Annotated in this window: 47 protein-coding genes and 1 other annotated feature; of the genes, 41 read left to right on the forward strand and 6 right to left on the reverse strand. The window is 49.1% G+C overall.

Annotation, left to right across the window (positions count from 1 at the left end):
- A partial coding sequence (locus HMPREF0980_RS19230) for a hypothetical protein (RefSeq protein WP_207643604.1) occupies positions 1 to 216 on the forward strand: 216 nt, incomplete at its 5' end.
- A gap of 557 nt (positions 217 to 773) precedes the next feature.
- Here the strand turns inward: HMPREF0980_RS19230 and HMPREF0980_RS08150 are convergent.
- The gene (locus tag HMPREF0980_RS08150) at positions 774 to 1,376 is read right to left on the reverse strand and encodes a DUF624 domain-containing protein (RefSeq protein ID WP_049728650.1); all 603 of its coding nucleotides are present in this window, start codon (positions 1,374 to 1,376) and stop codon (positions 774 to 776) included.
- 297 nt (positions 1,377 to 1,673) lie between these two features.
- On the opposite strand from HMPREF0980_RS08150, the gene HMPREF0980_RS08155 reads away from it, so the two are divergent.
- From HMPREF0980_RS08155 to iadA, 18 genes are all read left to right on the forward strand, one after another.
- Positions 1,674 to 3,104 carry an ABC transporter substrate-binding protein gene (locus tag HMPREF0980_RS08155; protein WP_049728651.1) on the forward strand — a complete coding sequence of 477 codons (1,431 nt, stop codon included), beginning with the start codon at positions 1,674 to 1,676 and terminating at the stop codon, positions 3,102 to 3,104.
- Between the two features lie 135 nt (positions 3,105 to 3,239).
- Entirely contained in the window at positions 3,240 to 4,175 is a 936-nt protein-coding gene (locus HMPREF0980_RS08160) for a carbohydrate ABC transporter permease (protein WP_049728652.1), read from the forward strand.
- A 47-nt stretch (positions 4,176 to 4,222) separates the two neighbouring features.
- Positions 4,223 to 5,044, forward strand: a complete 822-nt coding sequence (locus tag HMPREF0980_RS08165; protein WP_049728653.1) for a carbohydrate ABC transporter permease — start codon at positions 4,223 to 4,225, stop codon at positions 5,042 to 5,044.
- 10 nt (positions 5,045 to 5,054) lie between these two features.
- Positions 5,055 to 6,206 carry an ABC transporter ATP-binding protein gene (locus HMPREF0980_RS08170; RefSeq protein ID WP_049728654.1) on the forward strand — a complete coding sequence of 384 codons (1,152 nt, stop codon included), beginning with the start codon at positions 5,055 to 5,057 and terminating at the stop codon, positions 6,204 to 6,206.
- 4 nt (positions 6,207 to 6,210) lie between these two features.
- Positions 6,211 to 7,332 (forward strand): ABC transporter ATP-binding protein, encoded by a 1,122-nt coding sequence (locus tag HMPREF0980_RS08175; protein WP_049728655.1) that lies wholly within the window; start codon positions 6,211 to 6,213, stop codon positions 7,330 to 7,332.
- 41 nt (positions 7,333 to 7,373) lie between these two features.
- Positions 7,374 to 8,465, forward strand: coding sequence for an alcohol dehydrogenase catalytic domain-containing protein (locus tag HMPREF0980_RS08180; protein WP_049728656.1), 1,092 nt, complete (start codon positions 7,374 to 7,376; stop codon positions 8,463 to 8,465).
- Positions 8,466 to 8,486: 21 nt separating this feature from the next.
- Positions 8,487 to 9,482: a dihydroxyacetone kinase subunit DhaK gene (locus HMPREF0980_RS08185; RefSeq protein WP_049728657.1), complete on the forward strand. Its 996-nt coding sequence runs from the start codon at positions 8,487 to 8,489 to the stop codon at positions 9,480 to 9,482.
- A gap of 35 nt (positions 9,483 to 9,517) precedes the next feature.
- Positions 9,518 to 10,156: a dihydroxyacetone kinase subunit DhaL gene (gene dhaL / locus HMPREF0980_RS08190; protein ID WP_049728658.1), complete on the forward strand. Its 639-nt coding sequence runs from the start codon at positions 9,518 to 9,520 to the stop codon at positions 10,154 to 10,156.
- A 280-nt stretch (positions 10,157 to 10,436) separates the two neighbouring features.
- Positions 10,437 to 11,369 carry a sugar-binding transcriptional regulator gene (locus HMPREF0980_RS08195; protein WP_049728659.1) on the forward strand — a complete coding sequence of 311 codons (933 nt, stop codon included), beginning with the start codon at positions 10,437 to 10,439 and terminating at the stop codon, positions 11,367 to 11,369.
- Positions 11,370 to 11,583: 214 nt separating this feature from the next.
- Complete coding sequence (locus HMPREF0980_RS08200; protein WP_049728660.1) at positions 11,584 to 13,113, forward strand: FGGY-family carbohydrate kinase; 1,530 nt, start codon at positions 11,584 to 11,586, stop codon at positions 13,111 to 13,113.
- 4 nt (positions 13,114 to 13,117) lie between these two features.
- Positions 13,118 to 14,155: a 2-hydroxyacid dehydrogenase gene (locus HMPREF0980_RS08205; protein WP_049728661.1), complete on the forward strand. Its 1,038-nt coding sequence runs from the start codon at positions 13,118 to 13,120 to the stop codon at positions 14,153 to 14,155.
- Positions 14,156 to 14,173: 18 nt separating this feature from the next.
- Positions 14,174 to 14,827 (forward strand): class II aldolase/adducin family protein, encoded by a 654-nt coding sequence (locus HMPREF0980_RS08210; RefSeq protein WP_049728662.1) that lies wholly within the window; start codon positions 14,174 to 14,176, stop codon positions 14,825 to 14,827.
- 19 nt (positions 14,828 to 14,846) lie between these two features.
- On the forward strand, positions 14,847 to 15,899 hold the full coding sequence (locus tag HMPREF0980_RS08215) for a 2-hydroxyacid dehydrogenase (RefSeq protein WP_049728663.1): 1,053 nt from the start codon (positions 14,847 to 14,849) through the stop codon (positions 15,897 to 15,899).
- Positions 15,900 to 15,915: 16 nt separating this feature from the next.
- Positions 15,916 to 17,418: a xylulokinase gene (locus HMPREF0980_RS08220; protein WP_049728664.1), complete on the forward strand. Its 1,503-nt coding sequence runs from the start codon at positions 15,916 to 15,918 to the stop codon at positions 17,416 to 17,418.
- 152 nt (positions 17,419 to 17,570) lie between these two features.
- Entirely contained in the window at positions 17,571 to 18,293 is a 723-nt protein-coding gene (locus HMPREF0980_RS08225; protein WP_049728665.1) for an ABC transporter ATP-binding protein, read from the forward strand.
- Positions 18,290 to 19,030: an ABC transporter permease gene (locus HMPREF0980_RS08230; protein WP_049728666.1), complete on the forward strand. Its 741-nt coding sequence runs from the start codon at positions 18,290 to 18,292 to the stop codon at positions 19,028 to 19,030. Before HMPREF0980_RS08225 ends, HMPREF0980_RS08230 begins: the two co-directional genes overlap by 4 nt.
- Positions 19,031 to 19,063: 33 nt before the next feature.
- Complete coding sequence (locus HMPREF0980_RS08235; protein WP_049728667.1) at positions 19,064 to 19,921, forward strand: MerR family transcriptional regulator; 858 nt, start codon at positions 19,064 to 19,066, stop codon at positions 19,919 to 19,921.
- 98 nt (positions 19,922 to 20,019) lie between these two features.
- A complete protein-coding gene (gene iadA, locus HMPREF0980_RS08240; RefSeq protein WP_049729170.1) occupies positions 20,020 to 21,165 on the forward strand; it encodes a beta-aspartyl-peptidase in 1,146 nt (381 codons plus the stop codon).
- Positions 21,166 to 21,215: 50 nt separating this feature from the next.
- On the opposite strand, the gene HMPREF0980_RS08245 is transcribed toward iadA, so the two are convergent.
- The gene (locus HMPREF0980_RS08245; protein ID WP_049728668.1) at positions 21,216 to 22,412 is read right to left on the reverse strand and encodes a cupin domain-containing protein; all 1,197 of its coding nucleotides are present in this window, start codon (positions 22,410 to 22,412) and stop codon (positions 21,216 to 21,218) included.
- A 259-nt stretch (positions 22,413 to 22,671) separates the two neighbouring features.
- Between HMPREF0980_RS08245 and HMPREF0980_RS08250 the strand changes: the two genes are divergently transcribed.
- From HMPREF0980_RS08250 to HMPREF0980_RS08275, 6 genes are all read left to right on the forward strand, one after another.
- Positions 22,672 to 23,547 carry a ketose-bisphosphate aldolase gene (locus tag HMPREF0980_RS08250; RefSeq protein ID WP_049728669.1) on the forward strand — a complete coding sequence of 292 codons (876 nt, stop codon included), beginning with the start codon at positions 22,672 to 22,674 and terminating at the stop codon, positions 23,545 to 23,547.
- 55 nt (positions 23,548 to 23,602) lie between these two features.
- On the forward strand, positions 23,603 to 24,466 hold the full coding sequence (locus tag HMPREF0980_RS08255; RefSeq protein WP_049728670.1) for a MurR/RpiR family transcriptional regulator: 864 nt from the start codon (positions 23,603 to 23,605) through the stop codon (positions 24,464 to 24,466).
- 17 nt (positions 24,467 to 24,483) lie between these two features.
- A complete protein-coding gene (locus HMPREF0980_RS08260) occupies positions 24,484 to 25,803 on the forward strand; it encodes an ADP-dependent glucokinase/phosphofructokinase (protein ID WP_049728671.1) in 1,320 nt (439 codons plus the stop codon).
- A 236-nt stretch (positions 25,804 to 26,039) separates the two neighbouring features.
- Positions 26,040 to 27,560, forward strand: a complete 1,521-nt coding sequence (locus HMPREF0980_RS08265) for a sugar ABC transporter ATP-binding protein (protein WP_049728672.1) — start codon at positions 26,040 to 26,042, stop codon at positions 27,558 to 27,560.
- A 12-nt stretch (positions 27,561 to 27,572) separates the two neighbouring features.
- A complete protein-coding gene (locus HMPREF0980_RS08270; RefSeq protein WP_049728673.1) occupies positions 27,573 to 28,550 on the forward strand; it encodes an ABC transporter permease in 978 nt (325 codons plus the stop codon).
- 78 nt (positions 28,551 to 28,628) lie between these two features.
- Positions 28,629 to 29,645 carry a substrate-binding domain-containing protein gene (locus HMPREF0980_RS08275; RefSeq protein ID WP_049728674.1) on the forward strand — a complete coding sequence of 339 codons (1,017 nt, stop codon included), beginning with the start codon at positions 28,629 to 28,631 and terminating at the stop codon, positions 29,643 to 29,645.
- A 73-nt stretch (positions 29,646 to 29,718) separates the two neighbouring features.
- Here HMPREF0980_RS08275 and HMPREF0980_RS08280 read toward each other — a convergent pair whose 3' ends face one another.
- Positions 29,719 to 30,786, reverse strand: a complete 1,068-nt coding sequence (locus tag HMPREF0980_RS08280) for an aspartate aminotransferase family protein (RefSeq protein WP_049728675.1) — start codon at positions 30,784 to 30,786, stop codon at positions 29,719 to 29,721.
- A gap of 65 nt (positions 30,787 to 30,851) precedes the next feature.
- On the reverse strand, positions 30,852 to 31,688 hold the full coding sequence (locus tag HMPREF0980_RS08285; protein WP_049728676.1) for a MurR/RpiR family transcriptional regulator: 837 nt from the start codon (positions 31,686 to 31,688) through the stop codon (positions 30,852 to 30,854).
- 257 nt (positions 31,689 to 31,945) lie between these two features.
- Between HMPREF0980_RS08285 and HMPREF0980_RS08290 the strand changes: the two genes are divergently transcribed.
- The 9 genes from HMPREF0980_RS08290 (at position 31,946) to rplA (ending at position 37,376) form a co-directional block, all read left to right on the forward strand.
- Positions 31,946 to 32,218 (forward strand): hypothetical protein, encoded by a 273-nt coding sequence (locus HMPREF0980_RS08290; protein WP_049728677.1) that lies wholly within the window; start codon positions 31,946 to 31,948, stop codon positions 32,216 to 32,218.
- Positions 32,218 to 33,702 (forward strand): sodium/pantothenate symporter, encoded by a 1,485-nt coding sequence (locus tag HMPREF0980_RS08295; protein ID WP_049728678.1) that lies wholly within the window; start codon positions 32,218 to 32,220, stop codon positions 33,700 to 33,702. Before HMPREF0980_RS08290 ends, HMPREF0980_RS08295 begins: the two co-directional genes overlap by 1 nt.
- Positions 33,703 to 33,728: 26 nt before the next feature.
- Entirely contained in the window at positions 33,729 to 34,487 is a 759-nt protein-coding gene (locus HMPREF0980_RS08300) for a creatininase family protein (RefSeq protein ID WP_049728679.1), read from the forward strand.
- Between the two features lie 268 nt (positions 34,488 to 34,755).
- Positions 34,756 to 34,959, forward strand: a complete 204-nt coding sequence (locus HMPREF0980_RS08305; protein WP_049728680.1) for a cold-shock protein — start codon at positions 34,756 to 34,758, stop codon at positions 34,957 to 34,959.
- Positions 34,960 to 35,207: 248 nt separating this feature from the next.
- Positions 35,208 to 35,357: a 50S ribosomal protein L33 gene (gene rpmG, locus HMPREF0980_RS18610; RefSeq protein WP_005332089.1), complete on the forward strand. Its 150-nt coding sequence runs from the start codon at positions 35,208 to 35,210 to the stop codon at positions 35,355 to 35,357.
- 22 nt (positions 35,358 to 35,379) lie between these two features.
- On the forward strand, positions 35,380 to 35,574 hold the full coding sequence (gene secE / locus HMPREF0980_RS08315; RefSeq protein WP_049728682.1) for a preprotein translocase subunit SecE: 195 nt from the start codon (positions 35,380 to 35,382) through the stop codon (positions 35,572 to 35,574).
- Between the two features lie 33 nt (positions 35,575 to 35,607).
- Positions 35,608 to 36,123 (forward strand): transcription termination/antitermination protein NusG, encoded by a 516-nt coding sequence (gene nusG / locus HMPREF0980_RS08320; RefSeq protein WP_049728683.1) that lies wholly within the window; start codon positions 35,608 to 35,610, stop codon positions 36,121 to 36,123.
- 56 nt (positions 36,124 to 36,179) lie between these two features.
- Positions 36,180 to 36,605, forward strand: a complete 426-nt coding sequence (gene rplK, locus HMPREF0980_RS08325) for a 50S ribosomal protein L11 (protein WP_006443239.1) — start codon at positions 36,180 to 36,182, stop codon at positions 36,603 to 36,605.
- A 78-nt stretch (positions 36,606 to 36,683) separates the two neighbouring features.
- On the forward strand, positions 36,684 to 37,376 hold the full coding sequence (rplA, locus tag HMPREF0980_RS08330; RefSeq protein WP_049728684.1) for a 50S ribosomal protein L1: 693 nt from the start codon (positions 36,684 to 36,686) through the stop codon (positions 37,374 to 37,376).
- Between the two features lie 30 nt (positions 37,377 to 37,406).
- Here the strand turns inward: rplA and HMPREF0980_RS08335 are convergent, their stop codons facing one another.
- Both HMPREF0980_RS08335 and HMPREF0980_RS08340 read right to left on the reverse strand, forming a co-directional pair.
- Entirely contained in the window at positions 37,407 to 38,765 is a 1,359-nt protein-coding gene (locus tag HMPREF0980_RS08335; RefSeq protein ID WP_049728685.1) for an ATP-binding protein, read from the reverse strand.
- Positions 38,762 to 39,490 carry a LytR/AlgR family response regulator transcription factor gene (locus HMPREF0980_RS08340; protein WP_049728686.1) on the reverse strand — a complete coding sequence of 243 codons (729 nt, stop codon included), beginning with the start codon at positions 39,488 to 39,490 and terminating at the stop codon, positions 38,762 to 38,764. The genes HMPREF0980_RS08335 and HMPREF0980_RS08340 overlap by 4 nt, the downstream gene beginning before the upstream one ends.
- Positions 39,491 to 39,653: 163 nt before the next feature.
- Positions 39,654 to 39,800, forward strand: a sequence feature (ribosomal protein L10 leader region).
- Positions 39,801 to 39,854: 54 nt separating this feature from the next.
- On the opposite strand from HMPREF0980_RS08340, the gene rplJ reads away from it, so the two are divergent.
- The 7 genes from rplJ to HMPREF0980_RS08375 form a co-directional block, all read left to right on the forward strand.
- The gene (gene rplJ, locus HMPREF0980_RS08345; RefSeq protein ID WP_049728687.1) at positions 39,855 to 40,424 is read left to right on the forward strand and encodes a 50S ribosomal protein L10; all 570 of its coding nucleotides are present in this window, start codon (positions 39,855 to 39,857) and stop codon (positions 40,422 to 40,424) included.
- A gap of 35 nt (positions 40,425 to 40,459) precedes the next feature.
- On the forward strand, positions 40,460 to 40,834 hold the full coding sequence (rplL, locus tag HMPREF0980_RS08350) for a 50S ribosomal protein L7/L12 (RefSeq protein ID WP_049728688.1): 375 nt from the start codon (positions 40,460 to 40,462) through the stop codon (positions 40,832 to 40,834).
- 139 nt (positions 40,835 to 40,973) lie between these two features.
- Complete coding sequence (locus HMPREF0980_RS08355) at positions 40,974 to 41,972, forward strand: LacI family DNA-binding transcriptional regulator (RefSeq protein WP_049728689.1); 999 nt, start codon at positions 40,974 to 40,976, stop codon at positions 41,970 to 41,972.
- A 417-nt stretch (positions 41,973 to 42,389) separates the two neighbouring features.
- A complete protein-coding gene (locus HMPREF0980_RS08360; protein ID WP_049728690.1) occupies positions 42,390 to 43,397 on the forward strand; it encodes a LacI family DNA-binding transcriptional regulator in 1,008 nt (335 codons plus the stop codon).
- 76 nt (positions 43,398 to 43,473) lie between these two features.
- Positions 43,474 to 44,874, forward strand: coding sequence for an L-fucose/L-arabinose isomerase family protein (locus HMPREF0980_RS08365; protein WP_049728691.1), 1,401 nt, complete (start codon positions 43,474 to 43,476; stop codon positions 44,872 to 44,874).
- 2 nt (positions 44,875 to 44,876) lie between these two features.
- Positions 44,877 to 45,725, forward strand: coding sequence for a transketolase (locus HMPREF0980_RS08370; protein ID WP_049728692.1), 849 nt, complete (start codon positions 44,877 to 44,879; stop codon positions 45,723 to 45,725).
- On the forward strand, positions 45,718 to 46,262 hold a 545-nt coding region (locus HMPREF0980_RS08375), incomplete at its 3' end, for a transketolase family protein (RefSeq protein ID WP_330375878.1). The genes HMPREF0980_RS08370 and HMPREF0980_RS08375, both read left to right, overlap by 8 nt.

Raw genomic sequence — 46,262 nt, forward strand, 5'->3', positions numbered from 1 at the left:
TGCTTCGATGCGTACGAGGCTCCGACTATTTCACGTATCCCTAACCCTCCGAAATGCGCGCCGATAGCGGCTTGCATCACGCAGGATAAGGGCTACGGAAAGGATTCTCCGCCTCTCCCGCTTACACCTGCGCATCTCCCACCCGGCTCCCCGTCCGCTATCTACTTTACTAACAAGGGCGTGAGCGGACGTGTGACGTTACTGGCCAGCGGATGAACGCTGGCTGCGTCAGTTGAGTGATAAAATATCGCAAGCTTAATGTGAATAACACAAAGAGCAGATGAATGATAAGAGTTTTGCTAGTCCAGATGAATCAGGCTGGCGAATATGTTCGTTGTCAAGCAATTGCAGCTAGGCGTGCATGCCGTTGCTGAAAGAAGAGCCGGAACCAGGCAGGGGATGTTATCTCAACATCCCCGTACCTGATTCCGCTCTTCTTCATTAAGATCACTTTCAACTAAGGTTATTTGCCTACTAAGCCCCTTATCACTATCCTGACATAGACAAAGCACTTCCATCAGCCAGCAGCGTCACACAGCCGCCCCCGCCCGTGCCAGTAAAGTAGATAGCCGCTGGGGAGACAGGGGACATATGCGAAGGTATAAGCGGGAGGGACGGAGAATCCTCACCAGATTCCTTGGCCCGTGGGATGAGAGCCCCATCGGCGAACATTCCACGGGCTTAGGATTCTGTGTGATAGTCGCAGTCCCGGATGCATCGGAGCAGATGCCCCCTGCCTCCCCAGCGGCGTCCTAATTTACTTAAACCCCCAATTATCGGTACTTCCTGAACACTTTTTCAAACAAGACGAGTATCCCGTACACGATCAGGGACGGACCGAATAGAATGCACAGGCCTTTTGTGAAAGTAAAGCGGATGAATAAGAATCCGGCAATGCCATAAAATCCGGCGGCAATGAGCGTGACAGGTGCATACATGAAAGTAAATACAAATGAATTGAACAGTATCTCGCTGAAATTACCGGTAAAGTTTATCATGACCGGGTATACCCAGAGCATGATGAGAGCTGCCGTCAGATAGGCGAGACCGGATATGGATATCAGTACGGTTCTGGCCGGCACGGCCGCGGCGGTCAGTATGCAGCACTCTGCCGCGAATGCCGCGGTAAGCAGCGCGAAGGCAATCCAGATGATGGCTGCTCTTTTCCAGTGCAGCTTGAACCCGGTCTTGAAATTCGGCAATACTTCCGTGTTGCCGCGGAAAAGCCGGTTAGCCGTATAATATTGGGCGGCTGTCGCCGGACCGATTGTAACGATTGGAATGCAGCATATGAGCCAGATGATGTTTAGCAGAGTCAGACGGCTCAATAGCAGAGCAGCCTTCATAAAGCCGCTGTCATATTCAAAAACCTTCATAGTACGGACCTCCGGTTATCAGTTTATGGAGTTATCATACAATAAAAAACAAGGGGTTGCAAGGAAAAAGAACGTTGTTAAAGAAAAAACACACAAAATATATGTTTAAAAACAAGATTCATTAGTGCAATAATACCTTAATTAGAGCGAAAAATAAGACAAATGACAAAATGCTTGACAAATGACATGATTGGGAATATACTGGCTTTAGACAAAATGCATAAAAAATCGGGCAGGTAAACCGAAAAAAGAAGCACTTTTTTATGCGGAGAATGTATCAAAAGGGAGGAAAGAAGTATGAAAAAAAGAGTGATTAGTGTTCTTCTGTGTGCAGTGATGGTTGGCTCGATGCTGGCAGGATGCGGCAAAGGCTCCGATTCCGGCGGCAGCGGTGACGACAAAGCAAAATCGAGCGGCAAGGCCGAAGACTTCGACTGGAAAAACTACGAAGGCACAACAATCAATGTTATGTTCAATGAGCATAATTATTCAAAAGCAGTAATATCAAAAATAAAAGAGTTCGAAGATCTGACAGGTATTAAGGTGGAGTATTCATCCACACCGGAATCAAATTACTTTGACAAGCTGAATACATCCTTAAGCAGCCGTTCCGGTACTCCGGATGTATATATGACCGGTGCGTATCAGGTCTGGGAATATGCGTCAGCCGGTTATATGGAACCATTGGAAGACTACATAAACGACGCGTCAAAGACAGCCGCCGACTACAATTATGATGACTTTATCAGTGCGACGGTAGAACCTCTTAAATGGGATCTCGTTCCGGGGCATGCAGTTGGCGAAGGTTCCCAGTGGGCGCTCCCGATGGGATGGGAATTAAATAACCTGGCTTACAACAAGAAAGTATTTGAGGAAAAGGGGATATCGGTTCCGACAACTACAGATGAGCTGCTCGAGACGGCAAAATCGCTCAATGAATTTAACGGCTCCGGCTCTTACGGCATCGCGGTACGCGGTACGCGTGAATGGGCTACGATTCATCCTGGCTACATGTCGCTGTTTGCTACGTGGGGCGGAAAAGACTTTGCTATTGAAGACGGCAAGCTTGTGTGCCAGCTGGATTCTAAAGAGGCGATTGAAATGACGGATTACTGGGTGAAATTAATAAAAGAAGCAGGCGCTCCGCAGTGGTCCAACTATACCTGGTATGAGGCAAGTTCAGACCTTGGCGCAGGAAAAGCCGCCATGCTGTTCGACGCTACAAGTGCCGGATACTTCCAGAACTACGAGGGTGCATCTGACCAGTCGGGCAATATCGCATGGTCAACGATTCCGCTTCCTGAGGGAAAGACGGAAGATGATATGAAGGCAAACGTCTGGATCTGGTCACTGGCTATGAATGCTGATTCCAAAAATAAAGATGCCGCATGGTATTTCATCCAATACTTTACGAGCCCGGATTACATGCTTTATGCAGGAACTGACGGAGCAAGCCCGGATACGCCGCGGACATCCGTCATGGAGAGCGATGAATACAAAGCGATTGTCGGAAAAGCAGACAACTACCTTGAGTCAATCGATGTATTATCTAAAAATGCAACGATTCAGTTCACCCCGCAGCCGTACTTCTTTGAATGTACGACCAAATGGGCGGAAGTGCTCCAAGATCTCGTACTTACTGATAAGTATTCATCCACGGAAGATGCTATGAAACAGCTGAAGAAGGACCTGGATACGATCGTATCTGACTTAGAAGTATCCGAATAACTCTGGAAAAAACAATAGCAGCTCATTTATTCTTAAGGGTGAAAGGCAAGGAGGGGTTACCTGACCCTCCTTGATTTTTTTAAAATGAAATCCTGCTTTCTTTGAATCAGGAAACAGAAATTGGAGGAAACGCTAATGAAAGAGCAGAAAAAAAACAGTGCTGCGGTGGGTGATTTGAATGTAGTGCCGTTTAAGACGAGAATGCGTCCGTACTTGATTGTAGCTCCCGCACTGATTATTACGATTGGAATCATGATTCCTTTTGTGATGTCTATTTATTTTTCGCTGACGAGCTACTCGTTCAGGATGCCGACGTATAGTTTTATCGGATTGAAAAACTGGATTACCATACTTACTTCCTCAGGATTCTGGAAATCCGTATGGGTAACCTTGCGATATGCATTCTTCAGCACGGCGCTTGAGATGGGGATAGGCCTGGGAATTGCCATGCTGCTGAATCATCTGGAGAACCGCTTTTCAAAGATTCTCAGGGTCGTTCTTATATTCCCGCTCATGGTTGCACCGATTACTGCCACTATTATATGGCAGCTGATGCTGAACAACTCCGTGGGTATCGTAGAAAAGTTCCTGAACTTCTTTGGGGTATATAACTTCCCGTGGGCAGCCAGCGCGTCTACGGCGATGATGACGGTCGTGATGATCGACATATGGGTCAATACATCGTTCTGCATGCTGCTCGTGCTTGCAGGACTGCAGTCACTTCCGAAATCGCCGTTTGAATCAGCGAAGATTGACGGGGGAAGTGCATGGTTCAACTTCCGGAATCTGACACTGCCTATGCTGAAGCCAAGCATATACATCGCACTGCTGTTCCGTCTCATGGCGGCGCTGCAGGAGTATGCCATCATATTCGGCCTGACAAAAGGAGGTCCGGGCGACACGCTTATGAACCTGTCTCTGACCTCATACCAGACGGGGTTCCAGTTCCAGAAATTTGGATTTGCCCTTCCGTACATACTGGTATTATGGGTATTTATAAATATCGTGGCCAAACAGATTGTCAAGAGGCAGCGTATGGCTCAGAAACTGGCGTCGGGGCAGGATGAGTAGCCGGCAGCATAAGGATATAAAATATATAGTCAGAAAGGATGTAAAGCATGGAAAGTAAAAAAAGATTGGGCCGTGTCGTCCAGAATCTACTGTTAGTCATATATACGATTTTTGCTTTGTTTCCATTGTTGTGGATGCTTATCCTGACAATAAAGCCCGATGCACAGATGTATACGACGACGTTTGTATTCAGCCCTACATTGGACAATTACAGAGCAGTCATATTCCAGTCAGATTATCTCAAATATATGTTGGACAGTCTGATCGTAGCAGGGGGCGCGGTTATCGTCTCCGTCGTGGCAGGGGTGCCTGCCGCATACGCACTTGCAAGATATAATTTTAAGAAAAAGGAGGACATCGCATTCCAGATATTGTCTTTTAAATTCGCTCCTGAAATCCTGGTCGTCTTACCCTTGTTCATGCTCTTCCAGAAGCTGGGCATCTATGATTCTTATTTTGGTCTTATCTGGGTATACCAGCTGATTTGCATGCCCCTGCTTATCTGGGTCGTAAGAGGTTATTTTGAAGATATCTCTGTTGAAATCGAGCATGCGGCTCAGGTTGACGGTTATACGTGGTATCAGATATTTTTCAAGATGCTCGTGCCTCTGATTAAGCCAGGTCTCGTATCCGCTGCTCTGCTGGCATTCATCTTCGCCTGGAACAGCTTTACGTTCCCGCTGATTCTGGCAGGCACGAACGTACAGCCGATTACGGTAGCCATCACCAAGTTTCTTGGAACAGACAGTGCCCATTATGGACAGCTGGCCGTCGCGGCAACTGTGTCTGCGTTACCCGCTATTATTTTCGCGTTATGTATACAGAAACATTTAGTGCGTGGTCTGAGTTTTGGCGCTGTGAAGGGATAGGTGTGTGAATATGTCAAGAATACAATTGGATAACGTTACAAAAAAATTCGGAAAAGTTACGGCTTTGGACGGCATATCCCTGGATATAAGAGATAAAGAGTTCTTCGTCCTGTTCGGCCCCGCAGGTGCCGGCAAGACAACCATCCTGAATTGTATCGCAGGTATCCAGATACCGGAAGAAGGGGTTGTAAAATTTGACGGAGAAGTCATGAATCTAACAGATGCTGCCCACAGGGACACGGCGATGGTGTTTGAGAACTATGCGCTGTATCCCCAGATGACAGTATATGACAATATGGCCTCTCCCCTGAGGAGTCCGTTATATAAAAAGGATGAAGCATACATAAAACAGAAAATACAGGAAGTCGCGGAGATGATGAAGATGGACTATCTCCTGCAGCGCCTGCCGAGCCAGCTGTCCAACGGCCAGAAGCAGCGTGTCGCCATGGGACGCGCGCTCGTCCGTTCGCCGCGGGTATATCTGATGGACGAACCGCTTGCACATCTCGATGCAAAGCTCCGCAATTCTATGCGTACGGAGCTGAAGGAGATACAGGCTAACTTCGGCACGACGAGCGTCTATGTAACCCACGATTTCATGGAGGCCATGTCTCTGGGAGACAGGATTGCTATCGTAAATGAAGGTAAGATCGTCCAGATTGGTACCGGCGACGAGATCTATTACATGCCGTGCAATGAATTCGTAAGCCAGCTCATGGGTGACCCGGAGATCAACCTGATTGCAGGGACACTTAAAAAGGAGGGGGATTCTTATTCATTTATAATGGATGCGGGAGAAAAGGTGTATCACCTTCCGACGGATTATGAACTGTTTGAAAAGCTGAATGATCTGGGATGCGAGAAAGTGGATATCGGCATGCGGCCACAAAACCTGAACTATTCTTTTGAGGCCCAGGAAGGATATCTGAAGTGCACGGTATACAGTTATGAAAGCATAGGAAACAAATCCGTAATCGTAGCGGAGCTGAACGGGCTTCAGCTCCGGATGATTGCCCCCAATGGACTCACTGTCAAGATCGACCAGGATATCTATGTCGATATGGAACTTAACTACGCGATGTTCTTTGACGCAGCGTCAAAAGAATATTTGACAAGATATAACGAAGCTGCCGTATTGGCTTTGACAGAACAGGAGGGGTAGGGATATGGCTGGATTGAGAATAGAACATCTGTATAAACGTTATGAGAATAACGGGAAAAAGAAGAAGAATGCGGTACAGAATGATTATGCTGTAAAGGATCTGAACCTTGTATGTGGACAGGGGGAATTTATAGCACTTTTAGGGCCCTCCGGCTGCGGCAAGACGACGACGCTGCGCATGACGGCAGGCTTGGAAGATATCACGAAGGGGGATATCTATATCGGGGATACGCTCGTCAACAATCTTCACCCGAAAGACAGGCACATCGGACTCGCTTTTGAAGACTATGCCATGTATCCTCCTCTGACCGTATACGACAATATCGCGTTCAACTTAAAGGCAAAAGGCGTCGATAAGGCTGAGATTGATAAGCGGGTGCAGGAGATTGCACCGCTGATGCAGTGTGACGATCTGCTGGACAAAATGCCCGTAAAGCTGTCCGGCGGACAGAAGCAGCGAGTGAATATCGCGCGCGCTATCATCCGGCGACCGGAGCTGCTCCTGATGGATGAGCCCCTGTCACACCTGGACGGGAAGGCCCGCCAGGCGATGCGTACGGAGATAAAGCGCCTTATCAATGATATCAAGTGTACGACCGTATATGTAACACATGACCAGTTAGAGGCCATGTCGCTGGCGGATAAGATTGCCATCATCAACTTCGGCGTACTGCAGCAGTTCGGGACGCCGGCGGAAGTATACGATGACCCGGTAAATGAATTTGTCGCTTCCTTTATCGGGGAGCCGCCGATGAATATCCTGGAAACGACGATTACAGGGGAGGGAGGGCATTACTTCTTTACATTCCAGGACAGTAATCTTAAGATAGCCGTCCCGGAGCGCTACTACAATGTAGTAAGCAGCGGGTTCAAGTGTAAGATGGGAGTGCGCCCTATGGATGTTCTGATCGGCGGGGCAGATTCGATGGGGACGCCGGAGGAAGTTGCAACGTTTGAGAATCTGGGTGACGAACGCCGCATCGGTATCCATGTCGGAGAAGCGCTTCTTATGCTTATCACCGATGATGAAGCCCGTTATAAGAGCGGAGATATCATTAAGCTGGAGGTGCGCGGTGAAAAGACGCATCTGTTTGATATTGAGACGGGAGACTGCATACGTGAATAGCTTGTAGTTCCATAAAGTATTAATAAAAGGAGGTAGTCATGATGAGCAGTTTACCAGAAAAAATGAAAGCGATCGTAGCCTATGCGCCCGGCGATTACAGGTATGAAACGGTTGACACGCCGCGGGCAGGAGAAGGAGAGATGATTCTGAAAGTAGAAGCCTGCGGCATCTGCGCGGGGGATACGAAAGCATACGCAGGAGCAGCAAGCTTCTGGGGATTTGACGGCCAGCCCAAGTATATTAAGGAACCTATGATACCGGGTCATGAGTTCGTTGGTACAGTGGTAGAGATGGGTGAGAAGGTAAAAGGCAGCTGGAAGGTAGGCGACAGAATCTGTCCGGAGCAGATCGTACCGTGCGGGGAGTGCATGTTCTGTAAGACCGGGCGCCACTGGATGTGCGAGAAACATGATTTGTTTGGTTTCCAGAACAATGTAAATGGCGGAATGGCGGAATATGTAAAGCTTACGAAAGAAGCGCTTCCCTATCTGGTGCCGTCGGATATGCCCATAGAGAAGGCGGCATTGATCGAACCGTACGGCTGTTCGTTCCACTGTGTAGAGCGCGCCCAGGTGACGCCGAGAGATTTCGTCGTACTGTCCGGTGTGGGTACCCTTGGTCTTGGAATGGTGGGGGCTCTCAGACAGGCAAACCCGAAATGCCTCGTAGTTCTCGATATGAATGAAGCCCGGCTTGCAAAAGCCCTGGAGTTTGGGGCGGATATTGCAATAAATCCTGCAAAAGAGGATGCGGCTGCTAAAATCAAAGAGATGACCGACGGCTACGGATGTGATATATATATAGAAGCGACCGGACATCCGTCGAGCGTACAGCAAGGGCTCGACGCTATCCGAAAGATGGGCCGCTTCGTTGAGTTCTCCGTATTCGGGCAGCCGGTCACGGTAGACTGGTCCATCATATCAGATAGGAAAGAACTGGATCTGCTGGGCGTCCATCTAAGCCCATTCTGTTATGATACGGTCATAGACTGGATTGGCAGCGGAAAACTTCCGACAGAAGGTGTCGTAACACATAAGTTCCCTCTGGAGAGATGGGAAGAGGGATTCCATATTGCAAAGACCGGCGAGAACGGAGCGCTGAAAGTGATTCTCGTTCCAGGCATGGATGCATAAGTCGTAAGGAGGAATAAGTGTATGCAGCGTATATTAAACAACCCGGATAATATTGTAGATGAGATGCTGGGAGGATTTCTGAAAGCGCATAGAGATATCGTGGAGGCAACGGACAATCCAAGGGTCGTCAAGGCGAAGCATATCCCGGAAGGAAAAGTAGGCGTCGTTACTGGCGGAGGCTCGGGGCATAAACCGGCTTTCATCGGATACGTAGGAGAGAACCTGTGCGACGCGGCGGCCGTAGGAGAGATCTGCTCCTCCCCTACGGCGGCGGCTTTCCTGGACGCCTGCAGGGCAGCAGACCAGGGGAAGGGAGTTGCCTGCCTGTACGGCAATTACTCCGGAGACAACATGAATGTAAAGATGGCAGTGAAGATGGCCAAAAAAGCTGGAATTACGGTAAAGACGGTGGTGGCCAATGACGATGTGGCATCTGCGCCGAAAGACGAGAGAGAGAAGCGCCGCGGCGTGGCAGGTGAAGTCCTGATGTGGAAAGTCGGCGGAGCGAGAGCGGCCAAAGGCGGTAATCTGGACGAGGTGATTGCGGCAGCCCAGAAGGCCATAGACAATACCCGTTCTGTCGGTATCGGGCTGACACCGTGTACGCTTCCGGCTGTTGGCCATCCGAATTTCGAGATCAAAGATGGGACGATGGAAGTCGGAATCGGCCATCACGGAGAACCGGGGATTGAGGTATGTCCGCTTGAGACGGCAGATCAGATGGCAAAGAGAATGGTAGATGTAGTGCTGCCGGATTATCCTTTCAAAGAGGGAGACGAGGTGGCGGTGCTCGTGTCCGGGCTCGGAGCAACACCGGTCATGGAACTGTATGTATTATATGACGAGATTGATAAGCTTCTGAAGGAGAAGGGAATCAAAACCCATAAAGCATATGTGGGCAACTACTTCACATCCCTGGAGATGATGGGGGCGACGCTGACAGTCATGAAGCTGGATGAAGAGCTGAAAGAGCTGCTGGATATGCCGGCTTACAGCATGGGGCTGAAACAACGGTAGGACGGACAGACAACATACAGGGAGGGGTTAATGAGATGAACACATTTAAAAATGCAGACGGTAAGTCTGTACTGCTGAAAATGGTCAGGGCCATCCAGGAGAATAAAGCGTACCTTGGTGAGGTAGACGGCCTGATTGGTGACGGAGACCATGGCATGAACATGAACAAAGGATTTTCTGTATTTGAAGCCCGATTTGCGGATAAAGATATAAGCTTTACGGAAGGACTGGATGAACTGGGCATGATACTGCTGAATGAAATAGGAGGTTCCATGGGGCCCATCTATGGAACCATCTTTATGGACATGGCAGAGGCGGGGGAAGACCTGGATGAAATCGGCGTGGCTGATTTTGGAAATATGCTGGCGGCAGGACTTGACGGCCTGCACGGAATCGTGGAGGCCCAGGTGGGAGATAAGACGCTGGTAGACACGCTTTCTCCCGCGGCAGACGCGGTAAAGCAGGCCGGCGAGGCGGGGGAAGGGTACGGACCCGCGCTTCAGAGGATGAAAGCGGCAGCGGAGGCCGGGCGCGACAGCACAAAGGACATGGTGGCAAAGTTCGGGCGTTCCAGCCGTCTGGGAGAGCGTTCCAGAGGAGTGCTCGACGCAGGAGCCACATCATGCTGCATCCTATTGTCTGCCATGGCGGAAGGGATATCGGAACTATTGTAAACCAACAAATCAAGTGTATTAGGACATAGACCCAAGGTGCCTGTCTCAGGCATTTTGGGTTTTTTTATTACATAGGAAACTGCGTATCCGTAATAAAAACTATCCGGGGGAAGCGCACTGGCGCGAAGATGTAGTATGCCGCAAACGACCGAGCTCGGCGCGGGAATGTGCCGGGGTACATCCTTTTTTTGGCTGTAAACAATAAGTGGAAAATATAAAGAAGCAATGTTATACTCTTATTAAGATAAGAATATAGTTAGGTTTTTAACAAGGAGGCACTATGAAAAGGAACCTGTATATAAAAATAGCGTATTGGTATTATACGCTTGGAATGACCCAGGATGAGATTGCGAAGCGTCTTTCCTTTACGAGGCAGAAAGTGAACCAGATCATCAGCTCTCTTATTGATTTGGACGTTGTAAATATTAATATCCACGGTTACGAGCGGGATAATGTGGAGCTGGAATGCAGGATAGAGGAGCGTTTTGGCTTGAAGGAGGTGCTTGTTACAGAAGACTATGGGGAAAGCAGCACTGCAATCTACAAAGTAGCCAATGTAGCGGCTCAGTACCTGGATGAGAATATCAAGCAGGGGGATATCATCGGAGTATCCTGGGGGCATACGCTGTCGGAGGTCGTCAAGCAGATGGAATTTAAAAGGCGCAGCGAATGCCGGGTCGTGCAGCTTATCGGTGCCCAGAACATAGAGGACTTCGTGGAGAAGTCGGACGAAATTGCCAGGGGGCTTGCCAACAGGCTGGACTGCCCGAGCTATATGCTGTATGCTCCGGTTGTGGTGGAACACGCGGAGACGAAAAAATGGCTTATGGAGGAAAGAAGTATCAAAGTATCCTGTGAGCTTATGCAGAAGTGCGATGTGGCGCTGCTTGGGGTAGGAGAGCTTACAGAGCAGTCTACCATGTGCACGAGCGGGCACATAACGAGAAATGACGTGCGGATACTGAGAGAACGTGGATTTGTCGGAGATATTGCCATGAATCCAATCAGGAAAGACGGAAGCTGGGACAACTGTCCCTTAAGCGACAGACTTTTAAATGCAGATATGGAGTGCCTGAAAGGAATAAAGAATACCGTTCTGATTGCGAGCGGCGCGCAGAAAGTGGAAGCAATACAGGCAGCCCTCTGTACAGGAACAATCAACACGTTAATAGTAGATGTAACAACAGCAAGGCAGGTTATGGACAGCTTTTAACATATAAATACAATCAAGAAGAAATTACAGCGCTATCTGGACAGGAAGTCCAGATGGCGCTTTTTCTATAAGAAAGGAATTGACAAAAGTGCAGGAGGTGATATACTGAGATTACAAATGTAATATAAAATTACATATGTAACATTTCATGAGATGAAAAGCGTGTCAGGAAACATAAAAGACCAGTTCGTGACAGCTTTCGGGAGGCTGTAAGATGAAATATATTCTTGGGATTGATGTCGGAACATCAAACGTAAAGGCTGTTTTATTTGACGAGTGCGGGAATGAAGTGTGCGTGTCCAGCAAGGAGAGCCAGCCCGTCAATGGTACTGCCAACCAGATGGAACAGGATATGGACCTTATATGGGAAAAAGTGAAGCACTGCGTAAAATCTGTCATAGAGGAAGGGACCGGTGGCCGTGATGAAGTAATCGCGGCCGGCGTGACGGGGCAGGGGGAAGGGTGCTGGCTGATCGACGGCGAAGGAAATCCGGTACAGAACGCTATACTGTGGTGTGACGGACGAGCGGTGGATGAGGTCAGGGCCATTACAGAGGACTGTCCCGAGATTGGCAGGCTCTATCACACGACTACCGGCACGCCGCCATTACTTGGCAATCAGATGATTCTTTTAAAATGGATGAAGAATAACCGGAAAGAGATACTCGATCATGCGGAACATCTCATATTCTGCAAAGACTGGATACGCTATAAGATGACCGGGAAGATCAGAACAGAGATTACAGACAGCCTTACTTCCCTCGTAGATGTAAGGAGCGGGGCCGTGGCGGATGAGCTGATGAAAGCACTGGACATTTACGAATATAGAAGCTGCCTTCCGGATCCGGTCCGTTCTGATCAAGTGATAGGAGCTGTTCTGGATTCTTTTGCAGATGAAGTAGGGCTTCAGAGGGGAACGCCGGTTATCGCGGGGGCGCTGGATACTTCTGCAACAGCTGTTGGGCTCGGGGCTATCCATGAAAAAGATGTCTGTGTGATTCTCGGTACGACGTGCGCAAGTGAAATAGTGTTGAAAAAAGAGGACTGCCATTTTGGAGCGGAGAATACAAGATATGAAAAGCACCCTCTGGGCGACTTGTATGTAGAACTGCAGCCTACGCTTAACGGGACGCCAAATATCGACTGGATGCTTGGAAGCATATCTCTTACAAAAGACTTTAACGAAATAGACAGAATCGTAGACAGGACACCGGTAGGATGCGGCGGCGTCGTGTACCACCCCTACATCAGCGTGGCAGGTGAGCGCGCTCCCTTCTATCACCCGTATGCGAGAGCCAGCTTTTTCGGTATCAGCCAGGTGACGACGAGAGACCATCTGATCCGGGCCGTTTACGAAGGTATCAGCCTATCCATCAGGGACTGTCTCCAGCATGTAGATAAAAGCGGGACAATATACCTCGCCGGAGGCGGAGCCAAAAGCCCGGTATGGGCTCAGATGATTGCAGACGTGGCCGGCATGAAAGTCATGATTCCGGCCGGCGAAGAACTGGGAGCAAAAGGCGTGGCGCTTATGGCCGGCGTAAGCCAGGGATTGTACGCGGACTATGACGATGCCGCGGGAAAAGCCTGTACGTTCAAACATATCTACCTTCCCGACCCGCCGAATGTTCAGAAATACGATCTCTTATATGAACTGTATAAAAGGGTTCGGATACATAATCAGGAAATATGGGACTACAGGCATCAGATGAACAAAAAAATCAAAGCCATCAAGGAGGATTAATATTATGAAGATTTTTTTTACCGCTGAGTACGATGAAGAGGAACTGGAACCGCTGTATGAGGCAGGGGAGGTCATAAAAGACGGATGGGCGCTTGGACTTCCAAAGATGCTGGAAGAAGAGCTGATGGATAAGACTAGAGACGCAGACATGATAATCACTAGCTACGATGACATCACAAGAAACGTAATCGAAAATGCCGAGCATCTCAAATTGATCGCATGCACGAGGGCCACGCCGGTTAATGTGGATATGGCGGCGGCAAGGGAGCGCGGCATACCCGTGCTTTACACGCCGGGGCGCAACTCCGACTCTACCGCGGAGATGACGATAGGGCTCATGCTGTCGGCTGCCAGAAAGATACCTATGGCTTATAAAGCATTAAAAGATGGGAAGTATACTGGGAACCCGGATGCCAGGAAAGAGACAAAGGCTGGTCTGAAGGCGGATGTAATCTGGGATATGAAATTGGATGCACCATACATGGTGTTCAAAGGAACACAGCTGAAAGGAAAGACGCTCGGTATCCTGGGCTACGGCAGCATCGGCCGCAGGGTAGGACGCATTGCCAGGGCTTTTGGCATGGAACTTCTGATTTTCGATCCTTTTGTCGGTGAAGTCGAGATAGAAGAGATAGGTATAAGAAAAGCATCATCAGTAGAAGAGCTGATGAGAGAATCTGATTTTATTACATGCCATATGAAGGTTACTCCGGAGACGACAGGGATCATCAGCCGGGAGCGGATTGCTTTGATGAAACCAACCGCATATTTTATCAACGCATCGAGGGGAGCGATTCTTGATGAGGATGCCCTCATAGAAGCGCTGAAAGATAAAAGAATCGCAGGCGCGGCATTTGACGTATATGCAAGTGAACCGATATCGGGGAACCATCCATATATTACGGAGCTTGACAACGTAGTCGTTACACCTCATATCGCGGGAGCGACAGACGACGTGCTTGTGAACCATACAAAACAGATTGTATCTGATATAAAGAGGTTCCTGAAAGGGGAGCACCTGTTATATCAGTACAGATATTAAGAAGATGGAGGAAGAAAGATGAACAGAGAAAAAGCGAAACTGATGCAGATCGAAGTGTGCAATACGGCCCTGAAGATGTACCACAGCGGGCTCGTGGCAGGAACGTGGGGAAACATATCCGGCCGGGTAGATGACGAGTATATGGTAATCACGCCGTCCGGCATGGACTATGAGCGCCTTGCCGCGGAGGAGATGGTGATCGTCAATATGAAAACACTTGCGTATGAAGGAAGTTTAAAACCTTCTGTCGAGGCTGTTGTGCATGCCGCTATATATCTGGACCGGCCGGAGATAAATGGCATCATGCATACGCATTCCACCTATGCCCTCACGGTAGCCGCGGCCAGAAAGTCCATCCCCCCTATCTGTGACGACCAGGTTCAGATTCTGGGAGGCGATGTGCGTCTGGCGGCATATACGATGCCGGGGACAAAGGAGATGGCGGAGGCTGTAGTCGGTGCTTTAAGAGGCAGGGCCGGGGCTCTGATAGCCAACCATGGCGCCATTACGGCAGGGCGGACACTTCCGGAGGCATACGTCGGTTCTCAGGTACTGGAAAAGGCGGCCATGGTATATGTCAACGGTCAGAGCATCGGAGGGGGCGTTGAAATATCCCAGGAAGATATCGACTTTTTCCATGACTTCTTCTTAAACAAATATGGACAGAGATGAGAGGGGAGCGGGAGCCAGAATGAAAACGCTGATTACAGCAAGATTTGACAGGCGATATACAGAATTGCTGGAAACGGTTGCAACGGAGTATTCGTTTGCCGGCTATGGCGTGACGGGAGAGAAGATGCCGGTATCCGAGCTGAAAGATAAGATAAAGGGGATAGAGCTCCTGATTACAGAATTCGAGGATATAACGAAAGATGTAATCGAAGCGGCTGACCGATTAAAAATGATCGTGTGCTGCCGCAACGAAGCGTTTGCCAGTATCGATATAGAAGCGGCCACGTCAAGGAAGATTCCGGTGCTGCGGGCAGGCGGGCGAAATGCCATAGCTGTGGCAGAGCATACGATAGCGCTGCTCATGTGCGTATCCAGAAATATAAGCCGGACAGATCATCTGCTGAAATATACCGATGACCTGACAGGAGTATCCTATAAGGACGGCGGCGGCAAGAGAGCCGAGACGATGTCCGAGTGGTCCATGGATCCGGATGCGCCGTTCGCCCTCTACGGAGGAGGACCGGAGATGTATGGAAAGACGTTCGGGCAGGTAGGATTTGGCATGATCGGTAGGGAGGTGGCAAAGCGCGCAAGGGCGCTCGGCATGAACCTTCTCGTATACGACCCATATGTAAGCCAGAAGGATATGGACTATCTCGGGGCGAAAAAAGCGGATCTGGATACTGTGATGAGGGATTCCGATTTCATCAGTGTAAACTGTAATGTAGTCCCTGAGACAGAAGGCATCATAAGCAGAGAAAAAATCGCCCTCATGAAACCGACCGCTTACTTTGTAAATACGGCAAGAGCAAAAGTGCTCGACTATGATGCCCTCTACGACGCCTTGAAAGAAAGCAGGATTGCGGGGGCGGGGCTGGACGTATATCCGGTTGAGCCGATTCCTTCCGGTGACAAGTTCCTTGGCCTGAAAAATGTCGTATTGACCCCCCATCTGGCAGGTTCGGCAAGGGACATCGTAGGACACCAGACAGAAATTACGTTACATGACGTGAAGAAGCTGCTTGCTGGAGAAAAGCCCCGGTTTATCTGTAACCCGGAGGTGCTCTGCTAGGAGGGAGGTACGAAAAGTGCGTTATTCCATAGGGATAGATATTGGGACGACAACGGTCAAGTGCATCTTGTTCCGTGAAGGCCCCCAGGTGGCGGCAGAGGCAGGAAAGGAATATGAAACGCTCCTTCCGGAGCCATCCTGGGTTCAGCAGGATCCTGCGAACTGGTGGGATGCAGCCGTACAGTGCATTCGAATGGTACTGGCAAAGAGCTGGGTCAATCCGGAGGATATAAAGGTCATATCGGTAAGCAGCCAGGCGCCTGCCGTACTTCCGGTGGACAGGGACGGACGGCCGCTGCATGATGCGCTGATCTGGATGGACAGGAGAAGCAAGGAAGAGTATGAGATCATAAAGGAAGTAGTAGGAGAAGAGAAGGTATTCGATATTACCGGGAACCGCCTCGACACGTATTTTACTTTGACAGAGCTCATGTGGTTTCTGCGACATAAACCGGACATTATGGACAAGTGCCACAAGGTGCTCCAGGTAAACGGATATATCAATTACAAGCTGACCGGTATGTTTTCTATAGATGATACGCACGCTTCGCTGACCCAGATATACGATATACATCATCGCCGCTGGAGCGAAGAGCTGCTAGAAGCAATCGGCGCGGATGCCTCCCTGATGCCGGATGTGTACCGGTGCTGTGAACCGATAGGCACCGTGTCGGCAGAAGCAGCGGCACTTACAGGCCTTTCTGTCAAGACGGTGGTGCTGGCCGGTGCTGTGGATGCCACGGCAGCAGGGCTGGAAGCAGGGGTATATGAAGGGGGCCGGATAGCGGAGATGAGCGGAACGAGTTCGGTCGTACTGATAGGATTTGATAAGCTTGTTACGGCGCGGGAACTGTCATATCTGAAAGGGAGGGGAGAGAACAGCACTATCCTCTATGGGGCGATGAATACGGCAGGCGGATCTCTTAAATGGTTCAGGGACGCGCTGTACGGCGGAGAGACCATCAGGAAAGATTCCTATCAGCGGATCAACAGGGAGATAGAAATGATGGCGAAGTATCCGTCAAAGATAATATTTCTCCCTTACATGGCCGGCGAGAGGGCACCAATCTGGGATCCGGACGCGAGAGGGACCTTCATAGGGCTGAACCTGAATACGAACCGGGCGGAGATGGTGCGCTCTATTATGGAAGGAACTTGCTTTGCGCTGAAGGATAATCTGGATCAGGCTGTAAAAATCGGAATTCCAATTCAAGACATCATCTGCTGCGGCGGCTGCAGCAAGAGCGACATATGGCTGAAAATCAAGGCCTCTGTGATTGATAAGGATATCAAGCTGCCGGAGGTGAACCTGGGTGCACCAGGCGGACTGTCCTATATGAATGCCGCCTTCATGGGTGAATATGAAAGCCCGGAAGAGGCATCGGCCGCCAGCCTTAAGATCAAACGTACGATAGAACCGGTAAAGGAATGGGTCGGGCCTTACGAGGAGATGTACCACGTGTATGTGGAATCGTACAAGGCATTGAAGGATGAGTTTAAGGCACTTGTAAAGATATGATTGAAAAAGCCCATAGGATAAGGCACGTCCTATGGGCTTTTATCTATGCTGCATGTTACTCCCCGCGGAGCAGTTCATCGGTTTTTTTGAAATAGCACTTGACCCTGACCTTGGAGGAGACTGTAGGATATCTTTGTAAGGAGGGAAAAAGGATGGAATCATGTATGAAGGTAAAGAATCTAACGAAGAGATATGGGAAGAGAGTCGTGGTGGATAAGCTATCGTTTCAGGTGTACAGGCAGGAAGCGTTCGGCCTGCTCGGTCCTAACGGGGCCGGCAAGAGCACGACAATTGAGACGGCTCTCGGACTGAAAAAAGCAGACGGCGGCACGGCTGAAATCGCAGGGATGAATCCGGAGGCAAAGCGGAAGAAGATATTTGAGCGTGTCGGCGTTCAGCTGCAGTCATCTAATTTTCAAAATAATATACGGGTGGAAGAGATATGTGAAGAGCTGTCCGCGCTCTATCAGTCTCCGGCTGACTACCGGGAACTGCTGCATCGGTTTAAACTTGAGGCATTCATGAGACAGCCGGTAGAGAAGCTGTCGGGTGGGGAGCGCCAGAAGCTGTCTGTTGTCCTTGCACTGCTTCCGGGGCCGGAGCTTGTATTTCTGGATGAACTTACGACAGGACTTGACACGGCGGCCCGCAGGGAAGTGTGGCAGACGCTGAAAGAATTAAAGGAAGGAGGGATGACGATATTCCTCACCACACATTATATGGAAGAAGCTGAGAGCCTGTGTGACCGTATTATGCTCATAAAGCAGGGACAAGAGATCATTACAGGCACAGTAGAAGAAGTTGTGGGAAACAGTCCGTACGATAACCTTGAGGATGCATATCTCTGGTATATGGAAGAGGAGGGGAAGAGATGAGACGTTTTTGGACATTGTATAAGATAGAACAGAAATTGGGGTTCCGCTGCCCCGACGGCTTGATATTTGGAGTCGCCATGCCCGCCGGTATTCTCGTGCTCATATCGGTTATCGCAGGAGGAAAGGCAGTGGGCGGAGGAGGCTATACATTTCTTCAAAGCGCATTTGCTTCATTGACAGCAGTGGGAATCTGTGCAAGCGCTTTTATGGGAATCCCGCTCACCATAGCAGATTACCGTGACAAAAAGATTCTGAAGCACTTTTTTGTCACGCCATGCAGTCCGATGGCGCTGCTTGCAGCAGTGGTCGCCTGTGGAGTAGTGACGGCACTCATTTCATGCGCAGCGGTATCGGTACTTTCTGTGGCTGTATTCGGATACAGGATGAAGGGAAACATATTGCTGTTTGCAGGCGCATATCTGCTTGTCATGGCGGCCATGTACAGCATCGGCATGCTCATCTCGGGATTGTGCAGGACCGTTAAAATTGCGAATGTGGTAACGACGGCAGTGTATTTTCCGATGCTGTTCTTATCTGGGGCTACGATACCGTTCGAACTGTTTCCGGGTAAGCTTCAGAAAGCCGCGTCCGTGCTTCCTCTGACGCAGGGAATCAAGCTGATGAAGGAGATTTCCATGGGCGGGTCTGCGGAAAATTCTGTCAGAATTGTAGTGCTGCTTGCAGCGATTACAATTATCTGCTGTTTTCTTACAAAATTTACGTTCCGGTGGGAATAATCAAGTGTATAGTAATGATACGGGAGGTGTGACATGAAAAAGGAACATTACTGTGAAAATAAGTCGGGAGATAAGCTTTACAAGATTGGAATGTTTGCAGCTATGAACCACGTGACGATAAAAGCATTGAGATATTATGACGAACAGGGCCTGCTCAAGCCTGTCTATGTAGATGCTGATTCAGGATACCGCTATTACACGGCAGGACAGCTGCCGGTCATGCATCAGATCCTGGCCCTGCGCGGCATGGGCTTTTCCCTGGAAGAGATAAGGTCGATACAAAAAGGTACTTCAGAGAAGGTGCTGCTGGCGGCCAGAAAACAGCAGCTTCTGGCTGAGATTGCAGAGAGGACCGCCAGACTTGCCCAGGTAGAGAGCTACCTGTCCGCCGATAAGATAGAATCGGATAATCATGTACTCATAAAACAGCTGCCGGAGGTAATCATAGCCTCCGTGGAGACAACACTCCACGGCTATGAGGATCTGTTTCATGTCATGCCTCCCATGGGACAGGAGATGGAACGTCTCGGCTGTATCTGCGCGGAACCGGAATATTGTTTTACGATGTACCATGACGGCGGGTACAGGGAAGAGGACATCCATGTGGAAATCTGCCAGGCTGTCACCGAGAAAAAACCGGATTCTGAGACAGTAAAGTTCAAGGTGATGCCGGCGGTGGAAACCGCCGCGTGCATCCTCCACAAAGGCTCTTATGAAGGATTTCCGAACGCTTATGAACAGGTTCTGCGATTCGTGGAGAACAATGGTTATGAGATATGTGGAATTCCGAGGGAATCATATATCGACGGCGTCTGGAACAAGGAAACGGAAGAGGAGTGGCTGTCCGAGATACAGTTTCCAGTGAAGAAGCTAAGTGGGGAACCGATGTAAAAAAATAAAGATTAGCAGTGTATCGAATTGACAAATGAGGGGAAATCATGCAATATGGATTTGAGAAAGTACCCTTCCGGGAGATTGGAGTATGCGACATGCTGTTAATAAAAAATGCCGAAGTTTATGCGCCGGCCAGTATTGGAAAAAAAGATATTCTTATATGTAATGAAAAGATAGAGTTGGTAGAAGACAAGATAGAAGGGCTGCCGGGAAGCTGCCGGGTGCTTGACGGAGCAGGGCTTCTTCTCGCCCCGGGGATGATCGACCAGCATATACATGTGACCGGGGGAGGCGGAGAAGGAAGCTTCCATACCCGCACCCCGGAGCTTGCCCTGTCTGAGATGATAGAGGGAGGAATCACCACGGCGGTGGGCCTTCTCGGCACCGATGGCATAACGCGAAGCGTGGAGAACCTGTATGCGAAGACTGCAGCGCTGAATGAGGAAGGGGTTACGGCATATATGCTCACCGGTGCCTACGGATATCCGGGACCGTCCATCACGGGTGAACCTGACAGAGATATCATGTTTATCAAAGAGGTTCTCGGAATGAAGCTTGCGCTGTCCGACCACCGGGCGCCGAATGTGACATCGGAACAGCTGATGCAGATTTCGAGCCGGGTCAGAGTGGCCGGTATGCTGAGTGGAAAACCGGGAGTGGTCGTACTGCATATGGGTGATGCGCCGGATGGGCTGAAACCGGTATATGAAGCACTTGAAAAGAGCACGCTTCCTATCCGTAACTTCCGTCCTACCCATGTGAACCGTAATAAGGAGCTGCTCGAAGCCGGGTACGGCTTCCTCGAAAAAGGCGGCTATGTAGACTATACTTGCGGGATGAAAGGGCAGCCTTCACCGGGACGATGTATCGCGGAGGCGGCAAGAAGAGGGCTTCCGCTTTCGCACATTACAATCAGTTCCGACGGCCACGGCAGCTGGTCAAGCTATGATGAGGACGGGACGCTTCTGGATATCGGCGTATCCGGAGTGGACAGCCTGTACCGGGAACTGCGTCTTATGGTCAGGGATCTGGGCATGGGCCTCGCAGATGCCCTTGGATATGTGACATCCCATGTGGCTGAAGCACTTGACATGTACCCGAAGAAGGGCTGCATAAAAGAAGGGGCGGATGCGGATATGCTGCTTTTTACAGAACAGCTGGATCTACACACGGTGATAGCGAGAGGCGCGGTCATGATGGAAGACGGGGTGCTGAAAAAAAAGGGTACATATGAAAGCTAGAACTATGGGCCGATATCCCGGCCCTCCCCGCCTTCCCGGAGGCTGCATCACTAAACGGCAGCCGGTACTTCAGGATTGTTATTGGCAAAGTTCTGCAGAATCACGAGCGGCTGGTAAGCGCTTGCATTTACAATCTTGACGCCCTTCTTTGCCGCGGACTCAGATATAAAGTATTCATCCCCCGTGATATCTCCGTAGCGGATAAGCTCCGGCGCCTCGCACTCGAACGCGCCGAACGCCCCATGGCCCTGGACGATGACAGCGCAGTAGCACGCCTGGTCGGTCAGGGTATAACTCTGTCCCGGCAGGACGGTCACTTCTTTGGCGGCGACCCATTCGTTGGCGTAGGCAATCCATTTCTCCGACGCCTCCGGCGTTTCTGATTTTAACTTCGGTGCCCGGAAATACGTCTCTTTATAGTCGGGCCTTGTACTTTCTTCCCAGTCGATCTGATTAAAAATAGCGTCAAGATCATCCTTTTCCTCTTCCGGTGCACAGTCGGTCAAAAGGTTATGAGGATTGACTTCTCCCATCGTGACATTTTCCATGATTGTATTCACGTCACTGTTCCATTGCGGCTCAAAAGTAACGACAGATGCGGGAGCATGGATTACGCCTGCAGGCGTGTACCACCCGGTCCCGAGCTGGATGCGGTAAGCGCGGGAAAGCTCGGTTATCCTGTTGTCCTTTCTGTCATAATTCTCCAGGCATTCCATGACCTCCCTCTTTGTGGTGGAGGGGTCAAAGCCAAAATACGTAAGAGGAAAACGGCCGAGATAGCTGCAGTTATACTGGGGAGGGAAATAATAAGCCTCCGGCTTGCCGTGCATATTTATCCTGGCTGCTTTTTCCTCAGTCAGGTGCAGATGGTGGAACAGCGGCTTGTCATAGTCGTACAGCTTGGCAAATGTCGGCCACGTACCATATTGTTCCATAAGGGCGTCTCCAATCAGATCCCTCCCTAGTTCTTCGACATAGTCTTTGAAAAGGCGGACTGATTTTGTGGCGGAATCCTCAAGTACAAAGCTCATCCCTTCCGTTTCACCGGTTTTTGGGCCGTTCAGCGCCCTGGCCAGAGAGCCGAGCCATCTTTCACAGATGCCGCCGCGGTCCATTCCAAGGGCATAGTAGTCATCGGGGTGCAGCCGAAGCCTTCTGCCCGGTTCATTGAAACTGCGTGGAACCCAGGAAGGCATCAGGTGAAGAATACCATCCCCCTGTTCCAATACCTTTCTTACATTGCTCATAATGATCTCCTCCTGCATCATATTTATTTTGTACGGACGGAAAAGAAAATAAATTTCACGTAAAAGTGGAATTTATAACTTTTAATTTATAATAGCACAAAAAATATAAAAATAAAATACAAAATTATAGACAAAGTGACTGATATATAAAAAAATATTTCATGTGATCATTGACAATGTTTTTTCTGTAAGATAAGATAATCGTACGAAGAATAAAACCTTCGTAGAACAGAAGGTGTACGCACAAGGAGGAAATGATATGTTGCTTAACATGAAAGATCTGCTGGCGGTAGCTAACAGAGAAAACTTTGCCGTGCCGGCTTTTAATATCGGCACTGGACAGATATTGAACGGTGTTATGGATCAGTGCGAAGAGCTGAAAGCGCCTGTTATCCTGGCCATTCACCCGCATGAGCTGGAATTCCAGGGGGACAGCTTTCTGAAGATGTGTATCGACAGGGCGGCCGGCTCGCCGGTTCCGGTCTGCATACATCTGGACCACAGCGGATGGGGGCCAATCGTCAGGGCGATCAGGGCTGGTTTTACATCTGTAATGATAGATGCCTCTTCTCTGCCATTTGAAGAAAATGTCGCCATTACGAAGAAGGTGTGCGACCTCGCGCATCCCCTTGGAGTATCTGTAGAAGGGGAACTTGGAACAATCGGGACTACAGACGGGGATACCGAGGGCGGAACGGAAGATATCATCTATACGAAGCCGGAGGATGCGGTGCGCTTCGTGGAAGAGACAGGATGTGACACGCTCGCGGTTGCCATTGGAACGGCACACGGAATCTATCCTGCAGGAATGAAGCCGGAGCTCAGGCAGGAACTGCTGAGCGAAATCAAAAGCAAGGTGGAGGTACCGCTTGTGCTTCATGGAGGCTCGGGAAACGAGGACTCTGAGATTGCAGAGGCGGTCAGGCGGGGGATTAATAAAATCAATATCTCTTCCGACATTAAGGATGCGTTCTACCAGGAACTCAGAAAGACGCTGAAAGACCAGAAGATCCGTGAGCCGTTTGAACTTTATCCGGCAAGCGTCACGGCCATGAACAAAGTGGTCGAGCACAAAGTCAGGCTGTTTAACGATGACGATAAAGTCAAATATTACTCATTGAATGAAATGCTGTAATGCTTTATTATGAAAGAAAAGAATCATTGATTCGGAAGTAGGACGGTGTTTTATTATGGATAAACGTGGGAATTCTGTACTTGAAAATATCAAAGTCAATTATGAGAAATTATTTTCAGCAGAAAAGAAAGCTGCCGCATACATACTGGCAAATCCAGAACAGGCTATTATGATGAATATATCTGAACTGGCCAGGAAAAGCGGAAGCAGCGAAGCTACGGTAGTACGCATGTGCAAGCATGTGGGCTATCAGGGGTACTACCAGATGCGGCTGCTCATGTCCCATGATTTCGGGAAGGCAAGACCCACGTACGATGAGAACGAGATGTTAAGTTCTGCAAGAAGAATCTTTGAGTCCAGTGCCGCGAGGGTAGCAGCACTGGAGGAGGCTATTGATCTTGAGCTGTTGGTTAAGGCAGTACGGCTGCTGCGTCTGAGCCGGATGGTATTTGTCGTCGCCGCGGGAAACACGAGCCCCATTGCGACAGACCTGGGTTTCCGCCTGGAACGGTGTGGCATTCCCTGTTCATATTCTATGATTCCGGAACATTTCCTGAATCATGTCAGTCTCGGGACGAGTGATGATACGATTGTCGCTATCTCCAGATCCGGCGCTTCCAAGCAGGTCGTGCAGGCTATGGAGCTGGCCATGAAAAAGCAGATGCACAGCATCGTGATTACAGGTGAGAAGGATACGCAGCTGGCGGAGCACGCGGATTGTGTGATACAGATCGTCGATAAGAAGAAGCAGGCCCTTGACACGGAGCCCGATTCCCATCTTCTGGAGCTGGCGGTGAGTGACGCGCTTCTCTATATCAACCGTCATTTTGATGCCTTAACCCAAAACGCTAAGGACGATAATAAGGAAGCAGGCTACGGCGACGATGTAGAGCTGCTGCTGAGTGAATATAAGCTGTAAAAAAGCGGAGGATACAGATGGCTTACATAGATAAATACAGGAACTACCTTGAGTCGGTGCCGGATGTCATCGAACGGTGCCGTGCGTCCGGAAAAAGGCCGGTGCTGGCCTACACGAGCAATCTGGACGCCATTGTGGAATGGGATGTGGAGAGCTTCAACAGGCTGCTGGCACAGTATCTGGAGGAAGAACCTTCCTGTGAAGAAGGAGAGACCGTTGGAAATATGCGGGATTTTGCTAAGATAGTGAGCTACTATGCGGTCAACGGACTTGGGGGAGAGGTAGAGATAACATCCGGCGGGGTTATAGAGAGGCTGAAAGATTATTTTGACATATATTACGGACTTGGAGGAACATGCGCACAGGGCGCTGCCGCGCTTGGCACGTTAGGAGTGCCGGTATTGATTCATATTACGGACCAATCGCCGGAGGTGGCGGCGTGGCTGGATGACAAGGAGATAGAATCTGTGAAAGGGCACAGAAGCGTTCCGATACGGGAGTGCGTGACGGAGGAGAAGCCTGTAATCCACCTGATCATACAGTATGACAAAGGGGATGTAATCAGGTGCGGGGACAAGGAATATGAGGTGCCGGTTTCCAACCGCCTGATCATGGGGTATGATAAGGTGCATAAGGTCATGCCGGTAAGACAGGATTTTCTGGAATATCTGGAGGAACATGCAGGGATGATGTGCTCCTATGATATTTCGGGATTCAATGCCATAGTGGAACCGGAAGTCCTGAAGGAGCGTATCGGCCGGCTGGCACTGCACTACAGGACATTAAGGACAAGGAATCCCCGGCTTAAGATATATTTTGAAAGCGCCCACTTTATCAGTGCCGGATGCAGGGACCTGTTGTATGACACGCTTGCCGGACATATGGATATCATGGGTATGAATGAGGAAGAGCTGGTGAATCTGGCAGGGAAAAAATCCCATCCGGTAGACAAGGATGATATAAGATCTGTAATAAAAGGGCTTGATCATATGCTGGAGCTATATCCGGTGAAAGGAATCGTGATGCACAGCAAGGACTATGCGCTGTACTACGGAGATATGATGGAAGGGGTGGACGTTGAGATGGGCCTTACACTCGGCAGCCTTATGTCCGGGACACGGGCGCGCATCGGACGTTATGGCACGATGGACGACTGCAGAGAAAGCCTGAAGCTTCCGTTAAGCCCTACGGGAACCGGGTTTGCACAGACTCTGGGTGAGATGGATCTGAAACACGAGGCTGTGCTCGTGCCGTCGCGATACATGGAGAAGCCGAGATATACAATCGGGCTGGGAGATACCTTCGTAGCCGGAATGCAGCTATGTTTTATGCAATAGTTCTTTTTTTACCTATTGAGTGAAAAATAATTTCATTACAAGGTACATAAATTGTAATTAATAGCTAAAAATTAAGTTTGGAATGTGGGATATTTAACAAAAATTGCAATTATATGAAATTATATTTCATATTTACATTGACATTTAAGTATTGGATTGATATGATTTTTCCAGAGACGAAGAGCTTCCCGTACGGAAGAGAAGGAAGTGCGTAAGGCAAGAATGAGGTGAGATATTTGGAAGAGAAGACGAGAGCAGACGAAACATTTGTATTGGAATGCCGCGGCATCTCCAAAGCGTTCGGGGGCACCCAGGCACTTAAGGATGTTGATTTATTTGTGAGGCCCGGAGAGGTGCATGCGCTTCTCGGAGAAAACGGAGCCGGCAAGTCTACATTGATGAAATGCATTATCGGACTTCACCAGCAGGATGAGGGGACGATTCGGTTTGAAGGCAGGCCGTATACGGCCAGGGGACCGGTGGAAGCGCTGAACGCCGGGATATCTATGATACATCAGGAACTGAATCCGGAACCCCATCTGACGATAGCGGAAAGTGTTTTCCTCAAAAGGGAGGACACGAAAGGTATCTTTCTGAATAAGAGAGCGCAGAACGAACGGGCGGAAGATATCTTAAAAAAGTTCAACTTTCCGCACAGCGCCAAGACGTTGATGAAAGAGCTGACGCTGGCACAGATGCAGATGGTTGAGATCATCAAGGCAGTATCGTGCAATGCCAGGCTGATTATCATGGATGAGCCCACCTCATCCCTGGACAGCGAGGAGACAGAGCATCTGTTCAATACGATTCGTGAACTGAAGGAAAAGGGTGTGGCAATCATCTATATATCCCACAGGATGGAAGAGATTTTCAGAATCAGCGACCATGTTTCCGTATTCAGGGACGGTACATATATCGGGGAGCGTCCCATGGAAGGAGTCACCCGTGATGAATTGATCTCCATGATGGTCGGACGTAAAGTTGAAAATGTATTTCCAAAGACGGCCTGTGATATCGGGGACGTCGTATTCAAGGCGGATAGGCTTTGCGGGAAGGGATTTGAGGATATCAGCTTTGAGGTGAGGAAAGGTGAGATTCTTGGCATTTCAGGTCTGGTAGGATCGGGGCGGAGTGAGACGATGCGGGCCATATTCGGCATGGACCCTGTTACGGGCGGCAGAATATTTCTGGAAGGCAGAGAAATCAGGATAAGAAAACCAAGCCAGGCCATCCGGCATGGAATCTGCATGGTAAATGAAGACAGAAAAAACTATGGCCTGGCGCTCCACCGGTCGATACGGGAGAATATGACGCTGCCCACGCTGCCGATGAAACAGAAGGCCCCGATACTCAACAAGAGGCAGGAAGAGAAAGAATGCATGGAGATGGGCAAGATGCTGACGCTGAAATCGGCCAGTATTGAGCACGATGCATTTTCTTTAAGCGGCGGCAACCAGCAGAAGGTCGTACTGGCGAAGTGGCTGCTTGCCGACCCGAAAGTATTGATCCTGGATGAACCTACCAGGGGGGTTGACGTGGGTGCGAAGTCGGAGATCCATACGTTGATGTGCGAATTTGCGGCAAGAGGGATGGCAGTCATCATGATTTCATCAGAGCTGCCAGAAGTGATGGGCATGAGCGACCGCATTCTCGTCTATCATGAAGGGAAGATCAACGGAGAAGTCTCCCGGGAGGAAATATTGAGCGGAAGCGCGGACCAGGAGACGATTCTGGGTAAGGCGTTCGGCGGAAAATAGGAGGTAGAGCCAATGGCAAGAGAAAAAGGCAGAATCATCGGAATGGACAGAGAAAAGTTCCGCATGTTCATGGGCAAATATGGAATCGGTGTAATCCTTCTGATTATGATGATTTTTATATCTGTCATGGAACCGTCATTCAGAAGTACGAGCAATATGATCAATGTTGCGACACAAGTATCTATCAACGCGATGATCGCATATGGCATGTGCCTTGCGATTACGACGGAAGGAATCGACTTGTCCGTGGGAGCGCAGCTTGCACTCGTGAGCTGTGTCCTTGGACAGCTCATATCGGGTAAAGGGTGGAATATCGCGGCGGCGATTATCGTGGCGCTTCTCGTGTCCACGGTATGGGGATTCATCAACGGATTTTTAATATCAAAGTTTAATATGTTCCCGTTTGTAGTGACGCTGTCCACCCAGCTGATTATCCGGGGTCTTGCGCAGGTCATCAGCGGAGGCCAGGCCATCCCGATAACGGACACGGCATTTAAGAGTATCTACTCAGCAAAAATCGGACCGGTACCTTTTCCCATACTCGTCTTGATTCTGGCAACGCTTCTCATGTACATGATACTCCACTGGACCAAGTTCGGACGGTACGTATTTGCAGTGGGTGACAATATGCAGGCGGCAATCGCCTCTGGCGTGAGTATTATCAAGACGAAGACGGCGGTCTATGCCATATCGGGTCTTCTGGCAGGGATAGCCGGCATTATCTTTACGGCCAAGACCGCCTCTGCCCAGTCCAATATAGGGATCGGGTACGAGACCGACGCGGTGGCGGCCTGCGTGCTCGGAGGCACATCCTTCGCCGGCGGTGTCGCCACAGTGCCTGGAGTGCTTATGGGGATATTCATCATCGGTTTCATCTACAACGGCATGAACCTGATTGGAATTGATTCCTATTACCAGTCCATGACAAAAGGTGCGGTTATCATAGGGGCCGTGCTTCTTGATATGGTCATGAATAAAAAGAACAATTAGCTTACCGGGTGATAGTTAGGAGGCGGGAGGAGCCTCTTGATTATAAAAAGTTTATTCATCTCAGAAGGAGGAAGAAAAATGAAAAGAAAAGTGTTAAGCGTACTGCTCTGTGTCATGATGACAGCCGTACTGGCAGCCGGGTGCGGCTCAGACAGCAAGGATGACGGCAAAAAGGACGACGGCGCCAAGACGGAGGATGCCAAGGAGGGCGATGTGAACGGAGACGGTAAGATTATCTGTGGCTATATCTCGAAGAATATCGTCGACCCGTTCCACGCTCCAATTAATGATTATGCAAAAGAGACGTTCGATGGGCTTAAGAAGGACGGGACGATTGACGACTGGACGGGCATCCTGGATGGCGAGACGGACGCCAACAAGCAGATAGACCGTGCGGACGAGTGCATCGCGAAGAACTGCGATTATGTCATCATCCTTCCGGCAGAAGCGAGCGCTTCCGACGCTGCCGTAACTAAGATGACAGATGCAGGCATCAAGGTCATCGTCGTAAATTCCAAGACAGACAGTACGGATGATGTGGCAATGTCCTATGTAGGCCCGAACGATGTGGAAGCGGGCGAGATGCTTGCTCAGTGGGTTATCGATAATGTGCCGGACGGAGGAAAATACGCGCACTGTCAGGGCGTTATCGGCAATTCTGCCCAGATCCAGCGGGGAGAGGGCATAGAGAATATCATGAAGGATAACGGCAAGTTTGAATCCGTCGGAGACTTCCCGTGTGAATGGCAGGCAGATAAGGCGGCCAACGTAGCCACGGATATGATGAACCAGTACGGAGATGACCTGAAGGCCATCATCTGCGACAACGACGATATGTCCTCGGCGGCTCAGAAAGCCTGCAACGATGCCGGAAGAAAAGACATCGTGTGCGTAGGTGTGGACGGCAATGAGAACCCGCTGCAGATGGTAAAAGACGGCGAGATGGGCGCCACGGTCCTCCAGGACGGCCCTGCGCAGGTAGAAGGAGCCATAGATCTAATAAAGAAAGCATTAAACGGTGAAGAGACGGAGAAGGAAGTTATGATATCTTTCGTGCTTGTAACAAAAGACAATGTGGATGAATATCTGAAATAGTCCTCATAATAAAGGGAGTGCAGCGGGCACTCCCTTTATAATCTTATAATCTTGCTGCGGAGCAGCTTTTGCTTTACCGGCTTTCCATGTATCCTTGAAACACATCTGCCACCCTCTGCATATCGTCTCTGGTAAAACGCTGGTCGCAGCTGATGGACATGATGTGGTCATAGATGTAGTGTGCGCCGGGATACTTTTCAATGTCTATGAACGGTGGCACCGGCCAGTATATTTTCGGCGGTATGCCGGCGGCAGCCAGGTGTTTCATGAGGGATTCCCTGTCTTCACAGAGGAAGGGGAAGAACATAGGACAGGTATCCTGCGGAAGGTCCGGGAAAACAGGGCATACCGATGAACTGACAGGAAGATGCTCCAGCAGATACTCATAATTGTCACGGCGCTTCTTAACGGCATCCGCGAGCGGATAATGGAGGATCGTCTGGAGAGACTCGCCGTCGCCTTCCTGCATGTCGAAGATTTCACGCAGCATCCATTCTGCTTTCCAGAACGCATCGGCACTCTTTTTGTTCAATGCTTCGTCTTCGGTTCTTTCATATTCTTCTCTAATCCGGAGCGCGCTGTCTCTTATCTTGAGATGTTCTTCATCCGCCGGGACGGGTGATACGCCAAAGCGTCCCGCACGTTTGAACGCCAGTCCTCCGGAGGCGACTCCCATCCATTTTCGGAGACTCACTGCGATATAGTCGGTGTCAGGGCAGGGCCCAGATGGTGAGAAGGCGGTGTGGGTCGTATCCTGCATGACTGTCACGCCGCTGTTTCTGCATGCCCTGACAAAATCAGTGTCAAAAGTAGAAAAGCCATAATAGCCGCAGATAAGCAGAAAGCTGATTTTGTCTATGAGACTGTCGTCAAACTGGGGTACCAGGCTGTGGTCCACGTCGTAGTAGTAGATCTTGTAGCCCGCTTTTACGAAACAGCCACTAACCGTCTCGCACGTATATGCGGGGAGATAGGCCGTCCGTTTCGTATCTGTGAGCATGGAATCCTGCAGGCAGAAATAGATGGCGCAGCGTCCGGACATAAGGTGTCTTACGTCGCCTGCGTCCGGGCAGACGAGGTCTATGTAACCGTTTGTTTCAGAACTGTTCTTTTCGTAGGGGAAGAATCCTCCTATTTCCATATGTGATACCTCCTGTAATTATAATTATATATTCTGTTTCTTCGGTTGGCTTTTGCAGCGCCGGCTCAGGACGACAGGGTCTTTTTAAAATCCTTTCTTTCAGACTCAGGAACCATATCGATGACGAGACAGGACGCGAGAAGATTCAAGGCTGTCATAGGCAGCGTCAATGAATTATAGAACATCTTCGTCGAAGTCTGGCAGAGAAGCAGGTGGGTGCTGTGCTCGGCCGCCGGTGAAGAGATGCTGTCGGTGATGGTAAGGATAGGGACACCTGTGTCCGCCGCCTTTCTGGCAATGCTCGCCATTGGATAATAATACTTGGGGAAGGAAAAGAAGACGACAAGGTCTCCCTCGCACAGGTGCTGCAGGCGGTTCTGCGTCTCGGCCAGGTCGGCCAGGTCGATCAGTGTGGCGTTGAAATACAGCAGCCGGAGCCTCGCTTCCAGAAAATCACCGAGTATTTTGGAGATGTCATGCGCAAAAATGAATATCCGTCTGCTTTCTTTTATCTTCCCGGCGGCGGCCACGATGGATTCCGGGTTGAATGAAGCTGAGAAATCGGCTACCGCGGCTGCTTCCTGGCGGCAGATGTCTGTTAGCAGCGCCTCCTTTGCAGAGCAAGACGCATTTTCAGGCGGAAAATAAGCAGGCGCGGAGAGCAGGCGTATCATATGCTGTGTGTATTCCCTGAATTCATTCTTCAGCTCCAGGAAGCTGGAACAGCCTATTTTTTCGCAGAAGCGCAGCAGGGTAAGCTCGGAAGAGGCTGTCTGCTGGCTCAGCTGGGCCAGAGTGATATAGCAGACGTCCTCTGGATTATCCATCAGATAGTCTGCGATTCCCTTCTGCTTCTTTGTCAATGCGGGATACATGTCCCGGATTCTCTGTAATATGTCCATGTTGTTTCCTTTCCACAATATAGTACCCTTATAAAAAACAGGCAGCGGTGATGCGTCATAAACTGCTTATAAAATAAATATAAAGAATATATAAACATTTTGCAAGTAAATACTTTACAATTTTGCTGTTATATGTATAATAATAATTAAAAAGTAAAGTAAATACTTTATTTTTTGGGAATTCTGTACATCTCATGATAAATAAAGTAGGTCAGCTTTGCAGAAGGAAGTACAAAAAAGGGAGGAGAGAAGCAGCAATGAAAAAACTATTTGAAAAACACTTTGAGCGCACATGGCTTGTAATCTTTCTGATCATGTTCGTCATCATCATGATTCCGTTTCCGTTCTTTTACAGCGAAACGTATATTCCGGCTATAGGGGGGATTCCCTCATATATCTTCGGATGGTTCGTACATACGGCAATCACGTTTGCCCTGATTATCGTCTATTACAGAATGTGCATGAAGCGAAAAGAATACCACGTGTATGATGAGAAGAACGAGGAAGTTACGGAAGGAGGAGAGGAATAATGTCTGAAGCAATCCAACCATCACCGGCACCGTTTTATACGGTCCTTGCCATATATCTTGGTATTATGGCGTTTATCGGCTGGTATGCCAGCAGAAAGACGAAGAATCTTGGTGATTTCTTCGTTCTCAGCGGAAAAGCCGGCGTAATCGTAAGCGGTATCGCTTACTTTTCTACACAATTTTCCATGGGTACGTTCCTTGGCACTCCGGGTACGATATTTGGCGTCGGTTATGCAGGAATGGCAATCTCGGTTCCTGGTGCTGTATTCTGCATGATTCTGCCGGCCCTTCTGATAGGAAGAAAACTTGTGACGCTTGGGCATGAATACGGTTTTCTTACGATGGCAGACTATCTGACCGACCGCTATCACTCCAGGTCTATGAGCGGCGTGCTCGGTGTCATGATGCTGTTTTTCCTCATCCCGATGATGGGGGCCCAGATCATCGGTGCCGGAGTCATCGTTCACGTATTTACCGGCCTGCCTGAGTGGGTAGGCGTTGTAGGAATGGGAGTTATTGTTATACTATATTGTATGAGCGGCGGAATGAAGGGGGCGATGATGACCGACGTCATCCAGGGATCTCTTATGATAGGTACCGCGGTTGTTACATTTATCGTCTCGGTCGTAATGGGAGGCGGCTTTGAAAATATCAACAGCACGCTTCAGAATATGAATGAGTCTTACCTGACCTTCCCCGGGGCGAACGGGTATATGCCGTGGGCATACTATGTGTCCAACATCGTGCTCTGGTCCTTCTTCACGATGGGGCAGCCCCACTTGTTTACGAAGTTCTTTACGATGAAGGACCATAAGACGATGTTCAAGGCCATACTGCTCGGGACAGGCGGGATGTTCGTCTCCGCCACGCTGATCGAATGGGCGGGTGTGAATGGAATCGCGTCTATACAGAATATCGAGAAGGCAGACCAGATTGTTCCTATGATTCTGCAGCGGGGGCTGAATCCATTCCTGGCTTCCCTGTTCATCGCAGGAATCGTGGCAGCAGGAATGTCAACCATCGACGGGATTCTCGTCACTACGACCGGGGCCGTGACACGAGATATCTATCAGAAGATAGTGAACAAGAAGGCGACCGATGAGAGCGTTATGAAGCTTTCGAAAGTCGTTACCATATTAATCGGCCTGGTCGTAATACTTTTCGGCGTATTCCAGCCGGGCAGCATCTTTGAAATCAACCTATTCGCTTTTTCCGGAATGGCGGTCTTCGTCGTACCGATTCTGTTTGGCATGTACTGGAAGAAATCGACGGCTCCGGGTGCTATAGCAGCCGTGGCGGTAGGCGTAATTGCCCTTCTCAGCTTTACGCTCATTCCGGAAGTGAAGGAACTGGCACATGGATTCCATGCACTGTTCCCGGCTACGATACTCGGTGCGGTTACGATGGTAATTGTCAGCAGGCTGACGCAGGCTCCGCCGCAGGAGACGATTGACCGGCACTTCAAACTGTTCCAGAAAGGTTAGTGCCACATAAAAGAGGAGGTAATTAGATGTATCTTGGAAAGATGACGACAGCCCAGGCAAAAGAGGCGTTTCAGAAAGATCCGGTGCTGGTGATACCGGTGGGAAGCACGGAACAGCACGGCGCACAGTGCGCACTTGGAACAGATTATATGGTGCCGACTTATCTGGCGGACCATGTGGCTGACATGGAAGATGTCATTATCGCTCCCACGGTTCCGTACGGCGTCTGTCCTTATCACCTGAGCTTTGAAGGCAGTATCAATATCGGTTATGAGGGACTGTATATGGTTCTGCACGGAATCATGGATTCGCTCATGCAGCATGGGGTGAGAAGGTTTGCCGTACTGAACGGCCACGGCGGCAATACGCCTTCCATCGACCGCGCGGCACTTGAAGTCTATCATAAGGGCGGCATCTGCGCCAGCATAGACTGGTGGAGCCTGGTAGCAGAGCTGGATGAGAAGTTCCGGGGCGGCCACGGCGACATACTGGAGACGTCTGCTATGATGGCGGTGGACCCGGAGGCGGTGCACCTGGAGCTTGGGCAGCCGATGAATCCGCAGCATCCTTCCGAAAATGTAGAGGCAGCCTATATACAGGCAGTCCGCTATAAGGGCGGCACGGTCCGTCTCGTCAGAGATACGAAGGAGATTGCGCCGAGCGGGTGGTTCGGTCCGTTTGACCCGAAGGACTCGACAGCTGAGCTCGGGCAGGAGGCGCTCGATATATCCGTTGCGTTTATCCGGGGATTCCTGGAGGAAATGAAAGGGTTTGCATGTAAGTAGAAGCGTAGGAGCTTTCGTCCCCGGCCGTGTGTCGCGTACACGGCCGGGATATATTGCTGATCTGCCGGTGATACATTTGCTAAAAGCTATTATTTTCTGAAAACTACTTGACAGATGAAATATTCCATGATAATATAAGAAAGTATTTTAAATGAGATTTGGATTCACATATTTTTGTAAGTCATTCTATCTTAATTTGATGATTTACAAAAATATGTGATTTTTAATTTTTACGAGAAATATAATAAAATATCAGGAGGTATCTTTCATGAATAAAGGTACAGTAAAGTGGTTTAACGCACAAAAAGGATTTGGATTTATCACAAACGAGGCAGACGGAGAAGATGTATTTGTACATTTTTCAGGTATTGCATCTGATGGGTTTAAATCTTTAGAGGATGGCCAGTCGGTAACGTTTGATATTACTGCCGGAAGCCGTGGAAATCAGGCAGTTAACGTATACGCTGCATAGATGGATGCGAAAAGATGCCCTGTGGACGATGGTCCACGGGGTCTTTTTTTCGTTGGGCCGGTCAAATTAGTTGATGATTTGGCACAAAACGATTGCCTTAGGCAAGAAAAGGACTTGCTTTTTCCCGGTATGTATGATACAATATCCGAGCGAATGGAAGTAGGTCTTTTTTTTATGCCTAAAAACGGGCAGCCTCGCAAGCTGCCAGGTAACACGTTAATTATGAAACATAAAGCGAGGTGGAAGTTGTGCGTACAAGAATCACATTGGAATGTACAGAATGCAAGCAGCGTAATTACAACATGACGAAGGATAAGAAAACGCATCCGGAACGCATGGAGACTAAGAAGTACTGTAAATTCTGCAAGTCACACACATTGCACAAGGAAACAAAATAGCCGCCGCAAAGGAGTGGATGTCATGGCTGAACAAAAAACTCAGAAGAAGAGCTGGTTCAAAGGACTTAAGGCAGAATTCAGGAAGATCATTTGGCCAGATAAGATGACACTTGCAAAACAGACAGCGGCAGTCGTTTCTGTGTCTGTTGTACTGGGAATCATTATTGCAGTTATTGATTTTCTCGTACAGAACGGAGTGGATTTATTAGTAAGATAGCACTGATAAACTGCAGGCAAGAAAGGTGATTTTATGTCAGAGGCAAAATGGTACGTTGTTCATACTTATTCAGGGTATGAGAACAAAGTAAAGGCCAACATTGATAAGACAATTGAAAACCGGCACCTGGAAGAACAGATATTAGAAGTCCGTGTCCCCATGCAGGACGTAGTGGAACTGAAAAACGGCGTTCAGAAGGCGACACAGAAAAAGATGTTTCCGGGTTATGTGCTCATCCATATGATTATGAATGACGACACATGGTACGTTGTCCGCAACACAAGAGGCGTGACAGGATTTGTTGGGCCGGGCTCCAAGCCGGTTCCGCTGACAGACGCAGAGATGGCGCCGCTTGGAATCAAGCAGGAGAACATTGTCGTTGACTTTGAAGTGGGCGATACCGTACGGGTAATAGCCGGAGCATGGGCAGATACGGTTGGAGTAATCCAGGCGCTGAACATACCGAAGCAGAGCCTGACAATCAATGTTGAGCTATTCGGCCGCGAAACGCCGGTAGAAATCAGTTTCGCAGAAGTAAAGAAAATGTAGTAGGAAGTGGGAGGGGCGTGTGACGTTCCCGCCAACACCACAAGGAGGTAATTGAAATGGCAAAAAAAGTAGAAGGTTATATTAAGTTACAAATACCTGCCGGCAAAGCTACACCGGCACCACCGGTTGGACCAGCTCTTGGCCAGCACGGTGTAAACATCGTTGAATTTACTAAGCAGTTCAACGCTAAGACTGCGGATCAGGGAGATATGATTATCCCTGTCGTAATTACAGTTTACAATGACAGAAGTTTCAGCTTCATCACAAAGACACCTCCGGCAGCAGTTCTTATCAAGAAAGCCTGCAATATAAAGTCAGGTTCTGGCGTGCCGAATAAGACGAAAGTTGCTACGATTACAAAGGCTCAGCTTCAGGAAATCGCTGAACTGAAGATGCCGGATCTGAATGCTGCAACCGTAGAAGCTGCTATGAGCATGATAGCAGGTACGTGCCGCAGCATGGGTGTTAAAGTAGAAGAATAAGATTAGCCGTATTGTCAATTGTAAATGTTAAATATGTGGGAGGGTTATCCCGACATTACCACGAGGAGGTTTTTTAGAATGAAAAGAGGAAAGAAATATATTGAAGCTGCCAAAGTTATCGACAGAGGAACTCTCTACGATAAAGAAGAGGCGGTTTCACTAGTAAAGAAAACTGCAGTAGCTAAATTCGATGAGACTATCGAGGCTCATATCAGAACCGGATGTGACGGACGTCACGCTGACCAGCAGATTCGTGGAGCAGTCGTACTGCCTCACGGAACAGGCAAGAAGACGAGAATCCTCGTATTTGCCAAAGATGCCAAAGCAGAAGAGGCGAAGGCGGCAGGGGCGGATTACGTAGGAGCGGAAGAGCTCATTCCAAAGATTCAGAATGAGAACTGGTTTGAATTCGACGTAGTAGTCGCTACGCCAGACATGATGGGTGTTGTTGGGCGTCTTGGACGTGTACTCGGACCAAAAGGCCTGATGCCGAACCCGAAGGCTGGAACTGTAACGATGGATGTTGCCAAAGCCGTTCAGGAAATCAAAGCCGGTAAGATTGAATACAGACTCGATAAGACAAACATTATCCATGTGCCAGTAGGTAAAGCATCCTTTACCGAAGAACAACTTGCGGACAACTTCCAGACGCTTATTGATGCAATCAACAAAGCTAAGCCGGCAGCAGTAAAAGGTCAGTTCTTAAAGAGCGTGACGCTTACTTCTACGATGGGACCTGGTGTAAAGATTAACACCGCCAAGCTCGTTTAATTGTATCGTATAATATGAGCCTCCCCGCCATCAAGGCGAGGGGGCTTTTTTGCTTGAGCCGCTGCAGTTCAACAGAATAGAGACTTTGAAAACATGTTCGTCATATTCGAATTGAGGTACCCCGTTATATTTTGATACGATATCGAGAATGGAAGAGATGCCGATTCCCTTTCTGTTTCGGGCTTTTGTAGATAAAAAGGCATTATCTTTTCTGCAGACCATGCCGTTGTAGCTGTTTTCCACAATGATTACGAGCGCACACCCGTGGACTGCATGAAGCCTGAGGCGGATATGCCTGTATTCCTGCGTCTGCCGCTGGCATGCTTCAACTGCATTTTCCAGCAGATTGCCAAGGATAATACATGTGTCAGTATCAGAGAATGGAAGATTTTCATTCAACTGTACGGAGTGTGAAAAAGATATGCCGTTGTCTCTGGACAGCGCTGCATAGTAGGACACGATAGTATTGATGACGACATTATCGCAATAAGATATTGGGCGGAGAGAATCCAGGCTGTATATATATCTATTTAGGAACGCTTCCATGCCGTCATAATCGTTTTCGTCCAGGCAGGCCTTCAGCGCGATGAAGGTGTGGCGGAAGTCGTGACGTATGCGCATGGTTTCCTCGACACGCTGCTGAATCATCTCCGACTGCTTCTGCCGCGCGGCAGCCTGGGCCTCGGATATGTGGAGCTCTTCCTGGAGCTTCGCGTTCCTGGTAGCCTCCACAACCATCTTCAATGCAATCGTATACGTAAAAAAGGTCAAGAGTATCCACAGTATCGGTATAAAGTATATATCATTGACTCCCGTGACCGGCAGCTTTTGGGAGATGATCGGGAATATAGCCAGATAATAAAACAGCCTGTTGCACATAGGTATTCCCCACGATATGCGCCAGAATGCCAGATGCTCCGTCGTGTCCAGAGCCGTACGCAGCAGCCGCTTGAAGAACATCAGTATGAACGGGAATGTCAGCAGCACTACGGCCAGCGTGGACAAGGTTTTAAGCATAGATGCGCTTTCCGGGAGCCTGCCCGTCACAAAATAATGTATCTGGGAGGAGCATACATATATGCTGTCTGTATAGCACATGGCTATGGCGACGGTAAAGAGGCTCTGCGCAAAACTGTATCCCGATGCTGCGCAAAATAGAACCACTCCTGACAGCATGGCTGCGAAGGAAAGAGAAATCATCGTCCATGTGGTGAGCGGTTTTGTATAATATATGTAAGTGGAGCCCAGGTCTATAAACATGAAAGCCGTTATGGAAACGGCGGCTGTTGCATGGTTTGGTGCCCTGAGATGATCGGAAAAGGTCAAGTATAGCACCAGGATGCAGGGGGTGATGAACAGCAATGCATTGCTAATATTATCCGGTGTCATCGACTTTCTCCTTCGGTTACGTACTCGAACAGATAGTTGGCGTATACCTGTCGTATTTCGTTCTTGCGCGCCCTTGAGATGGGGATGCGCTCTTCGGTCGTCAATATAAAATCCTTGCTGTCCATTGACTTGATATAATCCATATTGACCATGCAGTTGCGGTAGCACCAGAGGAACTGAGGATACTTGTCCAGCATCGGGGCAAAATCTGGGAATGACATGTAGGACCGGATGACATTTCGGACCGTGTGGACCTGGATGTAATGGTTGTAGTAGTCTGCATAGATGATATCGGCGATTAGGATACGTGTATAATGGCGTCCTTCTTTCAGCTCGATATAGTGGGAAAATCGTTTTAACGCATTCTGACATCTGGAGAGCGACTCTTCCAGCTGCTCATAGGTAAAAGGCTTGAGCAGATAATCAAGCGCGTGGAGGCGAAAAGCTTTGACTGCATGTTCCTGGCTTGATGTCGTAAAAATGAGCAGACATCTGTCGTCTATCTGCCGGATCTTCTCGGCGATATGGATGCCACTCGTCTCGTCCATGAATATATCTAAGAAAACAAGGTCATATGTCCCGGCAGAAAAGTTGTTTATAAAGCCGGTTCCGTTATCGTATGTATTTATCTGCATATGGACTTTCTGTTCAAAACAGTATCGTTCGATATTCTGTTGCAAATATGTTCTGTCGACAAGAGAATCGTCCACAATAGCAACATTCATTCTGCCTTCCTCCCAAAGTAAAAAATTCTGGTTATATAATAACATACTATGAGAATTGAGGTCTCGTAATAAACGGTAAAAATAGCACTATTATGGTAAAATGGTGGCGGTAAAAGCAGGCTGTAAAAATAAGGTGTTGACAACATTTGGCCGTGATGATATAATAGCAAAGCGATGACTGCCGAAGACAGCAGGTGCTTTGAAACAGCGTAAGTGGTGATACACGCCTGCCGAGGATGATATGAGATTCGATTTCTATGAATTTGTACAACCTCTGCGTCTTATGGTCCAGGGGTTTTTATTATGTATAGAAAACGTTGTTCTTTTGGCAGCAGACTAAACTATAAGGAGGTGCACCATTTTCATGGCAAAAGTTGAGTTAAAACAACCAATCGTAGATACCATTGCAGGTGAAGTCAAGGATGCAGCATCAGTTGTACTTGTCGATTACCGCGGACTTACAGTTGCGCAGGATACGGAATTGCGTAAGCAGCTTAGGGATGCCGGTATCATCTATAAGGTATACAAGAACACTATGATGAAAAGAGCTTTTGAGGGAACCGAGTATGCGGCTTTAGAAGAACATCTTGCAGGGCCTAGCGCTATTGCAATCTCTAAAGAGGATGCAACTGCCCCGGCGAGAATCCTGTGCAAGTTTGCAAAGGACGCAAAAGCGCTTGAATTAAAAGCTGGCGTGATTGAAGGCGCGGTTTATGACACGGAAGGTCTTACGGAGTTGTCCAAGATTCCTTCAAGAGAAGAACTGCTTTCCAAACTGCTTGGAAGCTTACAGTCACCAATTACAAACTTTGCCCGTGTTATTAAGCAGATTGCGGAACAGGGCGGAGAGACAGCAGAAGAGGCTCCGGTAGCAGAAGAAGCCCCGGCGGCAGAAGCTCCGGCTGCAGAGACTGCGGAAGCGACAGAGGAATAATTGAAATAAAAATCATAAAATTGGAGGAAAATAAAATGGCTAAAATAACAGCAGCTGAGATGATTGAAGCAATCAAAGAATTATCAGTATTAGAATTAAACGATCTGGTTAAAGCATGTGAAGAAGAATTCGGTGTATCCGCGGCAGCAGGTGTTGTAGTTGCAGCAGCAGGCGGAGAAGCAGCGGCAGCAGAAGAAAAAGACGAATTTGACGTAGAATTAGTTTCTGCAGGTTCTTCTAAAGTTAAGGTAATCAAGGTAGTACGTGAGATTACAGGACTTGGATTAAAAGAAGCAAAAGAATTAGTTGACGGAGCTCCGAAAGTAGTAAAAGAAGGCGCTTCTAAGGCTGAGGCTGAAGAAATCAAAGCAAAACTGGAAGGCGAAGGAGCAGAAGTCAACCTTAAATAATCAAGGTTCTATCTGCGGAAGCTTACTGAAGAAGGGGAATCCAACTCGTTGGAATTTCCCTTCTTTTTTTAAAATGGATGTGTTATAGTATTTCTAGATCCCTTTGGAACAGGGGGAAAAGAATGGAAGGTCGTAAGGGATGAAAGTAAGTGTCAGAAAAATAAGCGAAATTACCGGTTTTTCTCCTGCGACAGTTTCCAATGCATTGAATCATAAAAAAGGCGTGAATAAAGAGACGGCTGATAGAATTCTTAAGACGGCAGAGGAACTGGGGTACAGACTGGACGAAAAGATCAGTAAGATAAGGTTTGTGATTTTTCGGAGGAATGGATTGATCATAGATGACAGTCCGTTCCATCCTGCTGTAATAGAGGGGGTGGAAAGACAGGCGAAGTCTATGGGGTATGAGACTGTCTTCAACCATGTGGATATCAATGACATGGAGTATGGAACACAGCTTCAGGAGATACTTTCTGATACGGAAAGTGCGATAGTGCTGCTCGGCACGGAGATGCTGGAAGAGGATTTTGAACCGTATACGCATGCAAAGAATAAGATTATACTTCTGGACGGCTGGAGCGACCGGTACTTTTTTGACAGTGTACTGATAAGCAATACGGATTCGGCAGCCAGAGCGGTCGAATATCTGATTGGCAAAGGGCATCGTGATATCGGTTATCTGCGTGGGGATTTCCGTATACAGGCATTCTGCTACCGTGAAATTGGCTACAGAAGAATTATGGACAGGCATCATCTTCCGGTCCAGCCTGAATTTGTCGCGACTGTAGGCACGAGGATTGAAACTGCATATGAAGGCATGCGGACATATCTGGAGGAGACGCCTATCCTGCCTACGGCATTTTTTGCGGATAACGATACTATCGCGATTGGAGCGATGCAGGCTCTGAAAGAACGCGGCTATGACATACCAGGAGATGTGTCTATCATAGGATTTGACAACATCTCATTCGGCGCCATCTCTGATCCGCCCCTTACGACGATCAACGTGTATAAGCACGAGATGGGTGAGATGGCGGTGAGGGAGCTTATGCGTGCGGTCGAGGATGGAAAGAAGATTAAGACGAAGATACAAGTGTGCACCGACTTTGTGGAGCGTGCGAGCGTGAGAAAAATATAGCAGGCGTCAGGCGGCAGAAACGTATCGCCTGACTGCGGCATGGGATACAGCCGGTCTGCCGGCCCTTGTTTTTACTAATGATGTAAATGAGGACGGCAGGCCGGCTGTTTTTCTGTGACGGAGGATGAGGCCGTACCGCAGGATGGATGCTGTTTACAATATTCTACAAATAGCGACAGAGTTTATATAAACGTTAATATAAATATTTACATAAACATTTATCAAAACAACATCATAAATGTGAACAAAATGTAAATGTGGATTAAATGAACTGTAAATAATAGACAAAATTGAGGTATAATATCTATTATAATTAAACAAAACGTAAATGAAACGAGGATTTTTTGATAAAAAGTATTGAATAATTTATATAAACGTTTATAATACAGGTATAAACAGTTAAGGGGCGGTGAAAAAGTGAAAGTCAGTATAAGAAAGATAAGCCAGATTACAGGTTTTTCTCCTGCAACTGTCTCAAACGCTTTGAATCGCAAGAAAGGAGTCAATGCTGCTACTTCTGAAAAGATATTCAAAGCTGCAGAGACGCTTGGGTATCAACAGGAAAAGACAATTACGAAGATAAAGTTCGTTACCTACAGAAAAAACGGACTTATCATAGATGACAGCCAGATATTTCCGGCCATGATAGAAGGTGTTGAGCGTCAGGCCAAGGATCTCGGTTATGAGACGACATTCAGCCATCTGAATTATGAAGATGAGTCTTTTGAACTCAGGCTGAGGGAGTTTCTTGAAGATACAAACTGCCTGGCAATACTGCTGGGAACAGAGATGATGGAAGAAGACTATGTACCTTTTTATGACTATAAAGGCTATCTGATAGTGCTGGACGGCTGGAGCGATGAAATGCTATTTGACGGTGTACTGATTAACAATACGGATGCAGTCTGTAATGCGATGGAATATCTGGTTGACAAAGGACATGTGGAAATCGGCTATCTGAGAGGGGATTACCGTATTAAGGCATTCCGGTACCGAGAATATGGCTACCACAGGGTGGTAGGCAAATACGGGCTCAAGGAGGAGCCTGAATTCCAGATAACCTTAGGGACGAAGCTGGAGTCGGCATATCAGGATATGAAGAGACATCTGGAAAGCACCGGCAGGCTTCCGACCGCATTTATTGCTGATAACGACGTAATAGCCATCGGAGCTATGAGAGCTATGAAAGAGAAGGGAATCCGGATTCCGGAAGACATATCCATCGTCGGATTTGATGATATCGGTTTCGGGACCGTTTCCACCCCGGGGCTTACGACAATCCGGGTGTTTAAGCAGGAGATGGGAGAGGTGGCAGTGAGAAGGGCGCTGGACCATATCAAATATTCTGGAAAAAATGTAAAGATGAAGATTCAGGTCTGCACACAGTTTATAGAAAGAGACAGTGTCAGACGAATTGATAGATAGACAATACAATAAAGTATAGCATCGGATTGAAGTATGTGTACCCTCGTCAAGCGATGCTGGGAATGGAGGAAGAAAAATGGCAACTATCAAATTGGGATTTGCGCCGACGAGAAGAAGCATCTTCAGTGCGCCGGATGCAATCAAGTACAGAGGACTGACGGCAGACAGGCTGAGAGAGCTGGGAATCGATTTTGTAGATATCGATGACATCAATGAGGAAGGTCTCCTGTATGACGACAATGACGTGAAGAAGATAGCGGCAAAGTTTAAGAAGGAAGGCGTTGACGGAATCATGTTCCCTCACTGCAACTTCGGTACGGAATATGTCTGTGCGAGGCTTGCGAAAGAGATGGATGTACCGGTGATGCTCTGGGGTCCGCTTGACGAGCGCCCGGATGAGAACGGTGTGAGGCTGAGAGATACACAGTGCGGACTGTTTGCTACGGGCAAAGTGCTGAGGAGATTCCAGATTCCATTTACATACGTGACGAACTGCAGACTGAAGGACCCTGTATTTGAGAGGGGATTGAGAGACTTTATCGCGGTGTGCAATGTAGTAAAGACTTTCCGCAACATAAGGATTCTCCAGATATCCACGAGGCCGTTCGACTTCTGGACGACGATGTGCAATGAAGGAGAGCTTCTGGAAAAATTTAATGTGCAGCTCGCTCCTGTTCCGATGACGGAACTTACGGAGGAAGTGAAAGCGGTGAAAGCAGAAGGCGGAAAACTGGCGGACATGATTTCGTATATCAGGGAGAACATGGAGGTCAAGATAAAAGAGAACGAAGTGGAGAACGTGGCTGCTCTTGCGGTTGCTATGGAACAGCTTGTAGATAAGTACGGCTGCGGCGCCGCTGCCATCCAGTGCTGGAATGCGCTTCAGACGGAATTAGGGGTTATGCCGTGTGCAGCCAACGCGATTTTGAATGACAAAGGGATACCGGTCGTGTGTGAAACGGACATCCACGGTGCCATCACGGCTCTTATAGTTGAGGCGGCAGGCATGGGAGAGACGAGAGGGTTTTTTGCAGACTGGACCATCCGCCACCCTGATATTGAAAACGGGGAACTTCTGCAGCACTGCGGTCCATGGCCCATCTCGGTGGCAAAGGAAAAGCCGCAGCTTACATATCCGCTTGCATTTGACCATCCGGGAAGCCTTACGGCAGAAGCGAAACATGGCGACGTGACACTATGCCGGTTTGACGGGGATAACGGAGAATACTCGCTGCTTCTTGGGAATGCAAAGGGCGTGGACGGACCGAAAGGAATGGGGACGTACCTCTGGGTGGAAGTAGACAACATCAAGCGTCTGGAAGCAAAGATTGTGGAAGGGCCTTACATCCATCACTGCGTAGGTATCCACAAGGACGTAGTCCCGGTATTATATGAAGCATGTAAATATATTGGCGTAAAACCTGATCTGTATGACCCGATTGAAGAAGACGTCAAAGCATATTTAAGAGGAGAATGATTATGAGCAATCTGAAAGCATTAGCCTACGGGCTGAGAGAAACCGTAATCGACATGATCGTCGAGGGGAAGGCGGGGCACATCGGCGGCGACATGAGCGTGATGGAGATCCTGACGGAGCTGTACTTCTGCCAGATGAACGTAAGCCCGGAGAACCAGGACGACCCGGACCGCGACAGGTTCGTCATGAGCAAGGGGCACTCCGTGGAAGCCTACTACGCGGTGCTGGCGGAGAAGGGGTTCTTCGACAAGGCGGAGCTCGTCTCCACCTTCAGCAAGTTCGGCTCCAGGTTCATCGGCCACCCGAACAACAAGCTGCCGGGCGTGGAGATGAACTCCGGGTCCCTCGGGCACGGCCTTCCGGTCTGCGTCGGCATGGCGCTGGCGGGGAAGATGGACGGCCGGGACTATCGGGTGTACACGGTGATGGGCGACGGCGAGCTGGCGGAGGGCTCCGTATGGGAAGGGGCCATGGCGGCCAGCCAGTACAGGCTCGACAACCTGTGCGCGGTGGTGGACCGGAACCGCCTGCAGATCTCCGGCAGCACGGAGGACGTGATGGGGCACGACGACCTGCATGAGAGGTTCGGCTCCTTCGGCTGGCACGTGATCGACGTGGCGGACGGCAACGACATGGATGAGCTGCATGCGGCGTTCGGGGAGGCGAAGACGGTGAAGGGGCAGCCCACCGTGCTGATTGCCAACACGGTGAAGGGGAAGGGGTCTTCCGTGATGGAGGACAAGGCGAACTGGCACCATAAGGTACCGAACGGAGAGGAGCTTGCGCAGATAAGGAAGGACCTGGGGGAAAAGAAGGCAGAGCTGGAAAAGGAGGGAGCGCTTCATGGCTAAGATAGCGAACAAGCAGGTGATATGTGAAGTATTGATGGAGGCGGCAAGGACGGACAGGGACGTGGTGGCGCTGTGCAGCGACTCCCGGGGGAGCGCGTCGTTCACGCCGTTCGCAGACGGGCTGCCGGAGCAGTTCGTGGAGACGGGGATCGCGGAGCAGAACCTGGTGAGCATCTCGGCGGGGCTGGCGAAGTGCGGGAAGAAGCCGTACGCGGCATCGCCGGCGTGCTTCCTGTCGACGAGGAGCTATGAGCAGTGCAAGATAGACGTGGCGTATTCGGACACGAACGTGAAGCTGATCGGGATCAGCGGAGGGGTGAGCTACGGAGCGCTGGGGATGAGCCACCACTCGGCGCAGGACATCGCGGCGATGTCGGCGGTGCCGAACATGCGGGTGTACCTGCCGAGCGACCGGCTGCAGACGGAGCTTCTTACGAAGGCGCTGCTGGAGGATGAGAAGCCGGCGTACATCCGGGTAGGCCGGAACGCGGTGGAGGACGTATACGAGGAAGGGAAGGTGCCCTTCGAGATGAATAA

The sequence above is a fragment of the Dorea sp. D27 genome (assembly GCF_001185345.1).
In the GTDB taxonomy this organism is placed as follows: domain Bacteria; phylum Bacillota; class Clostridia; order Lachnospirales; family Lachnospiraceae; genus Extibacter.

Excerpts from the sequence above, each read along its gene's own strand:
- HMPREF0980_RS08215 (WP_049728663.1), top strand. The coding sequence starts at position 14,847 with ATGAAAACGCTGATTACAGCAAGATTTGACAGGCGATATACAGAATTG.
- HMPREF0980_RS08245 (WP_049728668.1), bottom strand. The coding sequence starts at position 22,412 with ATGAGCAATGTAAGAAAGGTATTGGAACAGGGGGATGGTATTCTTCAC.
- HMPREF0980_RS08335 (WP_049728685.1), bottom strand. The coding sequence starts at position 38,765 with ATGACACCGGATAATATTAGCAATGCATTGCTGTTCATCACCCCCTGC.
- HMPREF0980_RS08165 (WP_049728653.1), top strand. The coding sequence starts at position 4,223 with ATGGAAAGTAAAAAAAGATTGGGCCGTGTCGTCCAGAATCTACTGTTA.
- HMPREF0980_RS08355 (WP_049728689.1), top strand. The coding sequence starts at position 40,974 with ATGAAAGTAAGTGTCAGAAAAATAAGCGAAATTACCGGTTTTTCTCCT.
- HMPREF0980_RS08270 (WP_049728673.1), top strand. The coding sequence starts at position 27,573 with ATGGCAAGAGAAAAAGGCAGAATCATCGGAATGGACAGAGAAAAGTTC.
- rplA (WP_049728684.1), top strand. The coding sequence starts at position 36,684 with ATGAAAAGAGGAAAGAAATATATTGAAGCTGCCAAAGTTATCGACAGA.
- HMPREF0980_RS08275 (WP_049728674.1), top strand. The coding sequence starts at position 28,629 with ATGAAAAGAAAAGTGTTAAGCGTACTGCTCTGTGTCATGATGACAGCC.
- rplK (WP_006443239.1), top strand. The coding sequence starts at position 36,180 with ATGGCAAAAAAAGTAGAAGGTTATATTAAGTTACAAATACCTGCCGGC.
- iadA (WP_049729170.1), top strand. The coding sequence starts at position 20,020 with ATGCTGTTAATAAAAAATGCCGAAGTTTATGCGCCGGCCAGTATTGGA.
- HMPREF0980_RS08180 (WP_049728656.1), top strand. The coding sequence starts at position 7,374 with ATGAGCAGTTTACCAGAAAAAATGAAAGCGATCGTAGCCTATGCGCCC.
- HMPREF0980_RS08255 (WP_049728670.1), top strand. The coding sequence starts at position 23,603 with ATGGATAAACGTGGGAATTCTGTACTTGAAAATATCAAAGTCAATTAT.
- HMPREF0980_RS08340 (WP_049728686.1), bottom strand. The coding sequence starts at position 39,490 with ATGAATGTTGCTATTGTGGACGATTCTCTTGTCGACAGAACATATTTG.
- HMPREF0980_RS08200 (WP_049728660.1), top strand. The coding sequence starts at position 11,584 with ATGAAATATATTCTTGGGATTGATGTCGGAACATCAAACGTAAAGGCT.
- secE (WP_049728682.1), top strand. The coding sequence starts at position 35,380 with ATGGCTGAACAAAAAACTCAGAAGAAGAGCTGGTTCAAAGGACTTAAG.
- HMPREF0980_RS08365 (WP_049728691.1), top strand. The coding sequence starts at position 43,474 with ATGGCAACTATCAAATTGGGATTTGCGCCGACGAGAAGAAGCATCTTC.
- HMPREF0980_RS08230 (WP_049728666.1), top strand. The coding sequence starts at position 18,290 with ATGAGACGTTTTTGGACATTGTATAAGATAGAACAGAAATTGGGGTTC.
- HMPREF0980_RS08155 (WP_049728651.1), top strand. The coding sequence starts at position 1,674 with ATGAAAAAAAGAGTGATTAGTGTTCTTCTGTGTGCAGTGATGGTTGGC.
- HMPREF0980_RS08370 (WP_049728692.1), top strand. The coding sequence starts at position 44,877 with ATGAGCAATCTGAAAGCATTAGCCTACGGGCTGAGAGAAACCGTAATC.
- HMPREF0980_RS08170 (WP_049728654.1), top strand. The coding sequence starts at position 5,055 with ATGTCAAGAATACAATTGGATAACGTTACAAAAAAATTCGGAAAAGTT.
- HMPREF0980_RS08285 (WP_049728676.1), bottom strand. The coding sequence starts at position 31,688 with ATGGACATATTACAGAGAATCCGGGACATGTATCCCGCATTGACAAAG.
- rplJ (WP_049728687.1), top strand. The coding sequence starts at position 39,855 with ATGGCAAAAGTTGAGTTAAAACAACCAATCGTAGATACCATTGCAGGT.
- nusG (WP_049728683.1), top strand. The coding sequence starts at position 35,608 with ATGTCAGAGGCAAAATGGTACGTTGTTCATACTTATTCAGGGTATGAG.
- HMPREF0980_RS08175 (WP_049728655.1), top strand. The coding sequence starts at position 6,211 with ATGGCTGGATTGAGAATAGAACATCTGTATAAACGTTATGAGAATAAC.
- HMPREF0980_RS08210 (WP_049728662.1), top strand. The coding sequence starts at position 14,174 with ATGAACAGAGAAAAAGCGAAACTGATGCAGATCGAAGTGTGCAATACG.
- HMPREF0980_RS08280 (WP_049728675.1), bottom strand. The coding sequence starts at position 30,786 with ATGGAAATAGGAGGATTCTTCCCCTACGAAAAGAACAGTTCTGAAACA.
- HMPREF0980_RS08260 (WP_049728671.1), top strand. The coding sequence starts at position 24,484 with ATGGCTTACATAGATAAATACAGGAACTACCTTGAGTCGGTGCCGGAT.
- HMPREF0980_RS08295 (WP_049728678.1), top strand. The coding sequence starts at position 32,218 with ATGTCTGAAGCAATCCAACCATCACCGGCACCGTTTTATACGGTCCTT.
- HMPREF0980_RS08305 (WP_049728680.1), top strand. The coding sequence starts at position 34,756 with ATGAATAAAGGTACAGTAAAGTGGTTTAACGCACAAAAAGGATTTGGA.
- HMPREF0980_RS08225 (WP_049728665.1), top strand. The coding sequence starts at position 17,571 with ATGGAATCATGTATGAAGGTAAAGAATCTAACGAAGAGATATGGGAAG.
- HMPREF0980_RS08185 (WP_049728657.1), top strand. The coding sequence starts at position 8,487 with ATGCAGCGTATATTAAACAACCCGGATAATATTGTAGATGAGATGCTG.
- HMPREF0980_RS08250 (WP_049728669.1), top strand. The coding sequence starts at position 22,672 with ATGTTGCTTAACATGAAAGATCTGCTGGCGGTAGCTAACAGAGAAAAC.
- HMPREF0980_RS08290 (WP_049728677.1), top strand. The coding sequence starts at position 31,946 with ATGAAAAAACTATTTGAAAAACACTTTGAGCGCACATGGCTTGTAATC.
- HMPREF0980_RS08205 (WP_049728661.1), top strand. The coding sequence starts at position 13,118 with ATGAAGATTTTTTTTACCGCTGAGTACGATGAAGAGGAACTGGAACCG.
- HMPREF0980_RS08235 (WP_049728667.1), top strand. The coding sequence starts at position 19,064 with ATGAAAAAGGAACATTACTGTGAAAATAAGTCGGGAGATAAGCTTTAC.
- HMPREF0980_RS08160 (WP_049728652.1), top strand. The coding sequence starts at position 3,240 with ATGAAAGAGCAGAAAAAAAACAGTGCTGCGGTGGGTGATTTGAATGTA.
- HMPREF0980_RS08150 (WP_049728650.1), bottom strand. The coding sequence starts at position 1,376 with ATGAAGGTTTTTGAATATGACAGCGGCTTTATGAAGGCTGCTCTGCTA.
- HMPREF0980_RS08195 (WP_049728659.1), top strand. The coding sequence starts at position 10,437 with ATGAAAAGGAACCTGTATATAAAAATAGCGTATTGGTATTATACGCTT.
- rplL (WP_049728688.1), top strand. The coding sequence starts at position 40,460 with ATGGCTAAAATAACAGCAGCTGAGATGATTGAAGCAATCAAAGAATTA.
- HMPREF0980_RS08300 (WP_049728679.1), top strand. The coding sequence starts at position 33,729 with ATGTATCTTGGAAAGATGACGACAGCCCAGGCAAAAGAGGCGTTTCAG.
- dhaL (WP_049728658.1), top strand. The coding sequence starts at position 9,518 with ATGAACACATTTAAAAATGCAGACGGTAAGTCTGTACTGCTGAAAATG.